59 protein-coding genes and 1 pseudogene (2 of these 60 cut by a window edge) are annotated in these 55,881 nt (G+C 54.3%); 33 read left to right on the top strand and 27 right to left on the bottom strand.

Going from position 1 to position 55,881, the window contains the following annotated elements; genetic code table 11:
• The 9 genes from arnA to K5Y33_RS11230 form a co-directional block, all read left to right on the top strand.
• On the top strand, positions 1-1,905 hold the 3' portion of the coding sequence (gene arnA, locus K5Y33_RS11270; protein ID WP_222233973.1) for a bifunctional UDP-4-amino-4-deoxy-L-arabinose formyltransferase/UDP-glucuronic acid oxidase ArnA. Its footprint begins 75 nt before the window's first position; 1,905 of the gene's 1,980 nt are visible here — the last part of the coding sequence; its start codon lies off the left edge, out of view; it ends in the stop codon at positions 1,903-1,905.
• Complete coding sequence (gene arnD / locus K5Y33_RS11265; RefSeq protein ID WP_222233972.1) at positions 1,902-2,786, top strand: 4-deoxy-4-formamido-L-arabinose-phosphoundecaprenol deformylase; 885 nt, start codon at positions 1,902-1,904, stop codon at positions 2,784-2,786. Before arnA ends, arnD begins: the two co-directional genes overlap by 4 nt.
• A 17-nt stretch (positions 2,787-2,803) precedes the next feature.
• The gene (gene arnT / locus K5Y33_RS11260) at positions 2,804-4,465 is read left to right on the top strand and encodes a lipid IV(A) 4-amino-4-deoxy-L-arabinosyltransferase (protein WP_222233971.1); all 1,662 of its coding nucleotides are present in this window, start codon (positions 2,804-2,806) and stop codon (positions 4,463-4,465) included.
• Positions 4,462-4,782: a 4-amino-4-deoxy-L-arabinose-phosphoundecaprenol flippase subunit ArnE gene (gene arnE, locus K5Y33_RS11255; RefSeq protein WP_222233970.1), complete on the top strand. Its 321-nt coding sequence runs from the start codon at positions 4,462-4,464 to the stop codon at positions 4,780-4,782. The genes arnT and arnE overlap by 4 nt, the downstream gene beginning before the upstream one ends.
• Positions 4,779-5,144, top strand: coding sequence for a 4-amino-4-deoxy-L-arabinose-phosphoundecaprenol flippase subunit ArnF (gene arnF, locus K5Y33_RS11250; protein ID WP_222233969.1), 366 nt, complete (start codon positions 4,779-4,781; stop codon positions 5,142-5,144). Before arnE ends, arnF begins: the two co-directional genes overlap by 4 nt.
• A gap of 328 nt (positions 5,145-5,472) precedes the next feature.
• Complete coding sequence (locus K5Y33_RS11245; protein WP_222233968.1) at positions 5,473-6,909, top strand: sugar porter family MFS transporter; 1,437 nt, start codon at positions 5,473-5,475, stop codon at positions 6,907-6,909.
• Between the two features lie 131 nt (positions 6,910-7,040).
• On the top strand, positions 7,041-7,862 hold the full coding sequence (locus K5Y33_RS11240) for a TIM barrel protein (protein WP_222233967.1): 822 nt from the start codon (positions 7,041-7,043) through the stop codon (positions 7,860-7,862).
• A gap of 11 nt (positions 7,863-7,873) precedes the next feature.
• Positions 7,874-8,884, top strand: coding sequence for a Gfo/Idh/MocA family protein (locus K5Y33_RS11235; protein WP_222233966.1), 1,011 nt, complete (start codon positions 7,874-7,876; stop codon positions 8,882-8,884).
• Between the two features lie 127 nt (positions 8,885-9,011).
• Positions 9,012-10,232 (top strand): aromatic amino acid transporter, encoded by a 1,221-nt coding sequence (locus tag K5Y33_RS11230; protein WP_222233965.1) that lies wholly within the window; start codon positions 9,012-9,014, stop codon positions 10,230-10,232.
• Between the two features lie 40 nt (positions 10,233-10,272).
• Here the strand turns inward: K5Y33_RS11230 and otnK are convergent, their stop codons facing one another.
• Positions 10,273-11,553 (bottom strand): 3-oxo-tetronate kinase, encoded by a 1,281-nt coding sequence (otnK, locus tag K5Y33_RS11225; protein ID WP_222233964.1) that lies wholly within the window; start codon positions 11,551-11,553, stop codon positions 10,273-10,275.
• Entirely contained in the window at positions 11,547-12,212 is a 666-nt protein-coding gene (locus tag K5Y33_RS11220; RefSeq protein WP_370634120.1) for an aspartate/glutamate racemase family protein, read from the bottom strand. Before K5Y33_RS11220 ends, otnK begins: the two co-directional genes overlap by 7 nt.
• Positions 12,213-12,417: 205 nt before the next feature.
• On the opposite strand from K5Y33_RS11220, the gene K5Y33_RS11215 reads away from it, so the two are divergent.
• Both K5Y33_RS11215 and K5Y33_RS11210 read left to right on the top strand, forming a co-directional pair.
• Positions 12,418-13,665: an alpha-hydroxy acid oxidase gene (locus K5Y33_RS11215; RefSeq protein WP_222233962.1), complete on the top strand. Its 1,248-nt coding sequence runs from the start codon at positions 12,418-12,420 to the stop codon at positions 13,663-13,665.
• Between the two features lie 2 nt (positions 13,666-13,667).
• Positions 13,668-14,357, top strand: coding sequence for a substrate-binding domain-containing protein (locus K5Y33_RS11210; protein ID WP_222233961.1), 690 nt, complete (start codon positions 13,668-13,670; stop codon positions 14,355-14,357).
• On the opposite strand, the gene K5Y33_RS11205 is transcribed toward K5Y33_RS11210, so the two are convergent.
• Positions 14,354-15,388, bottom strand: a complete 1,035-nt coding sequence (locus K5Y33_RS11205) for a LacI family DNA-binding transcriptional regulator (RefSeq protein ID WP_222233960.1) — start codon at positions 15,386-15,388, stop codon at positions 14,354-14,356. The two genes, K5Y33_RS11210 and K5Y33_RS11205, sit on opposite strands and share 4 nt — an antisense overlap.
• 263 nt (positions 15,389-15,651) lie before the next feature.
• Here K5Y33_RS11205 and K5Y33_RS11200 point away from each other — a divergent pair, with 263 nt between their 5' ends.
• From K5Y33_RS11200 to K5Y33_RS11170, 7 genes are all read left to right on the top strand, one after another.
• Entirely contained in the window at positions 15,652-16,959 is a 1,308-nt protein-coding gene (locus tag K5Y33_RS11200; protein WP_222233959.1) for an MFS transporter, read from the top strand.
• A 13-nt stretch (positions 16,960-16,972) separates the two neighbouring features.
• The gene (locus K5Y33_RS11195; protein WP_061719469.1) at positions 16,973-17,611 is read left to right on the top strand and encodes an aldolase; all 639 of its coding nucleotides are present in this window, start codon (positions 16,973-16,975) and stop codon (positions 17,609-17,611) included.
• A gap of 34 nt (positions 17,612-17,645) precedes the next feature.
• The gene (locus K5Y33_RS11190; protein ID WP_222233958.1) at positions 17,646-18,794 is read left to right on the top strand and encodes a beta-propeller fold lactonase family protein; all 1,149 of its coding nucleotides are present in this window, start codon (positions 17,646-17,648) and stop codon (positions 18,792-18,794) included.
• A gap of 42 nt (positions 18,795-18,836) precedes the next feature.
• Positions 18,837-19,544 carry a hypothetical protein gene (locus K5Y33_RS11185; protein ID WP_222233957.1) on the top strand — a complete coding sequence of 236 codons (708 nt, stop codon included), beginning with the start codon at positions 18,837-18,839 and terminating at the stop codon, positions 19,542-19,544.
• A 115-nt stretch (positions 19,545-19,659) separates the two neighbouring features.
• On the top strand, positions 19,660-21,069 hold the full coding sequence (locus K5Y33_RS11180; protein WP_222233956.1) for a cytochrome c: 1,410 nt from the start codon (positions 19,660-19,662) through the stop codon (positions 21,067-21,069).
• A complete protein-coding gene (locus K5Y33_RS11175; RefSeq protein WP_110866919.1) occupies positions 21,059-21,577 on the top strand; it encodes a sugar dehydrogenase complex small subunit in 519 nt (172 codons plus the stop codon). Before K5Y33_RS11180 ends, K5Y33_RS11175 begins: the two co-directional genes overlap by 11 nt.
• Positions 21,574-23,226: a GMC family oxidoreductase gene (locus K5Y33_RS11170; protein ID WP_101761474.1), complete on the top strand. Its 1,653-nt coding sequence runs from the start codon at positions 21,574-21,576 to the stop codon at positions 23,224-23,226. Before K5Y33_RS11175 ends, K5Y33_RS11170 begins: the two co-directional genes overlap by 4 nt.
• A gap of 71 nt (positions 23,227-23,297) precedes the next feature.
• Here the strand turns inward: K5Y33_RS11170 and K5Y33_RS11165 are convergent, their stop codons facing one another.
• The 11 genes from K5Y33_RS11165 to K5Y33_RS11120 form a co-directional block, all read right to left on the bottom strand.
• Positions 23,298-24,401, bottom strand: coding sequence for an NADH:flavin oxidoreductase/NADH oxidase (locus K5Y33_RS11165; protein WP_222233955.1), 1,104 nt, complete (start codon positions 24,399-24,401; stop codon positions 23,298-23,300).
• 97 nt (positions 24,402-24,498) lie between these two features.
• A complete protein-coding gene (locus K5Y33_RS11160; RefSeq protein WP_222233954.1) occupies positions 24,499-25,779 on the bottom strand; it encodes a type II toxin-antitoxin system HipA family toxin in 1,281 nt (426 codons plus the stop codon).
• A 9-nt stretch (positions 25,780-25,788) separates the two neighbouring features.
• Positions 25,789-26,238: a helix-turn-helix domain-containing protein gene (locus K5Y33_RS11155; protein ID WP_222233953.1), complete on the bottom strand. Its 450-nt coding sequence runs from the start codon at positions 26,236-26,238 to the stop codon at positions 25,789-25,791.
• Positions 26,239-26,391: 153 nt separating this feature from the next.
• Entirely contained in the window at positions 26,392-26,844 is a 453-nt protein-coding gene (locus K5Y33_RS23800) for an amidohydrolase family protein (protein WP_370634119.1), read from the bottom strand.
• 8 nt (positions 26,845-26,852) lie between these two features.
• Entirely contained in the window at positions 26,853-27,779 is a 927-nt protein-coding gene (locus K5Y33_RS23795) for an amidohydrolase family protein (RefSeq protein ID WP_370634118.1), read from the bottom strand.
• A complete protein-coding gene (locus K5Y33_RS11145) occupies positions 27,776-28,549 on the bottom strand; it encodes a cysteine hydrolase family protein (protein WP_192412961.1) in 774 nt (257 codons plus the stop codon). The genes K5Y33_RS23795 and K5Y33_RS11145 overlap by 4 nt, the downstream gene beginning before the upstream one ends.
• Before the next feature lies 1 nt (position 28,550).
• Positions 28,551-28,973: a cupin domain-containing protein gene (locus tag K5Y33_RS11140; RefSeq protein ID WP_222233952.1), complete on the bottom strand. Its 423-nt coding sequence runs from the start codon at positions 28,971-28,973 to the stop codon at positions 28,551-28,553.
• 3 nt (positions 28,974-28,976) lie between these two features.
• Positions 28,977-29,915, bottom strand: a complete 939-nt coding sequence (locus K5Y33_RS11135; RefSeq protein WP_222233951.1) for an ABC transporter permease — start codon at positions 29,913-29,915, stop codon at positions 28,977-28,979.
• Positions 29,912-31,027, bottom strand: coding sequence for an ABC transporter permease (locus K5Y33_RS11130; protein ID WP_222233950.1), 1,116 nt, complete (start codon positions 31,025-31,027; stop codon positions 29,912-29,914). Before K5Y33_RS11130 ends, K5Y33_RS11135 begins: the two co-directional genes overlap by 4 nt.
• On the bottom strand, positions 31,011-32,564 hold the full coding sequence (locus K5Y33_RS11125; protein WP_222233949.1) for an ABC transporter ATP-binding protein: 1,554 nt from the start codon (positions 32,562-32,564) through the stop codon (positions 31,011-31,013). The genes K5Y33_RS11130 and K5Y33_RS11125 overlap by 17 nt, the downstream gene beginning before the upstream one ends.
• Positions 32,565-32,569: 5 nt before the next feature.
• Positions 32,570-33,580: a BMP family protein gene (locus K5Y33_RS11120; protein ID WP_222233948.1), complete on the bottom strand. Its 1,011-nt coding sequence runs from the start codon at positions 33,578-33,580 to the stop codon at positions 32,570-32,572.
• Positions 33,581-33,685: 105 nt separating this feature from the next.
• On the opposite strand from K5Y33_RS11120, the gene K5Y33_RS11115 reads away from it, so the two are divergent.
• Positions 33,686-34,585, top strand: a complete 900-nt coding sequence (locus K5Y33_RS11115; protein ID WP_222233947.1) for a LysR family transcriptional regulator — start codon at positions 33,686-33,688, stop codon at positions 34,583-34,585.
• A 71-nt stretch (positions 34,586-34,656) separates the two neighbouring features.
• Here K5Y33_RS11115 and K5Y33_RS11110 read toward each other — a convergent pair whose 3' ends face one another.
• Both K5Y33_RS11110 and K5Y33_RS11105 read right to left on the bottom strand, forming a co-directional pair.
• Positions 34,657-35,472 (bottom strand): creatininase family protein, encoded by an 816-nt coding sequence (locus tag K5Y33_RS11110; RefSeq protein WP_222212700.1) that lies wholly within the window; start codon positions 35,470-35,472, stop codon positions 34,657-34,659.
• A 137-nt stretch (positions 35,473-35,609) separates the two neighbouring features.
• Positions 35,610-36,533: a substrate-binding domain-containing protein gene (locus K5Y33_RS11105; protein WP_110866909.1), complete on the bottom strand. Its 924-nt coding sequence runs from the start codon at positions 36,531-36,533 to the stop codon at positions 35,610-35,612.
• A gap of 310 nt (positions 36,534-36,843) precedes the next feature.
• On the opposite strand from K5Y33_RS11105, the gene K5Y33_RS11100 reads away from it, so the two are divergent.
• A complete protein-coding gene (locus K5Y33_RS11100) occupies positions 36,844-37,848 on the top strand; it encodes a LacI family DNA-binding transcriptional regulator (protein WP_222233946.1) in 1,005 nt (334 codons plus the stop codon).
• Between the two features lie 21 nt (positions 37,849-37,869).
• Here the strand turns inward: K5Y33_RS11100 and K5Y33_RS11095 are convergent, their stop codons facing one another.
• A complete protein-coding gene (locus tag K5Y33_RS11095) occupies positions 37,870-38,862 on the bottom strand; it encodes a sugar phosphate isomerase/epimerase (protein WP_222233945.1) in 993 nt (330 codons plus the stop codon).
• Between the two features lie 150 nt (positions 38,863-39,012).
• Positions 39,013-39,618: a response regulator transcription factor gene (locus tag K5Y33_RS11090; RefSeq protein WP_217548218.1), complete on the bottom strand. Its 606-nt coding sequence runs from the start codon at positions 39,616-39,618 to the stop codon at positions 39,013-39,015.
• Between the two features lie 396 nt (positions 39,619-40,014).
• On the opposite strand from K5Y33_RS11090, the gene K5Y33_RS11085 reads away from it, so the two are divergent.
• Positions 40,015-40,518 carry a GNAT family N-acetyltransferase gene (locus tag K5Y33_RS11085; protein WP_217548546.1) on the top strand — a complete coding sequence of 168 codons (504 nt, stop codon included), beginning with the start codon at positions 40,015-40,017 and terminating at the stop codon, positions 40,516-40,518.
• Positions 40,519-40,588: 70 nt separating this feature from the next.
• Complete coding sequence (locus K5Y33_RS11080; protein WP_222233944.1) at positions 40,589-41,032, top strand: VOC family protein; 444 nt, start codon at positions 40,589-40,591, stop codon at positions 41,030-41,032.
• Positions 41,033-41,133: 101 nt separating this feature from the next.
• Here the strand turns inward: K5Y33_RS11080 and K5Y33_RS11075 are convergent, their stop codons facing one another.
• Positions 41,134-41,583, bottom strand: coding sequence for an NUDIX hydrolase (locus K5Y33_RS11075; RefSeq protein WP_222233943.1), 450 nt, complete (start codon positions 41,581-41,583; stop codon positions 41,134-41,136).
• A gap of 132 nt (positions 41,584-41,715) precedes the next feature.
• Between K5Y33_RS11075 and K5Y33_RS11070 the strand changes: the two are divergent.
• A pseudogene (locus K5Y33_RS11070) lies at positions 41,716-41,997 on the top strand (LysR substrate-binding domain-containing protein); the annotation flags it as partial.
• 27 nt (positions 41,998-42,024) lie between these two features.
• Here the strand turns inward: K5Y33_RS11070 and K5Y33_RS11065 are convergent.
• Complete coding sequence (locus K5Y33_RS11065; protein ID WP_192412983.1) at positions 42,025-42,288, bottom strand: DUF2798 domain-containing protein; 264 nt, start codon at positions 42,286-42,288, stop codon at positions 42,025-42,027.
• 128 nt (positions 42,289-42,416) lie between these two features.
• Between K5Y33_RS11065 and K5Y33_RS11060 the strand changes: the two genes are divergently transcribed.
• The 6 genes from K5Y33_RS11060 (at position 42,417) to K5Y33_RS11035 (ending at position 48,492) form a co-directional block, all read left to right on the top strand.
• Entirely contained in the window at positions 42,417-43,334 is a 918-nt protein-coding gene (locus K5Y33_RS11060; RefSeq protein ID WP_222233941.1) for a LysR family transcriptional regulator, read from the top strand.
• 101 nt (positions 43,335-43,435) lie between these two features.
• The gene (locus K5Y33_RS11055) at positions 43,436-43,657 is read left to right on the top strand and encodes a hypothetical protein (RefSeq protein WP_222233940.1); all 222 of its coding nucleotides are present in this window, start codon (positions 43,436-43,438) and stop codon (positions 43,655-43,657) included.
• A 196-nt stretch (positions 43,658-43,853) separates the two neighbouring features.
• Positions 43,854-44,402 carry an aldehyde dehydrogenase iron-sulfur subunit PaoA gene (gene paoA / locus K5Y33_RS11050; RefSeq protein WP_110866898.1) on the top strand — a complete coding sequence of 183 codons (549 nt, stop codon included), beginning with the start codon at positions 43,854-43,856 and terminating at the stop codon, positions 44,400-44,402.
• Positions 44,399-45,349: a xanthine dehydrogenase family protein subunit M gene (locus tag K5Y33_RS11045; protein ID WP_222213025.1), complete on the top strand. Its 951-nt coding sequence runs from the start codon at positions 44,399-44,401 to the stop codon at positions 45,347-45,349. Before paoA ends, K5Y33_RS11045 begins: the two co-directional genes overlap by 4 nt.
• Before the next feature lie 3 nt (positions 45,350-45,352).
• Positions 45,353-47,551, top strand: a complete 2,199-nt coding sequence (gene paoC / locus K5Y33_RS11040; protein ID WP_222233939.1) for an aldehyde oxidoreductase molybdenum-binding subunit PaoC — start codon at positions 45,353-45,355, stop codon at positions 47,549-47,551.
• 17 nt (positions 47,552-47,568) lie between these two features.
• Positions 47,569-48,492: an XdhC family protein gene (locus K5Y33_RS11035; protein WP_222233938.1), complete on the top strand. Its 924-nt coding sequence runs from the start codon at positions 47,569-47,571 to the stop codon at positions 48,490-48,492.
• On the opposite strand, the gene K5Y33_RS11030 is transcribed toward K5Y33_RS11035, so the two are convergent.
• Entirely contained in the window at positions 48,479-49,054 is a 576-nt protein-coding gene (locus K5Y33_RS11030; protein WP_222233937.1) for an NTP transferase domain-containing protein, read from the bottom strand. The genes K5Y33_RS11035 and K5Y33_RS11030 overlap by 14 nt on opposite strands.
• Positions 49,055-49,237: 183 nt before the next feature.
• Here K5Y33_RS11030 and K5Y33_RS11025 point away from each other — a divergent pair, with 183 nt between their 5' ends.
• Complete coding sequence (locus K5Y33_RS11025; RefSeq protein WP_101761502.1) at positions 49,238-49,720, top strand: MarR family winged helix-turn-helix transcriptional regulator; 483 nt, start codon at positions 49,238-49,240, stop codon at positions 49,718-49,720.
• Positions 49,721-49,801: 81 nt separating this feature from the next.
• A complete protein-coding gene (locus tag K5Y33_RS11020) occupies positions 49,802-50,008 on the top strand; it encodes a hypothetical protein (protein ID WP_101761503.1) in 207 nt (68 codons plus the stop codon).
• Here the strand turns inward: K5Y33_RS11020 and K5Y33_RS11015 are convergent, their stop codons facing one another.
• Positions 50,009-50,281 (bottom strand): hypothetical protein, encoded by a 273-nt coding sequence (locus tag K5Y33_RS11015; RefSeq protein ID WP_110866893.1) that lies wholly within the window; start codon positions 50,279-50,281, stop codon positions 50,009-50,011.
• 398 nt (positions 50,282-50,679) lie between these two features.
• Between K5Y33_RS11015 and K5Y33_RS11010 the strand changes: the two genes are divergently transcribed.
• Together K5Y33_RS11010 and K5Y33_RS11005 are read left to right on the top strand one after the other, a co-directional pair.
• Positions 50,680-50,856: a hypothetical protein gene (locus K5Y33_RS11010; protein ID WP_158238597.1), complete on the top strand. Its 177-nt coding sequence runs from the start codon at positions 50,680-50,682 to the stop codon at positions 50,854-50,856.
• Positions 50,857-51,111: 255 nt separating this feature from the next.
• Entirely contained in the window at positions 51,112-51,333 is a 222-nt protein-coding gene (locus tag K5Y33_RS11005) for a hypothetical protein (protein WP_101761506.1), read from the top strand.
• Between the two features lie 41 nt (positions 51,334-51,374).
• On the opposite strand, the gene K5Y33_RS11000 is transcribed toward K5Y33_RS11005, so the two are convergent.
• The 5 genes in view from K5Y33_RS11000 to K5Y33_RS10980 are tightly spaced (at most 24 nt apart) and all read right to left on the bottom strand, a layout consistent with a single transcriptional unit that may run on beyond the window.
• Positions 51,375-52,442 (bottom strand): ABC transporter ATP-binding protein, encoded by a 1,068-nt coding sequence (locus K5Y33_RS11000; protein ID WP_222233936.1) that lies wholly within the window; start codon positions 52,440-52,442, stop codon positions 51,375-51,377.
• Between the two features lie 3 nt (positions 52,443-52,445).
• Positions 52,446-53,270 (bottom strand): carbohydrate ABC transporter permease, encoded by an 825-nt coding sequence (locus K5Y33_RS10995; RefSeq protein WP_110866890.1) that lies wholly within the window; start codon positions 53,268-53,270, stop codon positions 52,446-52,448.
• A 9-nt stretch (positions 53,271-53,279) separates the two neighbouring features.
• Complete coding sequence (locus K5Y33_RS10990; RefSeq protein WP_192234862.1) at positions 53,280-54,200, bottom strand: carbohydrate ABC transporter permease; 921 nt, start codon at positions 54,198-54,200, stop codon at positions 53,280-53,282.
• A gap of 24 nt (positions 54,201-54,224) precedes the next feature.
• Positions 54,225-55,496, bottom strand: a complete 1,272-nt coding sequence (locus K5Y33_RS10985; RefSeq protein ID WP_222183326.1) for a sugar ABC transporter substrate-binding protein — start codon at positions 55,494-55,496, stop codon at positions 54,225-54,227.
• Positions 55,497-55,516: 20 nt separating this feature from the next.
• Positions 55,517-55,881: the final stretch of a PLP-dependent transferase gene (locus tag K5Y33_RS10980; protein ID WP_222233935.1), read on the bottom strand. Its footprint extends 802 nt past the window's final position; only the last 365 of its 1,167 coding nucleotides appear in the window; its start codon lies beyond the right edge, outside the window; it ends in the stop codon at positions 55,517-55,519.

The following is a 55,881-nucleotide window of genomic DNA, read 5'->3' as shown; positions in this document are numbered from 1 at the left end:
ATCAGCGCTATTTTCACCCACTCAGACACAGGAACTGAGAGCCACTTTTTCGACTCCGTTGCGCGTTTAGCCGCTGAGCAGGGCATTCCGGTCTATGCGCCGGAGGATGTCAATCATCCGCTGTGGGTCGATCGCATTAAAACCATGGCACCGGATTACATCTTCTCTTTCTATTACCGCGCTTTGTTGAACGACTGCATTCTCAGCAGTGCGCGTATGGGTGCCTATAACCTGCACGGTTCGCTGCTGCCCAAATATCGTGGCCGCGCACCGCTGAACTGGGTGCTGGTCAATGGCGAAACCGAAACCGGCGTAACGCTGCACCGCATGGTGAAGCGCGCCGATGCCGGTGACATCGTGGCGCAACAGCGCGTGGCGATTGACGAGCAGGACAACGCGTTAACGCTGCATCGCAAGCTGGTTGCCTGTGCAACGCAGGTGCTGGAAGGCGCATTACCGGCGGTGAAACGCGGCGATATCGTTACCACACCACAAAATGAGCGCGAAGCCACGGTTGTGGGGCGCCGCACGCCAGAAGATGGCCGCATTAAATGGGAACAACCGGCGCACACGGTCAATAATCTGGTGCGCGCGGTGACCTATCCGTGGCCCGGCGCGTTCGCCTATGCCGGAACGGTGAAATTCGTGGTGTGGAAAAGTCGCGTACACAGCACTGAACATCAGGCCAAACCGGGTACCGTGCTTTCTGTTGAGCCATTCCTGATCGCCTGCGCTGAAGGCGCGCTGGAAGTGGTGACCGGTCAAAGCGATAACGGCGTGTTTATGAACGGCAGCCAGCTGGCGCAAAACCTCGGTATGGTGAAGGGCGCCTTGCTCTATTCTCAGCCAGTGGCGGCGGTGAAACGACGCACGCGCGTGCTGATTCTCGGCGTGAACGGTTTTATCGGTAACCACCTCACCGAGCGTCTGCTGCAGGATGATAACTTCGAAGTCTACGGTTTAGACATCGGTTCTGACGCCATCAGCCGTTTCCTCGATCAGCCACGCTTCCACTTTGTCGAAGGCGACATCAGCATTCACTCAGAATGGATCGAGTATCACATTAAGAAGTGCGACGTGGTGTTGCCATTGGTGGCCATCGCCACGCCGATTGAGTACACACGCAATCCGCTGCGCGTGTTTGAGCTCGACTTTGAAGAGAACCTCAAAATCATTCGTGACTGCGTGAAGTACAAAAAGCGCATCATTTTCCCATCGACTTCCGAAGTGTACGGCATGTGTACCGATCAGCATTTCGATGAGGATCACTCTAATCTGGTGGTTGGGCCGATCAATAAACAGCGCTGGATCTATTCGGTGTCTAAGCAGTTGCTGGACCGTGTAATTTGGGCTTACGGTGAGAAAGAAGGGCTGCGCTTTACGCTGTTCCGTCCATTTAACTGGATGGGGCCGCGCCTCGATAATCTGAATGCCGCGCGTATCGGCAGTTCTCGTGCTATCACGCAGCTGATCCTCAATCTGGTGGAAGGCTCACCAATTAAGCTGATTGATGGCGGTGCACAGAAGCGCTGCTTCACCGATATTCGCGACGGCATCGAAGCGCTGTTCCGTATCATCGAAAACAAACAGAACAACTGCGACGGCCAGATCGTCAACATCGGTAACCCGGATAACGAAGCCAGCATCAAAGAGTTGGCCGAGCGTCTGCTGGCGAGTTTCGAACGTCACCCGCTGCGCAGCAACTTCCCGCCGTTTGCCGGCTTCCGTGAAGTGGAGAGCAGCAGCTATTACGGCAAAGGTTATCAGGACGTGGAACACCGTAAGCCGTCGATCAAAAACGCGCGTCGTCTGCTGGACTGGACGCCAACCGTAGAGATGGATACCACCATCGATAACACGCTGGACTTCTTCCTACGCACCGTTGAGCTACAGGACAAACCATGAAGAAAGTCGGTTTGCGTGTCGATGTCGATACCTGGCGCGGCACCCAACTTGGCGTGCCGGCGTTACTGGAGCAATTCAGTTTGCATCAGCTGCAGGCCAGTTTTTTCTTCAGCGTTGGGCCGGACAATATGGGGCGCCACTTGTGGCGCCTGTTAAAACCGCGTTTCCTGTGGAAAATGCTGCGGTCGCGCGCCGCATCACTCTACGGCTGGGATATTTTGCTGGCCGGCACCGCCTGGCCGGGACGTGAGATTGGTCGCGGTCTGGAGGAGATCATCAGCGCCACCGCCGATCATCATGAAGTCGGTTTGCATGCGTGGGATCACTTTGCCTGGCAAACCTGGGCGGGCGTGTGGCCGCAAGAGAAACTGGTTGAGCAAATTGCGCGCGGTAAACAGGCGCTGGAAGCGATCATTGGTGACAATGTCACCTGTTCAGCGGTGGCGGGCTGGCGCGCTGATGGCCGCGTGGTGGCTGCCAAGCAGCAGTTTGGTTTCAGCTACAACAGTGATTGTCGCGGCAGCGGTCCATTTATACCGATTCTCAGTGATGGCAGCCCCGGCACGGTACAAATCCCGGTGACCTTGCCGACCTGGGATGAAGTGGTTGGGCAATCGGTGAGCGCGGAAGGTTTTAATGACTTCATCCTCGAGCAAATCCATGCCGCAAGCGGTTCGCCGGTTTACACCATTCATGCCGAAGTGGAAGGGATTGTCGGGCTTGAGGCGTTCGCCGATCTGCTGAGGCGTGCGGAGCAGCAAGACATTCAGTTCTGTCCGCTCAGCGCCTTGTTACCCGACGATCTCACTACGCTGCCACAGGGCAATATCGTACGCGGGCATATTCCCGGACGTGAAGGCTGGCTAGGCTGCCAGCGTTAATTTTACAGGAACCACGGATGCGTACAGGCACTAAAACCGCGTTACTTATCGCGCTCTTCGCGCTGTTTTACCTGATGCCAATTGAGTTCCGCGCCTTATGGCAGCCGGACGAAACCCGCTATGCCGAAATCAGCCGGGAAATGCTGTTTAGCGGCAATTGGGTGGTGCCGCATTTCTTCGATCTGCGCTACTTCGAGAAACCGATTGCCGGTTATTGGGTCAATAACTTCGGCCAGTTGCTGTTTGGTCACACCAACTTTGGCGTGCGCGCCGGATCGATTTTCAGCACCACGTTGAGCGCGGTATTGGTGTATTGGCTCGGCACGCAGATGTTCGCCAGCCGTAAAATCGCGCTGAGCGGCAGCATCATTTTTCTCACCTCGTTGCTGGTGTACGGCGTCGGCACCTACGCGGTGCTCGATCCGATCCTGATGCTGTGGCTGGTCGCGGCGATGTGCAGTTACTGGCTGGCGTCGCAGGCCAGCAGCACGCGGCAACGATTGATCGGATATGTGTTGCTGGGTGCGGCCTGCGCGATGGGCTTTATGACCAAAGGCTTTCTCGCGCTGGCGGTACCGGTGCTGGCGATTCTACCTTGGTCCATCTGGCAACGTCGCTTTGGCGAATTGCTGCGTTGGGGACCGCTGACGATGGTGGTCGCCGCCTTGCTTAGTTCGCCGTGGGCGCTGGCGATCAATCAGCAGGAAGGCGATTTCTGGCACTATTTCTTCTGGGTCGAGCATATACAGCGTTTCGCCGAGTCGGACGCGCAGCACAAAGCGCCATTCTGGTATTACATTCCGGTGCTGTTGGCAGGCTGTTTGCCGTGGCTGGCGCTGCTGCCGGGATCGCTGATTGGTGCGTGGCGTCAGCGCAGCCAGCAAGCGGGTTCGATTTATCTGTTGAGCTGGGTGCTGTTACCGCTGCTGTTTTTCAGCATCGCTAAAGGCAAACTGCCGACCTACATTTTACCGTGCTTCGCGCCGCTGGCCTTGCTGATGGCGCATTACGCGCACAGCGCTTCGACAAAGGTGGTTACAGCGCTAAAGGTGAATGGTTGGATCAATCTGCTGTTCGGTTTGGTCATCACCATTGTGGTTTTAGTGGTGCTGGCACCCTGGGGCGTTGCGCATCGTCCGGTTTATAGCGGCGATGAAGGGATGGGCGTGCTCTGTGCGGCGCTCTCCTTTATAGGTTGGGCCGTGATGGGCTGGCTGAGCCGCAAGCCGGAGAAGGGTCGCTGGCAGTTAGCCGCGCTCTGTCCGCTGGCGCTGGCGTTACTGGTGGGATTTGCCATTCCTGACAAGGTGCGTGATTCAAAGCAGCCACAAAGTTTTGTTAGCGCGGTACACGATCAACTGGCGGATAGCCGTTATCTGCTGGCAAACAATCCTGGCGTGGCATCGGCGGTGGCCTGGGAACTGCAGCGCAGCGACATCAATTTCTACGATGCCAAAGGCGAATTGCAATATGGCCTGAGTTATCCAGATGCAAAGTCACATTATATTAATGCAGATAACTTTGCCGACTGGCTGCGTATCCATCGTCGGCTGGGCAAGGTTTCGCTGGTTTTGATGCTGAATGCCAGCGACAGCACGCCGGATAAAAACCTGCCGGAACCGGATGATGTCTATCGTCAGGGCCGCCTGGTTTACTACGGTTATGATGCTAAACCATGAATCTGCTGCTGATTTTACTGGTGAGCGTGCTGAGCTGTGCCGCCCAGCTGTGTCAAAAGCAGGCGGCCCATGTCGGTATCAAAAAGGGGATTTCCTGGCTGGCGCTCAGCATCCTGCTGCTCGGTATCGGCATGCTGCTGTGGCTGGCGGTGCTGCGCGTGGTGCCGGTAAGCGTGGCCTATCCGATGTTGAGTCTCAACTTTGTGTTGGTGGCCATCGCCGCGCGGCTGATCTGGCGTGAAACTTACAGCGTGCAGCAGTGGATCGGCACGCTGGCGATTGTTGCTGGCGTGGCGCTGATGGGAAGTCATCTATGAAAGGCGTGATGCTGGCGCTGTGCAGCGTGTTGCTGGTATCGCTGGCGCAACTGGTGCTGCGGTTGGCGATGCTGGATTTCCCGCCATTAAGCGAATTGCTGAGTGTGCAGCACTGGAAAGCGCTGCTGCTGTTGGCTTTTGGTCTCGGGGCGTATGCGCTGTCGATGTTGTGCTGGATGCTGGCGCTGCGCCAGCTGCCGCTTAACCGGCTCTATCCGCTGCTCAGTTTGAGTTATGTATTGGTGTGGCTGGCCGCGATTTCCTTGCCGATTTTGGGCGAAAACTTCCGCTGGAGCAGCTTTGCTGGCGTGGTACTGATCGTGTTTGGCTTGATGCTGGTTTCGCTGCCGCGCCGTAAGTGATGATGTTTATTTATGCACATACCGTAGCGGCGCAATTTATTGCGCAATAAATTGCGCCGCTTCGAAAGGTGCAGTGATGTGACACGGCGCTTAATTGAAAGGCATTACGCCACTCATGGCGATATTTTTATTTATCCCCTCAAAGACATCCCTAAATAAATACATCATCCTGATGTAAATCCATCAAAATAAAAATCCCAAAATGCTTGAACTCACAATTCGGAAAGTAAATTCCAAATAAAAATTAACATGAAATAAAAACACCGCTAGCGTGAGTGCTCTGTTTTGTTCTGCCGTATTTCCTTAATTTTTTTCACCAGGAGGTATTATGGAAAGAGAACTTTATATATCCACTAACACCGCTTCCGGCCCCAATAGCGCCACGCGCACCGAGCCATTTGTTAAAATTATTGCGCTGGTCGCCACGCTGGGTGGATTGCTGTTCGGCTACGATACCGGTGTAGTATCAGGCGCTTTACTCTTTATGCGTGACGATCTACAGCTCACGCCCTTTACCACCGGGTTAGTCACCAGTTCACTGCTGTTTGGCGCCGCTTTTGGCGCGCTGCTCGCCGGTCATTTCGCGGACGCGCTGGGACGCCGCAAGATCATCATTTCTCTGGCCTTTATTTTTGCCCTTGGCGCCATCGGTTCGGCCTTCGCGCCGGATGTCATCTCAATGATTGCTTCACGTCTGTTCCTCGGTATCGCCGTCGGTGGCGCAGCGGCCACGGTGCCGGTGTATATCGCGGAAATTGCCCCGGCGAACAAGCGCGGTCAACTGGTCACCTTGCAGGAGCTGATGATTGTTTCAGGTCAGCTGCTGGCGTACGTGTCCAACGCCACTTTCAACGAAATCTGGGGTGGAGAACACACGTGGCGCTGGATGATCGCTATCTCAACTGTGCCAGCCGTATTGCTGTGGTTGGGCATGATCTTTATGCCGGAAAGCCCGCGCTGGCTCGTAATGCGCGGTAATAGCCAGCAAGCACGCAAAGTACTGGAAAAAACCCGCGCGGCCGATGACGTCGAATGGGAGCTGGAAGAGATAGAAGAAACCATCGAAGAGAACCGGCAACAGGGCAAAGGCCGCCTGCGCGATTTGCGTACGCCGTGGCTGCGCAAAGTGTTCCTGCTTGGTATCGGCATCGCGGCGATTCAGCAGCTGACCGGCGTCAACACCATCATGTATTACGCGCCTACCATGCTGACGGCAACCGGCTTGAGCAACGATGCCGCGCTGTTCGCCACCATCGCCAACGGCGTGATTTCGGTGCTGATGACGCTGATCGGTATCTGGATGATCGGCAAAATCGGCCGTCGTCCGCTGGTACTGGTTGGTCAGATGGGCTGCACCGCGTGCCTGTTTTTTATCGCCGCAGTGTGTTTCTTCATGCCGGAATATCACCCGGCAGGCGACGTCAATCTGCTGCGCGCCTATCTGGTTCTGGCGGGCATGCTGATGTTTCTGTGCTTCCAGCAAGGCGCGTTGTCGCCGGTTACCTGGCTATTACTTTCCGAGATCTTTCCAGCGCGGATGCGCGGTATTTGCATGGGCGGCGCGGTATTTGCGTTGTGGATGGCCAACTTCGCCATTTCCATGGCGTTCCCGTTGCTGTTGGCGGCATTTGGTCTGGCCGGTGCCTTCTTAACCTTTGCCGTGATTGGTATTGGGGGATCGATGTTCGTGTTGCGCACCATCCCGGAAACCAAAGGACGCAGCCTGGAACAGGTCGAGCACTATTTCCATGAGTTGTACAAATGATGTTGCATTGATGTAAATCAATCAAGGTTCTGGCAGAGCAGCAAAACAACATCGCTTACTATCGCAAGATATCGACGCGACATGACAAAACAGAAGCTAATAAATATTACTCTTTCAGGATAGAACATACCATGACCTACAAAATAAGCCATGACCGACTCTGCGTTAATCGTAAAATCGCGCCTAATCTTAGTCTCGAGCGTTTTTTCTCGCTGGTTGAAAAGCTGGGGTTAAATAAAGTCGAAATCCGCAATGATATGAAAAGTGGTAGCGTGACCGATAATTTAACAGGCGAAGAAGTTCGCCATCTCGCGACTAAACATGCTTTTACCATTGAAACTATTAATGCGGTTTATCCGTTTAACCAATTAAGCGATGACGTGCTGGAGAAAACGCGCGCTTTATTAAAAGACGCGCGTGCCACCGGTGCGAAAGCGTTAGTCCTTTGCCCACTGAATGACGGCACCGTTATTTCCCAGCAGCAAACCGTCGATGCGTTAAAAACGCTGGCGCCACTGTTTGCCGAATATGGCATTGCCGGTCTGGTGGAGCCGCTCGGTTTCCCGCAAAGCTCGCTGCGTTCAGCGGCTCTGGCACAGCAGCTGATCAAACAAGCCGGCGCGCCGTTCAAAATCGTATTGGATACCTTTCACCATCATTTGTACGAAGGGGCTGAACAAGACTTTACTGGCGGCGTCGACGTCAACAATATCGGGCTGGTGCATTTGTCCGGCGTGACCGACGCGCGCCCAACGCATCAGTTAACCGACGAAGAGCGCATCATGTTAAGCGCCGACGATGTGCTGAAATCGAAACAACAAGTGCAGCGTCTGGAAGAGATGGGCTATCGCGGCATTTACGCTTTCGAACCGTTTTCGTCGGTGATGGATAACTGGAGCGAAGAACAAATTGCTCGTGAAATCCACTCCAGCATTGCTTACCTGAATAACTAAGGAACACTTCCATGACGCTCAATATCGGTGTAATTGGCACGGGCGCGATCGGTCGCGAACACATTCGTCGTTGTAGCCAGGTGCTGCAACATTCGCGTGTGGTGGCGCTGAATGACATCAATCGCAGCAACTGCGAGCAGATCATCCACGATCTCGGCATTCAGGCGGAGATTTACGACAACGCACATGATCTGATTAACGCGCCAGAGGTGCAGGCGATTCTGGTCACCTCGTGGGGCCCAACCCATGAAGAGTTTGTGTTGGCAGCGATCAAAGCCGGCAAGGCGGTTTTCTGCGAAAAGCCGCTGGCGGTCACCGCGCAGGATTGTATGAACATCGTGGAAGCGGAAATCGCCGCCGGTAAGAAGCTAGTGCAGGTCGGCTTTATGCGTCCTTACGACGCGGGCTACCGCGCGCTGAAGGCGGTGATTGATAACGGTGACATCGGCGAACCGCTGATGCTGCACTGCGCACATCGCAACCCCGAAGTCGGCGATTCCTACACTACTGATATGGCGATCACCGATACGCTGATTCATGAGCTTGATGTGCTGCGCTGGTTGCTGAAAGATGATTACGTCAGTGCGCAGGTGATCTACCCGCGCTCAACCAGTAAAGCCGCTTCGCATCTGAAAGATCCGCAAATCGTGCTGCTGGAAACCGCCAAAGGCGTGCGCATCGACGTCGAAATCTTCGTTAACTGCGCTTACGGCTACGATATTCAATGTGAAGTGGTCGGCGAAAGCGGCATTGCGCGCCTGCCTGAACCGATGTCGGTACAGACGCGCAGCGCGGCCAAACTCTCCACCAGCATTCTTACCGACTGGAAAAAGCGTTTCATCGATGCCTATGACGTGGAGTTGCAGGACTTCATCAATAATGTGTTGTCGGGTGAAATGACCGGCCCGTCTGCGTGGGATGGCTTCGCTGCGGCGGTTGCTGCCGATGCCTGTGTTGCGGCGCAAAAATCCGGAGACATCGTACCGGTCACTATGCCAGCGAAACCGGCGTTTTATAACTAAGTTGCTTTCCCTTCCTTAAACGCGCGTCAGGTTGAACTGGCGCGCGTATTATCGCGTATCACACTCTCTTCTCAGCGTTTTCCCGTGTATCATCGCCGCCTTTAAGATGTTTTGTAGGGAATAAGTGATGACGGAGATGACATTGTCCCGCCGCCAGCCTTCCGTATGGTGGGGCGCGATGATTATTTGCGGCACCGTGGTGGGCGCAGGGATGTTTACGCTGCCGGTGGTGATGGCGGGCGCGTGGTTTGGCTGGGCGATGATGTTACTGCTGATCAGCTGGGGCGGCATGTTGCTGTCCGGCTTGTTGTTTATGCGCGTCAGCCTCACGTATCCGCCGGGCGCGGGATACGACACTTTAACCAAAGATTTGCTTGGACGCGGCTGGGCGGCGCTAAACGGCCTCAGCATCTTATTCGTCCTTGGCATCCTGACATACGCCTACATTTCAGCCAGCGGCCCGGTCTATCAGCACTCAATCAGTCAGTTGGGATTACCCATCTCAACTGCAGAAGCCAAGGTGTTGCTGACGCTGTGCGTCGCCGTCGTCGTTTGGCTCGGTACGACGGGCGTCAGTCGCTTGATGACCTTCTGCGTGCTGGCGAAAATTCTGCTGTTGATCGTGCTGTTTGGCGGCCTTCTGACGCAGGTGAACGTGCCGTCGTTACTGAGCGGACCCGCTGCCGGTGAACGTTACTGGCCTTATGCACTCGGCGTGCTGCCGTTTTGTCTCGCTTCGTTTGGTTACCACGGCAACATCACCGGTCTGGTGAGCTATTACGGCGGCAATAAGCAGAACATCACGCGGGCTTTGGTGTTGGGAACGCTGCTGTCGCTGGCGCTGTATCTGTTTTGGCTAACCAGCACCATGGGAAATCTACCGCGCGCCGCGTTTCCTGAGATTGTGAAGCAGGGCGGCGATATCGCTGCGCTGATGGCGGCGCTGCGTGCGCATCTGCACGTCAATGCGCTGGCGCTGATGATGTCGATCTTCTCGCATTTCGCCGTGATTGCCTCATTCCTTGGCGTCACCGCCGGTCTGTTTGATTTCATCGCCGATCGTCTGGGATTCGGGAATTCATCCGTCGCACGCCTGAAAACCGCCAGCCTGACTTTCCTTCCGCCGTTACTCGCCTCGATTTGGTGGCCAAATGGCTTTGTCGCCGCGATTGGTTTTGCCGGACTGTTTGCCACCTTGTGGGCGGTCATCATCCCCGCGCTGCTGGCATGGAAATCTCAGCAACGCTGTTCGCTGGCGGTGATTTTTCTGTTGGTGTTTGGCGCGATGAATATATTGGCCTGGCTGTTGAGCTGGTTTGGGGTGTTACCGGAATTTGGTGGCCGTTAGATTGAGAAGAAGACAACGTCAGCGCGACGTTGTCTTCAATTTAATGCGTAGAACCTGCTAATACGTTAAGGGCATGCGAGAAGAAGTCGCGCCGACCAAAATTCCCCGATTTAAGCGCCAGCGCCAGCGGCCGCTCGCCCTGAGCAAACAGGGCGGGCACGCCAGGATCGATTTCACTTCCAACCTGCAGCGAACCCAAATTTAACGCGCTGACCACCGCGCCCGAAGTTTCTCCGCCGCCAACCACTAAACGCTGAATGCCCGCTTCAAGCACCAACTTGCGTGCCGTATCGCCAAATAAGCGATCAAGTCGCTGCGAGATGTTGTGTTGGCCAAACTGCTGCTGCGCTTGCTTCACTACTGCCGGATCGCCTGAGGAATAGATCAGCGGGCAACGGTCCTGATGGGTGAGGATGAAATCCACGAGATCGTCAGCATCAATACGTTCCGCCATCACATCCTCAATCTCAATGGCCAGCACCGCATGCTGTTTTTGGTGTTCCTCTATTTGTCCGCGCGTCGCACCTGAACAACTGCCAACTAAAATGGCGCTGGAACCTTTAATGGCAGGAAACTCACTGTTGTTACCTTGCGCTTTACGGGCGCTGATAAAATTGTGCGGCAGGGCAAGCGCGATGCCCGATCCACCACTGATCAGCTTCTCATCCGCAGCAGCGATGCCGATCAGCGTTAAATCGTGATCGCTGAGGGCATCCACCACCACCAATTGCGTTTCCTCATCTGTTTGGTCTTGCAGTATCTCGCGCAGTGTTTCACTGCCTTGCACCACTTGCTGCCAGCCAATGTGGCTGACGCGCGTTTTCGCCTGGCGCGACAGCAAACGGCGGATGTCCGCATCCTTCATTGGCGTCAGAGGATGATGCTCCATGCCTGATTCATTCAGTGGACGGTCATGCACAAACAAATTGCCCTGATAAAGCGTACGGCCCATCGCGGGAAACGCCGGGCAGACAATCACATTGCGCGCCGCTAATCGCTGAGCCAGCGCGTCTAGTACCGGACCAATGTTGCCAGCATCGGTCGAGTCGAAGGTCGAGCAATATTTAAACACGATCTGCGCACAGCCTTGCTGCAACAGCCATTCACAAGCAGCCAGCGATTGTTGAACGGCTTCCTGTGCTGGCAAAGAGCGTGATTTCAAAGCAATGACGCCTGCTTCCACCTGTTCCTCGGCAGGCTGTTGCGGTACGCCAAGATATTGCGTCGTGCGCAATCCGCCTTCGCCCAGCAATCCTTTCGACAGCGTGACGGCGATATCGCTGGCACCGGTAAAATCATCGGCGATGACCCCAATCAGCATGATGAGCCTCCAATCGCTAACTGCATTTTTTTTACCGCGGCATGCGGTGCCGTTAACACCGGAATCGAGACTTTTTCACGCACGGCGTCGGAGGCGCGCGAGGTGGAGAAGTGAGCCAGCATAATTACATCGCAGTGACTTAACTGCGGCGCGAACTCTGCGACCAGACGATTGTGGCTGGCGACGTCACCTTTACGCAGCAGGTCAATGGCATCCGGAACCAGCACGCTTTCCAGCGTTGCGGATGAACCAATCTGTTCGGCATAGTGATAAAACTCATCGCACATCGTCACTAATGACGGACCAAAGGTCGCCAGCATGCCGATGCGTTCGCCTTGCTGCAGCGCAGCCTCGAACATCGCTTCATTCGGTTTCAGCACCGGCACCGGCAACGCCGCAGAGAGTTCATCAATCGCCGGGCCAAAAGCTGAACAGGTCACCAGAATTCCTTGCGCATTCATCGCATAGCCGTAGCGGCCAAAAGCAACAAAGCGATCAATCAACTGGCGCGAAAGCTGTTCCTCTTTAGCGCGATCCAGCGTCAAACCATCATCCAGCAAATTCACCACTTCAGCCTCTGGCCAAAGATCGTTAAAGGCTTCCTGAACAGGGGGCATCGCCACCGGCGTGGCATGCAGTAAAACTATGCGTTGGCTCATCATTTTCTCCGACACTAGCGATACACAAGTGAATTACAGCACACCATACCTGAGGCGAAATGAAAATGTAAGGGCTTACATTTGTCTTGATAAGGTGATGCTCGTCACACAAAAAAACTGCGTATCTGTCAGGATAGAAATGAATGCATTCGTCTGAATGCCTATTTTGAAATCGCTTACTTTTAGCTAACCCTGAGAACGCACTATGACCATTCGTGGAGAAACCACCGCAATTAACGTTAACGTGACACCAGAAGCGCAGGTGCGCCCTGCGAATACGGTGCCACGCCATTTTCGTGATTTGCTGGCGCTGGAAGATTTTGAACGCCATGCGCGTAAGCGGTTACCTAATATGATTTATCAATATGTAAAAGGCGGCGTGGAAACCGGCAGAGGACTTGCTGCCGCGCATGAAGCTTATCAGCAATATGTCTTTGTACCGCGTATGTTCCGCGATGTTTCGGGCCGCGATCAGCGGGTGAATTTATTGGGCCATGACTGGGCGCATCCCTTCGGTGTGGCTCCGCTTGGTGGCGCGTCGTTTGTCAGCTACCGCGCGGACTTAATGCTGGCGAAAGCCGCACGGGCCATGAATGTGCCGATGATCCTGAGCGCCTCATCGCTGATTCCGCTGGAAGAGGTGATCGCCGCTAATCCGGACGTCTGGTTTCAGGCGTATCTGGCGGGCGATCAACCGCGCATCGATCGATTAGTCGATCGCGTTGAACACGCAGGCTATAAAACGCTGGTGGTGACCGGTGATACGCCGATGCTGGGTAATCGGGAACACAACACCCGCAGCGGCTTCAGCATGCCGATAAAAATCACGCCGAAAGTGATGTGGCAAAGCGCCATGAGTCCGCGCTGGCTGCTGGGCACGGTGGCGCAAACCTTCCTGCGTCATGGTGCGCCGCACTTCGAAAATACCGATGCTGAACGCGGCCCGCCGATGATGTCGAGCAAAGTGCGTAACACCAATGCACGCGACAAACTGAGCTGGAAGCACGTTGAAGCGATCCGTAAAAAATGGAAAGGCAATCTGGTAATTAAAGGGCTGATGTCGCCGGATGATGCCTTCATCGCGCGTGATCTTGGCGCCGATGCGGTGATTCTCTCCAACCACGGCGGCCGTCAGCTGGATCACACGGTGCCACCGCTGCATACGCTCGCTGAAATCGCGGCGGCGAAGGGCAATATGAAGGTGATTATTGATAGCGGCATCCGTCGCGGCACCGATGTGATGAAAGCCATGGCGCTGGGCGCGGACTTCGTGTTTCTTGGTCGTCCATTCCTGTATGGCGCGGTGATTGGCGCTCAGGCGGGCGTTGAACATGCCATGCATATCCTGCGGGATGAAATCGATCGCGATTTAGCGCTGATTGGCGTGACACGGCCTGAGCAACTTAATGCTGCGCTGCTGCGTCGCGCACCCTTTTTCGCACGCGAGGATTAATCATGGCGTTAACGATTTATAGTGCGCTCGCACTGAGCGCGCCGTTTAACACGCTGGTTGCGCAATGGCAGTCGCAACATCCCGATATACCGCTGGCGATACGCTGGCATCCCAGCACCATCATCGAAAAAGAGCTCAACGCCGGCGCCGAAGCGGATGTGGTGATCGCTACGGTTGAGACGCTAGACCGCCTGACACAATCGGGTTTGGCGGAAGCGGGCACGCGCATCGAACTGGTCGATTCTCCCATCGGAATTGCGGTGCGGGCGGGCGCTGCACAGCCTGATATCAGCAATCGCGAAACGTTGATTCAGACTTTGTTGGCTGCGCGTTCGGTAGCCTGGTCAGAAGCCGGAGCCAGCGGTGTCTGGTTCTCGCAGTTGTTGAAACAACTCAACATTGATACGGAACTGCGCGCGCGTGGCACGGTGATTCCTGCTGGTTTCACCGCCGAGCAACTGGTGCAGGGCAACGCTGACCTGGCAGTACAGCAGATCAGCGAATTGCTGATGGTGGAGGGCATTGATGTTGTTGGACCGCTGCCAGCGGGTACGCTGCAGGCGATTTCGCTCTCGGCTGCGGTGTTAAGCCACGCCCAACAACCGGAACGGGCGCAGGCATTCCTGAGCTGGCTGAAAACGCCGTCAGTCACGGACGTGTTCAACCGTTTCGGCATGGACAGGCGCGATTAGCGTTCCTGACGGGGCACCGAGCCGCTGCTGCCCCGGACAATCAACTCGGTGCTTATCTGCGTCTGCATCTGTGCAGGTAAGTTATTCAGCGTATTTAATAAATAGTGCGCCGCGTGTTCACCAATCGACGCTAAATCCACGCGCATGGTGGTCAGCGGATGCTCCAGATGCTCGGCGTATTCATAGTCGTTGAAGCCTACGATGGAGATATCATTCGGAATGCGCAGATAACGCTCGCTCGCCGCGCGCATGGCACCAAACGCCAGCAGATCGTTCCCGCAGATGATGGCGGTAGGCGGCTGCGGCGCATCGAGTAAACGAAACACCGCTCTGCGCGCATCATTCATGGTGAAGGCGTTATCAATTAAATGCGTATCCGGCAGCGTCAATCCATACTGCTGCAGGGCGCGGCGCGTACCGTTTAGACGTTCTGAAATACGATCGTTTGAAGGCGGCGTGCCGACAATCACCGCAAAGCGCTGATGCCCTAATCCCAGCAAATGCTGCGCCAGGGTTTCAGCCGCACCCTCGCTGTCATAACCGACACAAGGTCTTTCGCTGTCTTGCGAAAAGGTCTGCACGCAGGCGATATCCTGCTGAATGATGCGCTCCCACAGTTTTGGATGATGGGTATTGCCCACCAGCATCAAACCATCGATACCGTACTCAATCAGCTTATTGACTTCTTTCAGCTCGGTTTCCGGATCAAAGTTGGAGTTGGCCAATAGCAGCGTGTAGCCGGCTTCATGAATAAGTTGCTGAAACGCCGCCAGCGGACGCGAAAAGGTTTCTGTCGCCAGCGTGGGGACCACCGCGCCAATTGTCATGCTGCGTCGCGAGGCAAGGGTGCGCGCGGCGCGGTTAATCACATATCCCAACTCGTCGCAGGCCTTTTCCACCGCTTCACGGCGTGATGCTTTGACCGTGGTGCTGCCGTTCAATACGCGTGAAACCGTCGCCGTTGAAACGCCAGAGAGACGCGCAACATCATCCAGTGAAACGCGGCCAGATCCATTTTGCTTCTCACTCATCAAGTCACTCCTGCAGAAAGAGTGAGCTTGCCCACAAAAATTGCAGACAACTCACAATCAATTTTGAAAGCGCTTACTTTTGGCTTGACTGAATTTTGTAATCGCTTACTTTTGACATCATGTTATCAGTTTGGGTGTGCCTGCTCACGTTTTTTTAACAGGTTCGCGAACTGTCACCCCCAAATTTAACCCCAACGCGGGCTGCAGCCGCTCTACGGCCGCAGAACCTCGTTAACCCTATATAAATCATAAAGGAATTCACCATGCGCAGATATCCACGAATTCGCTGGCTGATGATCGTGTTCTGCTTTTTCGCCATCGCAATCAATTACATCGATCGTATCAACCTCGCGATCGCCGCACCGCACATCAAAGCAGATTTAGGCCTCGATGACACCAGCATGGGACTGATTCTGGGCGCCTTCTTCTGGACCTATGCGCTGATGCAAATTCCGGCCGGACGTCTACTCGATCGTCTTGGTGCGCGTGCCGGACTGGCCATCGCCGTCGGCTGGTGGTCGTTGTTTACGGTGTTTACCTCGTTTGGTAAAGGATTCACTTCTCTTTTTGCGGCGCGCTTAGCATTAGGCCTGGGCGAAGCAGGGGGAAATCCGGGCTGTGTCAAAGTGGTTTACAGCTGGTTCCCGAAAAAACAGCGTGCAACGGCCAGCGGGATCTTTGATGCCGGTCCGCGTGCTGGCAGTGCGCTGGCGCTGCCGCTGGTTGCCTGGCTGATCAGCGTGTGGGATTGGGAAACGTCCTTCATCGTGACTGGCGCATTAGGACTGATTTGGGTGGTGATCTGGTTAGTCTTCTATCGTGAGCCTGAAGAGATGAAAGGCCTTGATGAAACTGAGCGGCAAAATCTGCTGGAAGATCGTGCTTTGCCCACCACGCAGGCCGACGCCAAAGTTGAACTGTGGTCACTGTTCCGCCATCGCAACGTGTGGGGAATGATGATTGGTTTCTTCTGCATGAACTTCGCTACCTATTTCTTTGTGACCTGGTTCCCAACCTATCTGACTGTGGCACATGGCTTCTCGCTGAAAGAATTGGGAACGCTGGGTGCGATCCCAGCGCTGATGGGGATTCCGGGAAGTCTACTTGGCGGGATTGTGTCGGATACCCTGTATCGCAAAGGATTTAGCCTGACGGCGGCGCGTAAAACTTGTCTTATCAGCGGCATGTTGCTTTCCAGCGTGATTGCTTTCGCCGCATTCACCGACAGCATTACGGTGATCCTGACGCTGTTTTCCATCACTTACGCCGGTTTAGCTTTTACCGCCGCCAACATTTGGACGCTGCCAGCCGACGTTGCGCCCGCCAGTAATTATGTGGCCACGCTGGGCGGCATTCAGAACTTTGCCGGTAACCTGGCCGGGATTGTTACGGCTTCCTTCACCGGCTTAATGCTGAGCCTTAGCCACGGTTCATTTGTGGTGCCGTTGCTGGTCGCGGGTGGCATCTGTGTGCTGGGTGCGCTGACCTTTATGTTTGTGCTCGGCAAATTGGAACCATTACAGATCAGCCCCAAATCTGATGCCAACGTCATTGCCACCGCCAATCAATAAGAGGAGAAACCGCATGCAGAACGAACAGTCCTTACGAGAAGAGATTTGCCAGGTGGGAGCCGATCTGTTTAACCGCGGCTATACCACCGGCACCGCGGGGAACATCAGTGCTCGGCTGGAAGATGGCTGGCTGATTACGCCAACCGATGCTTGTCTGGGACATCTGGAGCCAGGCCGGATTGCCAAGGTCAATCGCGCCGGTGAATGGGTTTCGGGCGACAAGCCATCGAAGACTTTGCTGTTACATCGCCAGATTTATGATCGCAACCCGGAGGCGCACGGCGTGGTGCATACCCATTCCACGCATCTGGTGCAACTGACGTTAGCGGGTGTGTGGCAGCGCGACAGCATTTTACCGCCGCTGACGCCGTATCAGGTGATGAAAGTCGGTCGGATTCCGTTAATCGACTATCGCCGCCCAGGCCATGCCGATGTGGCTGCGCAGGTGGCTGAACTGGCCAATGACGTGCGAGGCGTGATGCTGGAGAGACTTGGCCCGGTGATGTGGGGCAAATCCGTTTCAGCGGTAAGCTTTGCCCTTGAAGAGCTGGAAGAAACCGCGCGCCTTTGGCTGAACTGCGTGGATAAGCCCGCCGCGCTGCCAGAACAAGCCGTATTGGAGCTGTGCGAACACTTTAATACGCGCTGGTAATACCCGCATTGTCCCTACAAAAACGAGATCCAAGATGAAAAAGACGGTAATAGCCGCAGGCATGATGCTTTTTGCATCAACGGTATTGGCGCAGGAGAAATCCTTTGTCTACGTATCCAACGGCGACAGCGGCACGGTGACGGCCTACGAACTGCAAAAGGCGGAGCGCCAGCTGAAACCGATTGGTGAATACCCCAGCGGCCTGAAAAGTATGCCGATGGTGGTATCGCAGGATAACAAGACACTTTATGTCTCCGTTCGCAGTAAGCCTTACCATGTTTCGGCCTGGCATATTCAACCTGACGGCTCACTGCAGCATTTTGCGGATACGCCGCTGCCAGAGGCGATGGCGTATGTCGCGCTGGATAAGAGCGGGAAATTCCTGCTTTCATCTTCTTACGGCGGCGATCTGTTTAGCATCAATCGCATTGCCGCGGATGGCAAAGTTGAGAGTGCGCCGGTGCAGGTGGTGCATACCGGAAAGCGTGCACATTCTATTCAGACCGATCCCAGCAACCAGTTTCTCTATGTACCTCTGCTGGGTGCCGATCAACTGCTGCAGTACCGTTTCGACAGTCACAGCGGAACCGTCTCGGCGAACACGCCAGCGTTTGTGAATATCCAACGCGAGGCGGCAGCCGGACCGCGTCATTTCACCTTTGCACCGCAACGGGATGAAAAGGGTGAGCAGAATCTCTATTTGCTGACCGAAATGGCCGGCAACATCTCGCGCCTGACGCTGAACAAAGATGGCACCCTGACGGAACATGAAGCGACACCGTCACTCGATCCGGCCATTGCCGCCAACATGCAGCGTGGCGAAGCGCGACCACTGACCGGCGATGATGATTTGCCAAAATCCGCCAAACCGCGTTTATGGCAAGCCGATATTCATATCACGCCGAATGGACATTTCCTTTATTCCACCGAACGCACCAGCAGTCATATTACTGCGTTTCATGTATCACCGATCGATGGTCGATTGACGTTGATTAATAGCACGCCAACAGAAACTCAGCCGCGTGGATTTGCTATTGATAATTCCGGGCGCTATTTAATTGAATCGGGTCAGAAGTCGACACAAATTTCGCTCTATTCCATAGATCAAACCACTGGCAAACTGACATTAATTGAGCGCGTCCCTACCGGCAAGGGCGCTAATTGGGTCACTATCGTTGAGTAAATTTCTGCTCTACTTAATTCAATCGTAAGAAAAGGAGTGTTTATGTCGACTATTCGCAAAACATTATTCAGCACATTATTGTGCTCGACGCTGTTAAGCGCAGGATTACCGACACAAGCGGCTGAAAAAGGGGTTGCCACCGATCTGGAACCACTGCACCACGTCATTCTGGAAAATAAATACGTCACGGTAATGCGCGTATTAATTCAACCCGGACAATCGACGCTATTTCATGAGCAGCATCTGGATTATGTTAATACGCACATTGAAGGGAGTCCGGTCAAAATAGAATATCCCGACAAGCTGGTTAACATAACAGAAATGAAAAGTGGCAATGTTAAATTCGGTGAGCATCAAGGAAAATCGGATACGGATAAGGTCACCAATACCGGAAATAACGTCAATCATCAGGTGGCGTTCGAAATTAACATCCCAGGCCCGCAACATTTCGGTAACGCTTCCCGGCCTGCCAATGCCGCATTTAGTCAGGTGCTGGATAAGAAAACCGTGAGAGGCTGGAAGGTCACGCTTAAGCCTGGCGCCAGTACCGGCGAATATACGCAACACGGGCCTGGCGTGCGCGTGTTCTTCACCGAAGGGCGGGTACTGATTGCCGATCAAACTCATACCAATCGGGTAAAAGAAGTTTGGGTACATCCCGGCGATGCCTTTTTAACCGAGCCAGGTAAAGTCGATATAACGGCCGCAAGTGGCGAGAATATTATCTTCAATGATTATGAATTGTTATAGCACTGTTTGTATTTTGTGAATTGACGTTGTCTGATAATGTGCACTTCTGTGGGTTGCCACAGAAGTGCATTATTGTTTTTACCATACTAATAATTATTTACCGGAAGTAATTACAATGAAAGCAAGAAAGGTGAGACAGTGTTGTCTGCCTTTCGCGTTGAGCATTCTGATGTCTGCCACATTTTCAGCTCACGCTGAAGATGCAGCTGAGTCTGCAGCTCTTATTGCGAAAGGCAAGTATCTGGCTATTGCTGCGGACTGTGGAGCTTGCCACACCGCACCGAATCAGGGCAAGGAAATGTCGGGTGGCTATATTATCTCCTCGCCGTTGGGGAATATTGTTGCCAGTAATATCACGCCATCAAAAACCGCCGGCATTGGCGATTATAGCGAACAAGATTTTGTTAAAGCCGTGCGAAGTGGCATTAATAAACAGGGGCAACATCTTTATCCGGCGATGCCTTACACCTCATATGCGAAAATTTCTGATGCCGATATGCATGCGCTGTATGTTTATTTTATGCACGGTGTAAAAGCAGACGATAATGTACCGCCAGCAACGGATTTGCCTTTCCCGTTTAATATTCGTTCAAGTATGTTCTTCTGGAATATGCTGTTTGCCGATAATAAGCCGTTTATTCCGGCAAAAGATAAATCTGATGTGGTTAATCGCGGTGATTATCTGGTCAATGCATTGGCGCACTGCGATACCTGCCATACGCCACGTAACGCGCTGATGGGGCAAAACAATGCTCAGGCCTTCAGCGGTGGCAGCCTGGGCAGTTGGTATGCGCCGAATATCACTCCCGATCAACAAGCCGGCATTGGCAACTGGAGCAATGCGCAGATCGCGCAATATCTCAAAACGGGCCATGTTGCAGGCAAAGCGCAGGCAGCAGGTCTGATGGCGGAAGCTGTCGAGCACAGCTTACAGCATCTATCTGATGACGATATCAAGGCGATAGTGGCTTATCTGCGGCAGATCCCCGCAGTGACTCAGGCCACCCATTCGCCACGCGACGCGCTTGGCAAACCTGCAACAGATGAAGCGGCGCTGCGCGCGGTTAAAAATCCTGATGCGGGCTGGCAGGTTTACGCCAGCTCTTGCGCTAACTGCCATCAGGCGGATGGTGCGGGCAATCACTTCTATCCTTCGCTGTTTCATAACACCGCCACTGGCGCACCGCAGGCCGATAACCTGATTGCCACCATTGTCTACGGCGTACATCGCCAGATTGATGGCAAAGATGTGGTAATGCCCGCTTTCGGCCCGGATGGATTATTTACCGATCGACTGAGCGATCGGCAAATTGCCGACGTCAGTAACTACGTGCTGAAAAACTTTGGTAATTCTCAGCTGAACGTAACGCCTGAACAGGTGAAAACCGTGCGTGAAGGCGGCCAGCGCCCGCTGATTGCACGCCTGGCGCAGCCTACTGTGTGGGGCGGTGGCGCGGTAGTTGTCATTATTTTACTGGTGCTGCTGGTTTCAATTTCGCGTAAGGGGAAAAAGCATGGCGCATAACCTTTCCCGACGTCGTTTGCTGCAAGGCATGTGTATTTTGTCACTCGGCGCGATGTGTAATTCCCTGTTCCCGGCGCGCGCTCTGGCTGCCGATCAGCTGGCTGAAAATGGTTTTCTGACCGTTTCGCAGTTCCTGGTGAGTCGCCCGGTCGGCCCGATTTTGGGGCAGCGCTATTTCGATGCCTTAAATCGCCATAATGCCGACTTCACACACCGGCTTAGCAGCCTGCAGGCATTGTTGCAGCAGCATAATTTTGCTCATGTCGACGAATTTCTTGCCGCATTTGGGGCCGATAATTCTGATTGGCAAACGGCAAAACGCATCATTTCTGCGTGGTACACCGGCGTTGTCGGCGACGGCAGCGATCTGGAGTTGATCGCGTATGCCGATGCGATGATGTACCTGCCCACCAAAGATATTCTGGTGGTCCCAACCTATGGCGGCGGGCCGTTCTACTGGGCAGTAACGCAAGATGGCAAAGTGGCAACCACAGGAGAAGGCGCATGAGTGCACAAAAAGTCGATGCCGATGTGATCATCATTGGCTCGGGCGTGATGGGCGGGTTGATCGCCTGCCAGATGGCGAAAGCGGGTAAATCGGTGATCATCCTCGAGGCGGGCCCGCGAGTCTCTCGTCAGGAAATCGTCGAACGTTTCCGTAATTCCCCATTCAAGATGTCGTTAACCAACATCAAATTACAGGGCGTGGGTTCGCCTTACCCCAATCCGCCGCATATTCCGTCCACCTACGGTGACTATTTGCAGCAGGTTGGGCCGGTTAAATATCCCACCAAATACCTGCGCGTTGTCGGTGGCACAACCTGGCACTTTGGCTCCGCGCTGTGGCGCATGATCCCCAACGATTTCAAACTTAACACCCTTTACGGTCGTGGCCGCGACTGGCCTTTTGGTTACGACGAGCTGGAGTCGTGGTATGGCAAAGCCGAGCATGAGCTGGGCGTTTCAGGCGTCGATGGACAAGATGAAAGTGGGCAGGGCGGCAAAGCCTGGCCACCGCGATCTACGCCATTCCCGATGCCGGGTTTACCAACCAGTTATCTGTTTGATCGCCTAACCGAGATGTTGGGTAAAGGCGGTTATAACCCGGTACTGGAACCGAACGGTCGCGCGACTAAGCCGTGGGGTAAGCGCCCGATGTGTGGCGGCAACAATAACTGCAATCCGGTTTGCCCCATCGCCGCCAAATATGATGGCTCGATGCATATTGATGAAGCGGAACGTTTGGGAGCGAGGCTGCTGGATAACGCGGTGGTCTACCGTATTGAAGCGGCGGATGACGGCAAAATCACCGGCATTTGGTATAAAAAGCCGGATGGTTCCGAGCACCATTTAACCGCCGACTACTTTGTGCTGGCGGCCTACGGTATCGAATCGCCCAAGCTACTGTTGATGTCGACGTCGGAGAAATATCCCAACGGCATCGCAAACTCTTCCGATCAGGTGGGGCGCAATTTGATGGGCCACACCGGCATTAGTATGAACGTGATGATGTCGGAAGATGTGTGGCCAGGTCAGGGGCCGACTGAATTACTGGTGTATCTGAACAACCGCGATGGCGCCTTCCGCAAGGATTTCCCCAGCTACAAGATCAAAGTGCGTAACACGGTGCCAACTGCAGATTATGCTGCATCGCTCATTGAGAAAGGCGTGCTGGGCTCCAAACTGGATGCTGAAATCCGCCGCCAGTCGGCGCGCTCGCTGAACTTCGCTATTGATTTTGAAACCTTGCCGCTGGCGGAAAACCGCGTTACGCCGAGCAAGACGAAAAAAGATGCGATTGGTATTCCGTTGCCGGAGATTTATTACAGCGTGACGGATTACTGGCATGCCGGGAAAGAAGCGGGCATCAAAGATTTTCACAGGTTTGCAGAGCTGCTGAATGCGGAAATATTATCGATCGATACTAAGTTTCAGGATCGCCAGCACATCATGGGCACCACCATTATGGGCGATGATCCCCACAATTCAGTGGTAGATCGCGATTGCCGCACGCACGATCATCCCAATATGTGGATTGCCGGAACCAGTGTGATGCCGTCGGCGTCATGCATGAACCCAACCTTGACCGGCGCGGCGTTGAGCTTGCGTTTGGCTGAGCATATGTTGCAGACCATGAAGTCGGAAGTAGCAGGTTAGGTGTGAATCGGTCGCCATAATGACGACCCTACGTTGGAGCGGTGCGCATTGATGCGCACCGGCTCAAATAATCACTTTTTATTCGAAATTAGCGTGCCTTTCAGGCCGTGCGGCTCGGAGCGCAGATACTGCGGTGGCGCTTTGGCCTGCGCGCCCAATTCAGCGGCGGCATGCCACGGCCAGCGCGGGTCGTAAAGTACTGCGCGCGCCAGCGCGATCAAATCTGCGTCACCTACCTGCAATGCTTGTTCTGCCTGCTTTGGTTCCGTAATCAAGCCTACGCCAATCACCGGAATCTTTACCTGTTTGCGGATGTCGCGTGCAAAAGGCAATTGATAACCGGGACCGACCGTGATTTTCTGCTGCGGTGACAAGCCGCCACTGGAGACGTGCACATAATCGCTGCCCGCCGCTTCGAGTTGCTGGCTGAAGACAATCGACTGCTCAACATCCCAGCCACCGTCAACCCAATCCGTTGCAGAGAGGCGCACACCTACCGCCACTGAATCTGGCACGGCGCTGCGCACCGCATGGAACACTTCCAGAGGGAAACGCAGACGATTCTCCAGCGAGCCGCCGTACTCATCCTCACGCTGGTTACTCAGTGGCGACAGGAACTGATGCAGCAAATAGCCGTGCGCAGCATGCAGTTCAATCAACTGGATACCGAGTTTCGCCGCACGCTGCGCGCTGTCAACGAAGGCCAGTTTCAGGCGCTCAAGATCCTGTTTACTTAGCGCAACCGGTGCGCGATCTTCAGGATTAAAGGCTTGCGCGGATGGTGCAACGGTTTGCCAGCCACCTTGCTCCAGCGACAGCTGATTGCCGCCCAGCCACGGCGCGGCGCAGGACGCTTTGCGTCCGGCGTGACCGAGTTGAATACCAATGGGAGTGTCAGAATAGTGGCGGATATCTTGCAGAACGCTGGCTAAAGCCGCTTCCGTTGCATCATCCCACAAGCCTAAATCGCCCGGAGAAATACGTCCGGCGGCTTCCACTGCTGTCGCCTCAATGATCAGCAAACCGGCGCCGGAAAGTGCCAGTTGCCCGAGATGAATGCGGTGCCAGGCGCTGGCTTTGCCATCCTTCGCAGAGTATTGGCACATCGGCGCGATGACGATGCGATTATCGAGCGTTAACTTACCCAGTTGCGTCGTACTAAACAGTAAACTCATTGAAACCTCATCTTCAGTGGCTGAATGGCTTTAAGCTTAGGGCGAAAAGCGCATTTTGCAGAGGGCTATGAGTTTGAATGTTGTAGCAAAAAGTAAGTTAAGCGGAATGTGCCGCCGCAAGTCGAAACGCATCAGACATTTTTTCCTGCTCACGTTGTGATAACCCCAAATGTCTGGCGACTATGCGCCATTGCGCAACAATGCTGCTGAATTTTTCAATGATAGTTTCGGCTTCACGTGCCTTCAGCCGGAAATAGGGCGCAACTTCCCGCGCCAAATCGAGATCAAGCGCATTATCAGCTGCCGTCACATTTAATTTTAGGCCATCAGCATAGGGCACTGGATTAAGATCGAAGGCGGCAGATAACCGCCAGCCCTTGCCTGGAACCAGAATAAATCCATGATTGCGCAGATGATCATCGGTGTTAGAGACCAGCATATTAAAGACAATCCGCGACCACAGCTCGCGTAAATCAGCATTGGTTTGGGAGCCATGACGAATCAATACTTCTGCCAGTTCGAGATAACTCACTCCGGTGGACGCATCTTCGCCATCAATATGGCCAGTCATGGTCATCGCGGAGGCAAAGTGCAGACGCTTTCCTTCGGGCGTGCGATCGAAACGGCGCACCATGAAACAGTGATAATCGCTGGCAAATTTTTTCGCCATCGCAGCGGCAACGTCAAGTTCACAAGCCGTGGCGAGAGCATTGACGACCATTTCCCATCCACCCACATCATATTCATCGCGGATGCTGGGGAACTTGGCGATAAATAGCTGACCTTCCTCATCAACCACACTGGCTTTGGGCCGTGCGCCACCCAGAGAACCGCCTGGAGCGATCAACATCCTGAGCCATTCATGTCCCTGAACAGCACGGTTATCCGGATCGCTTTCCAGCGCGCGGCTTGCACGTTCAAGTGCTGCGATTTCAGTAAATGGGGGAGCCGCAATTTCCAATCTGTTATCAAGAAATTCCCCCTGATCCTCCAGCCGGTAACGCAAAGCACCCACGCGATACAGGTCATGAACCCCCAGTAAAAAATCGGATTCAAACATGCGCGTGCCGGAAGGCAATAATCCGCCACGGATATCGCGTTCCAGACGACGCTCCATCAATAAGCGTCCCCATCTGTCGGGGCTGGAATCGCCAAACACACCAAATCCAGCACGATTGTTGGCAGGATATTGTGGCCCTTCGAATAAGTGGATGCCGGGATCTAACTGGATCAACATCAAATCGGGATCGCTAAGCGCTTGCGGATCATACTGAAATTCAAAAGATTCACGCGCCCGGCTGCGGCGAATATGCAGATAACCGAGACGTTTTGGTTGCTTGAGTCCGTTCCAGTCGGCGTAGACGCTAATCATGGTCATTGTCGTGTCCTATTTTTTCTTCCCTGAAATTAGCAGTGAGGCGAGGCCGGCAGAGGTGACTGTCTGAGCGTTTTTTTGCTCAACTCCGCGCTTATTCGCCTCAGCTACCTGCGTGCTGTTCTCACCCTCATCAACCTTATACGCTGATTTAGCGGCAAATAATTTAGTCGTTGAGGTAAGACGTGCATCTTGCAGTTGGCGACCCAGAGTATCCTCAGCAGCCAGCAGATTGAGATCCTGTTCGAGTCCTAACACCTGCATCACAGCCAGATAGGCTCCGATAGTCACACCCGCGCTACCCGCTTCAAGCGAACGCAACGTCATCGGGGTCATTCCCGCGCGTTCCGCCACCTGTTTAGCCGTAAGTTTTCTTCTTTTACGAGCGAGTTTTAATCGCTCTCCAAAAGCGGCAAGCATTTCGCTCGTTTGAGGAAGAAGCAGAGAAGTTCGCTGTGCCATTGTGTCACTATTTTATCTTTAAATGGGGTTAATGGATAAAATATTAGCACTTTGTCGATCTGCATTCCATTTTTAATGATTAAAATAAAAACGAAAAAGTGCTAATAAATTATCATTTAATGAACCTAAAATATAAAATATTAGCACTTCAATTTAAAACGTCGCCGATCGCCAGCCGCGCGCTTTATCATTGCCGGTGCGCACCGCCAGTGAATGCGCTGCACGTTGCGAACGCGCCATCACCTCTTTTTGATTGAGCTGGGTAAACTCACCATTCCGCAGCAGATAAGCGCCATCAACAAACACATCGCTGACCTCGTGGCCGAGCGCCGAGTAGACCAACGATGAAACCGGATGATGGATTGGCGTCATCGCCGGATGCGAAGTATCAACGATCACCACATCGGCGCGTTTGCCGACTTCCAGCGAACCCACCAGATGTTCGAGGCCAATTGCCCGCGCACCGTCGATGGTGGCCATCTCCAGCACTTTTTCCGCCGTCATAATAGTGGGATCGCGGTGCACGCCTTTTTGCAGCAGCGCCGCCACTTTCATCGCCTGAAAAAGATTGTGATTGTTGCTGCTGGCGGGGCCGTCTGAACCCAAACCAACGGTTAAGCCGGCCCCGCCAGCATCTCCGGAATCGGCGGCACGCCGGAAGCGAGGTAGAGATTGCTGCAGGGATTGTGCGACACGCGCGTGTCATGATGTTTGAGTGCGCGGATGTCGCGCGAATTGCACTGCACGCAATGCACCGCCAGCACGTCCGGGCCGAGGAAACCGATATCGCTGAGGAATTCGGTATCGCTGGCCTGAAAACGCAGCTTTGCCTGCTCGATCTCAAAATCGGTTTCCGCCACATGCGTAGTGATCAGCACGCCGGTTTCATCCGCCAGCTGGCGCGTGCCGCGCAGCACTTTCTCATCCAGCGCCCAAATCATGCTCGGTGCCAGACCGACTTTTACCCGGCCATCGACCTGGTGATAACGATCGATCACCGCGCGCGCATCGGCCAGCGCCTGTTCAGGCGTTTCGATCAGTTCGGCAGGAATGCCATGCTCAGCGCCGCTGGTGAGAAAACCGCGACACACATGACCGCGAATGCCGCTGACTTCAAAGGCCTCGATCACTTTGGCGGTTAATCCTGGACGCGGATGCGCGTACATAAAATCGACCAGCGACGTGACGCCCGAACGCAGTGATTCCATGCAGCCGTGCAGCGCGGCAGCGTAAACATCTTCTTCGGTCAACGCTACGGCGCTGGGTCCGGTCATGCAGGTGAACCACTTTTTCAGCACCATGTCATCGCCGAGACCTTTCAGCAGCGTCTGAAACAGATGCGTATGCGTGTTCACCATGCCCGGCATAATAATGCGTTCGCGGCAGTCGATAATTTCGGCTTCAGGATAGCGCTGCTGCAAAGCGTCGCGCGTGCCGATGGCGCGAATGGTCTTATCTTCAATCAGCAAACTGGCCTGTTCCAGAATCTCGCGTTGCGGATTCATGGTGATCATCCAGCCGTCAGCCAGCAGATAACTCATGAGGCGTTCTCCAGTTGCTGCTGTAATTCAGCGGCATTGACCACAAAACCAAAGCATTGCTGCACGTTATACAGCGTGGCATCGCGGCAATAAGCCGGCGAGGTGGTGGCGCTGCAATCTTCCAGCAGCAGGCAGTCGTAACCGCGAAAGTTGGCATCCTGTAAGGTGCAAAGCACGCACTGATCGACATTAACACCGGCAAACAGCAGCGTGGTGACGTTGAGATTGCGTAGAATGCTGTCGAGCTCGCTGTCCTGAAAACCGGACATGCGGTATTTGTTGACGCGAATGTCATTGGCATCCGGCGTCAGTTCGTCCACCACTTCCGCCGCCCAGCTGCCGGCCTGCAACACCGGCGCGCCGGAAACCGGCAGCGGATCGCCTAATCCCACGCCATCACCGTTCGGGTTATAGACGTGCAGCAGCGCGGGGCTGAGATTGAGTTTATCAGCGCGATTGCCCCAATTGAGCCAAATCACCGGTACCTGAGCGGCGCGCAGCGTTGGCAGCAAGGCTTGCAGCGGTGCAATCGGCGCGCGCGCGGGCGTGACATCGACGCCGATATGCCCGAGCCAGCCTTCGGCATGACAAAAGTCGTTCTGCATATCAATCACCAGGATAGCCGTGCGCTGCAGATCAAAAATCACTGAACGTTCACGCGATGTAAGCTGGACGCTGCGCGACGCCTGCGCTGGACGCCGCGTATCAACCACTTGCGCTGAAACGCGCCACTGATTGTGTCGACTGCTGCCTAAAACGTTCTCCGGCATATCAGGCTCCCGTTAACACGCGGATATCTTCAGCATCGAGCGTGACAGGGTCACCGCTACGAATCAGTTCAGAGAAGCCTTCATTCGGCGTCATCACCGTCAGCGTATAGAGTTTGCTGCTGCCGGTATTACGAATGGCGTGATCGTTGCCCGGATGCAGCAGCAGGGAATCGCCTTTCTTTATCTCAAGTTCATCATCGTTACAGCGCGCCACGCCTTCGCCGTGCAGTACATAAAAGAACTCGTGCGCAGTGGCGTGTTCATTCGGTGGCGTAGCACCACCGACGTTGAAAATCTCCACCACAAAAATGTTCTCAATACCGTCCAAAGGTTTGTCGAACAAGATGGCGAAATAGTTGCTGCTGTCCGCACTGATACGGAACGCCTTAACATCCGCAAGATTGTTGAAACGAAACGATTTCATAATTTATTCCTTTCGATAAGGCTGCGTTAATGCGCCGGGTTGCAATGTGCGTCCCACCACGCCGGACATCGCCAGAATGGTGAGCAAGTAAGGCAGCGCCAGCAGCACCTGCGGCGGCAGCGTGTTTTCAAACAGCTGTAGCGAGAGTTGCAGGGCATCTGCAGCGCCAAAGATAAAAGCGGCGACCAGCGCTTTAAGCGGGCTCCAGCGTCCAAAGATGACAATCGCCAGCGCGATAAAACCTTGTCCACTGACGATGTTGTCGCGGAACAGGCCGATCTGCGCCGTGACCAGATAGCTGCCCGCCAATCCAGCGCCCACGCAGGAGAACAGCACGCCCCACGTGCGGATCTTCAACACGTTGAGCCCGGCGGCATGTGCCGCGCGCGGGTTTTCGCCCACCGCACGCAGCGACAGGCCGAAGCGGGTGTGAAACAGACCAAAGTGCGCCAGCACCGCCAGCAGCAAAGTGAGATAGAGCGGCAGCGGCTGCTGGAACAGAATCGGGCCAATAAAAGGCAGCGAAGAGAGCAGCGGCACATGCCAGGGTTCGAGCATCGGGATGGTGGGCGAGGATGCAGTGCCCATCACCAGCGCGTAAATCCAGGTGGCTAATCCCGCTGCCAATATATTGAAGACGATGCCCACCACAATCTGGCTGGCATGGGCGCGCAGGTAGAGCGCCGCCAGCACGCAGCCAACCAGCAGTCCGCCGACGCCCCCGGCGATAAAGCCCAGCGTGGTCGATCCGCTCTCAACCGCCGTCATGTAGCTGGAAAGCGCGCCCAGCAGAATAGTGCCTTCGATACCGATATTCAGTACGCCGGAGCGTTCGGCATAGATTTCACCGAGCGCCGCCAGTAACACCGGACCGGCAAGGCGCACCGCGGCGGCTAGCCAGCTGACGAAAAAGGCGGTATCGAGATTCATCCACAGATTCATGATTGTTCCTCCGCCAGCTGGCTGCGCGACTTACACCCGCCGGGCAGGTTGATGCGGTAATAGCGCAGCAGATCGCCCGCCAGAATCAGTAACACCACCAGACTTTGCAGAATCAACACTACCGAAGTGGGCAAGCCGGTTTGGCGCTGCATGGCGCTGCCGCCCACTTCCAGCCCGCCGTAGAGAATGGCGGTCGGGATCACCAGCAGCGGATTGAGGCGTGCCAGCAAAGCCACCACCACGCCGATAAAGCCGACGCCGCCGGAAATGCCTTCCATCAGCCGATGTTGCACGCCCAATACGGCGCACAATCCCGCCAGCGCCGCCAATCCGCCGCCGAGCAGCACCGCGCCCATTTGGCGGCGATTGACATCCACGCCGCTGTAGCGCGCCGCGCGCGGATTCAGCCCGGCAATTTTGATTTCAAAACCGGCGGGTGTGGCACGCATCAGCCAGAAGACAAACAGCGTGGCGACTAGCGCGATGGCGATGCCCCAATGTGCGCGCATGCCGTTCATCACAAACGGCAGCCAGCTCTCCACCGGCAAACGTGGCGTCTGCGGCAGATCGCCCGGCGCGCGCATTGGGCCGGAAACCAGATACTGCACCATGAACAGCGCCACATAGTTGGCCATCAGCGAAATCAGCACATCGTTGCCGCCAAATTTTACCCGTAACGCGCCAACCCAACCGGCCCAAAGCGCGCCCGCAAGGAAGGCGGCAATCAGCACCATCGGCCAGTAGAGCAGCGCGGGAATCGCCCACGGAAAGCCCTGCGGCGTACCCGACAGCGCGATCCAACTGGCCGCAGCGGCACCTAGCAGAAAACAGCCTTCGAAGCCGATATAACCGAGCCCGGCGCGCCACACCACGATGGTTGCCAGCGCGATCAGCATTAGCGGCGTGGATTGCACCAGGCTGAGACCGAAGCTGCGCAGCGAGCCAAAAGCGGCATCAAACAGGAAGCCATAAGCCGAGAGCGGATTGCCGCCAAACGGGATAAACAGCAAGCCGGCAATGATGAAAGCGGCAAGGATGCCGCAAAAACTGGTTAACACCAGCGCGCCGCTGGATTCGGCGGGCGCCAGACGTCGCTCAAGCAGCTTCTTCATGGTTGCCTCCGGTTTTTTTCAGGTGCGCGCCCGCCATCAGTTCGCCGAGGCGTTCTGGCGTGGCGTCGGCGGCGTCCATTTCTCCGGCAATCTGGCCGCTGTACATCACCGCGATGCGATCGGAGAGATTGATGATCTCCTCCAGCTCGGCGGAGATCATCAGAATGGCGCAGCCGCGATCGCGTGCCGCCATCAAACCTTGCCACACGCTCTCAATCGCGCCGACATCCAGCCCGCGCGTGGGCTGTTCAACCACTAATAAGCAGGGATTGCTGGCGACTTCGCGCCCGAGAATCAACTTTTGCAGGTTACCGCCGGAGAGTTTTCCGGCTTCGAAATCGGCATCCGGCGTGCGTACCGCAAAGCGGGCGATGATGTCGTGCGCATGCTGGCTAATGCGCTGGCGATCCAGCAGCCAGCCGCCCGCGCGGGTAAAGGTGCGCTGGCGGCCAAGCATGGCGTTATCGGTAATCGATAAATCGGTCACCGAACCGACGCCACGCCGATCCGCCGGAATAAAACTGATGCCTTTATGGCGGCGCGTAGCGGGGGAATCGTCGCTGATGTCTTCGCCATTCAGCAGAATGCGGCCTGCTTCCAGTTCACGCAGGTTAAGGAGCGCTTCCGCCAGCTCCGATTGACCGTTGCCTTCCACACCAGCAATGCCGAGGATTTCGCCCGCAGCGACGTTGAGCGACACGCGCCAGATTTTCTGCTGGCCGCTGGCATCACGCACTGCAATGCTCTCCACCTGCAACACGGTTTTGCCCGGCTGGCACGGCGTTTTTTCGACGCGCAGCACCACATCGCGCCCAACCATGCGGCGTGCCAGATCGCGTTCCGAAGTGTCTTTAATATCCACCGAATCGACCATTTTGCCGCCGCGCATCACCGAAACGTGATGGGCAATCGCCATGATTTCATACAGTTTGTGAGTGACAATCACTACCGAACGGCCTTCTGCGCACAGTGATTTCAGTGTGGCGAAGAGGCCGGCTTTCTCCTGCGGCGTCAGCACCGCCGTCGGTTCGTCGAGAATCAGCACCTGCGCATCACGGTACAACAGCTTGAGGATCTCCACACGTTGCTGCACGCCAATCGGCAAATGCTGCACTTTCACCCAGGGATCGATCGCCAGCCCGTGTTTATCCGACAGCGCCTGCAAACGCGCCGCCGCCGCGCGCAGATCAAGTACGCCGCTAGCGCCTTCTTTCAATCCCAGCACCACGTTTTCCACCACGCTCATCGGCTGCACCAGCATGAATTCCTGATGCACCATACCAATGCCGCAGGCGATAGCATCGCTGGGATCGCGAAAACGCTGCGCCTGGCCATCCACCTCAATGCTGCCTTCATCGGCCTGATACAGGCCGTAAAGGATTTGCATTAGCGTGCTTTTTCCCGCGCCGTTTTCCCCTAGCAGCGCGTGGATTTCGCCGGCTTTAATGCTGAGCGACACGTCATCATTGGCCACCACGCGCGCAAAGCGTTTGGTGATGTTTTTCAGCGCGACGCGGATGTTTGCTGTTGCTGTCATGATGGTTAAACCACTGGCTTCAGCGCGCCGCTATCAAGCTGCTGCCAGATCTGCTGGAAGCTAGCCCATGCGCTGGCACTCACCAGTTTGGCGTTGTAATGTTCGCTGCCATTGACCACCGACCAGGCTTTGCCAACGGTGGGATGCCATTCGTCGCCGCCTTTAAAGGTTTTATTCGCCACCGACTCGCCAACCTGTTCTACCATCCAGTCGAGGTTCTGGCGGAAGCTGCAGGCAACATAATCGGGCGCGACATCACGCTGATCGACATAGCAGCCGATAGCTTTGACTTTCGCCGCTGCCGCGCCTTGCATCGCGCCGAGGCCGGTGACGTCTGCGGCATGCCAAATCACATCCGCGCCGTTGCCAATCATGGTGGTGGCAGCTTCACGGCCTTTGGCGGCGTTATCGTAATCCCCGGTCACCACGCCCATGCCTTTGATGCCCGGACGGGTTTTCTCAGCGGCCTGAATAAAGGCGCGCATCATTGCCTGCTGCGTGGGATTATCGCCGCCGCCCACAAAGCCGACCGCTTTGCCTTTTTCGGAGATCAGCGCCGCCAGCGCACCGGCGGCATAGGCGCCTTGCAGATAGGCGAGGTTGACGTATTCCACGTTGTCCGGTGATTTTTCGCCTGGCTTGAAGGTGGACGCGAAGAAATAGGTGTCAGGATATTCCGGCGCGATTTCGGCAAACGCCGAGCCGTATTCAAAGCTGTGGCCAATGATCAGCGTGTAACCGTCATCGGCGTAGCCACGTATGGTTTGATCCATCTGCGCCTGCGACACGCTTTCGCTGTGCGCCACGCTGAAACCGGCTTTTTGCAGGCTCTGCAATCCGGCATACGCCAGCGAACTCCAGCCGCCATCGGCAACCGAGCCGGGCAACAGCAGGGCGATTTTTATGGTGTTATTCGCCGCCATCGCTTTGCGCGACAACATCGGTGCCAGCGCGGGTAACAACAGTGCGCCAGCCACTAACTGCGCAAACTTTCTGCGGGATACGTCTGCCATCATGTGTTCTCCTGGTGTGGTTTTGATGTATTAATCACCGGAAGAGCATTATCTTAAAAGCATCATTTTTAGTACTTACCGATGCCTAAAAGGCAACGCAGGGGGAATATGCTGCAACATCGTTTGTTTGTGTATATCGATCAGGTGGCGCGCAGCGGTTCGATTCGCAAAGCGGCTGAACGGCTACACATTTCGGCGTCGGCGATTAACCGCCAGCTGATTGCGCTGGAAGAGGAGCTTGGCACGCCGCTGTTTCAGCGTTTGCCGCGTAAAATGATTCTTACCGCCGCCGGTGAAGCGCTGATTCATCATGTGCGGCAGAGCTTTAAAGAGATTGAAATCGCGCAGATGAAAATCGAAGAGCTGAAAGGACTGCGGCGCGGCGAAGTGACGGTGGCGATGATGAGTGGATTAGCGGCGAACCTGATTCCGCGCGTGGCAGCGGAGTTTCGCCGCGCCAATCCGCGCGTGAAATTGCTGCTGCAACAACTCACCACCGGCGAGAACATCACTAACGCGGTGGCAAGTGGCGAGGCCGATTTGGGGATTGGATTTGATTTCGACCTGCAGCCGGTACATCGCAACATTGCCAGCGTGCCGGTGCGATTGGGCGCGGTGGTGGGCGCGGGGCACCCGCTGGCGGAGAAATCCAGTTTGCGTTTGAGTGATTGCTTGCCGTATCCGGTGGTGATTGCCGACAAATCGATGGTGATTCGGCCTTACCTAAATGAAGTGTTCGCGCGCGCCTCGATCAATATGCAGCCGGTTATTGAAACCAATTCGATCGAGGTGATGCGACAGTCGGCGATGATGGATCAAACCCTCACGTTTCTCACGCCAATTGACATTGAATCTGACCAACGCAGCGGCCGGTTAGTCTATATTCCGGTGCGCGAACTGGCCCAGCACACGCAAACGCTGATGTTGATCGGCCACGATCGCGGCACCAGCGCGATTGGGAGCGTGTTCGCCGAAACCATTAAAGGGATGATGTCGGAATTGCGTTGATAGCAGGTCGCAACGATGGAGGTTTTGTAGGGTCCGCATTAATGCGCACTTGGTCACCTTACATGGCGACCCTACGAGAATGCGGTGCGATCGGTCAGGAAATGAATATCGAAATCGTTCACTTCGCGTGCCAGCTTCAGCAGCGCATGTGCAGCACGATCGGTGGCAATCGCACCGCGCTCAGCATCCGCCGCTGCGGCGTTGCCGGTAGCACCAGACAGATGCAGATCCTGCGCCATCCAGCCAAAACCAATGCCGCCTTCCGGCGTTAAAATACCGCCGGTCGCTTCAAGCGCCACCGAAGTGGAAACGAAATTAGCGGCGTGCTGCATCTGCACCAGTTCAGGGTGCAAATGCAGCATCATGCTGGTTTCTGATTCACCGCCGTGAATGCCGTGATTAAGTTCATGCGCGCTGTAGAGATCCGATGCATCAATGGTACGGAACCAGCTGGCGCTGACGGCAAACATGCCCAGTTCGATGCGCAGCTGGCGACAGACGATTTCCATCAGCTGCGGCTGTCCGCCGTGCGAGTTCCAGAAAATCAGCTTGCGAATTCCGGCGCGCCAGGCGCTTTTCGCGACTTCGAACCATACTTTGCCTAACACGTCATACGGCAGCGAAAGGGTGCCGGGATAGGCAAGATGTTCATCCGATTTACCCATCGGCAGCGCGGGCAACACCAGCAAAGGAAGATCGTCGGGCAATAATTCCACCGCGCGTTGAATAATGCCGGCGTTGATCGCCGCATCCACACGCACCGGCAGATGCGGGCCATGTTGTTCAACTGCGCCAATCGGCAGCACGGCGACGATATTCGCCATATCAAGTTCACTGAATTCCCGGGTTGAAAGATCCCACCACCAGGGCGAAGACGGTTTGAGCATGTTGACCTCCATTTTTAACCCCAACATAGCGAGTTAATAGTGCAATGGAAGCAACAAAATTCGCACTTAGCGTTGCTTTAAAGGCATTGGTCATAAGCAGGTCGCCATGAATGATCGGCGACCCAACAAGAGCGGCGTTACTTCTGATTTTTACTGGTGAATTCCTGATAATTTTCTTTGGTCACCGTCTGGTATGGCACCCAGTTGTAGGCTTCGGTCTTTTTACCGCTCAGCATGTCGTAAGCCACATCGACTGCACCGGTCGCCTGGCCTTTCGCATCCTGGAAGATCGTCACCGCCATTTTGCCGTTCTTAATAAACTGCAAACCATCCGGCGTGCCGTCGATGCCGGCGACTAACACATTGTTTTTCTTCAACTGATCGAGCGCCATAATCGCCCCGATCGCCATTTCATCGTTGTTAGCGATGATGGCGTTGATATCATTCCCATCCTGCAACCATGACAGGGTTTTATCGACCGCTTCGTTGCGCTGCCAGTTGGCGCTCTGTTTCTGGATCACTTTCAGGCCGGGATGATCCTTCACATAATCTTCAACCGCTTTGGTGCGCTGACGTGCTTCTTCGGTGGAGAGGGCGCCCATCAGAATGGCGATATTTCCTTTGTTATCCAGACGCTTGGCTAAAGCTTCGATCTCCATTTTGCCGCTTAACGCTGAGTCGGAACCGACATAGGCCATTTTACCGGTCAGTTTCACTTCGGGTTTACGGTTCACGAAGATCAGCGGGATATTGGCTTTTTGCGCGGCGGCGATCACCGGCATTACGCCTTGCGTATCAACCGGGTTGATGATGATCGCGTCTGCGCCCTGATTGATGAAATCATCCACCTGCTGGATTTGCAGAGATACATCGCCTTTAGCATCGGCAAACTGGCTGTTAAGCCCTTTGTCTTTAAGCTGCTTTTCCATCTGACTTCTTAAGATGGAAACAAAATTGAGATCGAGATTAGCCAGAGCGACGCCAACCATGTAGGTTTTCGCCTGGGCAGTGAACATACTGAGCAAACCGCAGATAAGCATTACTACTTTGAATAATTTCATTTTTTTATCTCTGTAGGGAAGGTTTCTATTATTTTGCATCCGGGTGCAAAATCAACGGGATGAGTTCCGCTGATTGACATCATGTTCAGACGGACAACGCGATGTGCTGCATTCACTCTCTGGCACGGTTGAAAAATAGTCAACGCAGCAAAAAGCGATTTCATCACCATGATCACAAAATCATCACGATTTGCACCCGAGTGCATTACAAAAATGCAACCGGGTGCAAAGTTTGCAAAAATCGCCTCTTGCTTACATGAGGAATCGCTTTATGCTCGCTTTTTGTCAGGTAATTTGCGGAAGGGAGCCGATGACCAGAACAGTAAAAAAAGCCACGGCCAGCGATGTAGCACTTCTTGCCGGCGTATCGAAATGGACGGTATCGCGCGCGTTTATGCCTGGCGCTTCAATCTCTGAGAAGGCGCGCGAGAAGGTGATGCGCATCGCTAAAGAGCTGGGATATCGGCCCAATTTGCTGGCGCGTAGTCTGGTAAAGAAGAAAACGCATATTATTGGCGTAGTAATCGACGAGCTGAAAAATCCGCATACGCTGATGATTCTTAATGAAGCTACGCAGCAGCTACAACGTCGCGGCTATATGGCGATGATCCTCAACATCACCGACGGCGAGCCGTATCGATCGGTAATGACGCAGGCGGATCAATTGCAGATCGACGGCATTTTGTTTCTCGGTACGGTGTTATCGGCACAGCTGATAACGCTGGTGGAGGATATGTACAACATTCCGCTGGTGCAGCTGTGCCGCAATACGCATGCGCAGGGCATCGATGTGGTGGCGATTGATGGTTATGCCGCCGGCAAGCAAATCGCCGAGCTGTTGCTGGCGCAGGGCGCGCAACGGTTTGGTTTTATGCAAGGTCCGGATACACCAACGTCACATCTGCTGCGCAAAGAGGGATTTGAAGCGACGCTGCAACAAGCAGGCTGTCAAATTGATGTGCTGCTTAAAGCCGGCAGCTACGATCGTGCACGCAGCTGGCAAGCGATGAGCGATTATCTGCATCAACCGGATGCGCCCGCAATTGATGCGCTGTTCTGTGAAAACGATGTGCTGGCGCTCGGCGCGATGGAAGCGATGCGCGCCGCCCCGGCCAGGCCAAGGATTGCGGTGGTGGGATTCGATGATATTGAAGAAGCCAGCGCGCCAGGCTGCCAACTCACCACCTTTAGCCAATGTATTGATCTGCTGATCGCCGAAGCGTTAAACCGATTGATTGATGGTCGCGAGAGTGCGGATGAGCATTGGCGGCGGGGTGAAATGCGAGTACGGCGTTCGCATTTGAGGTCGCCATAAATGACGACCCACGACGTAAAATCACTGTTCTATGCTGGTCAGCAACGCATTTTGAATAATTCTTTGCGCTTTCAGCGGGTTTTGCTCATGCTGCGCTTCCTGCAACGCGGCGATATCCAGCTTATCCAGCGCGCGATAGATATGTTTGAGGAAGCGAATCGACAGATTGGCGGCTTCAACATGATCTTCACGGAACGGGAATTGATCAAGCTGCCACACGCCGTCCCAGTTATTGATCTTCAGAACATAGAAGAACTCAAAAATCTCGGTCATGTGCACGGTACCGACCACCAAATCGTCATCCCAGCCGCGCAGGTTGTCGTTGACGTCCATACCAAACAGACGACCACGATCGATAATCAGCTGGGCGGAATCCGCTGGGGATTCACCGGCAAACAGTGCATGACCAAAATCGAGCAGCACGCCAACGTTATCCAGTCCAATATCCTCAATGCCGAGCAGCGTACGCGCAGCTGAATCCCAGGTCATTTTCACGCGTGGTTCACGCGGTTTGTACTCGATAGCAAATTTGACGTCTGGATTGGCGCTCGCCAGTTCGCGCATACCCTCTACGGCCATCTTCCATAGGTTTTTATGATCGACCTGGAACGGATAATCCCAGCCATCCTGACCCGGCCAGACTTTCACGTAGTTAGCCCCCAGCTCACGCACTACGGTGGCGGCTTCATGCATTAAATCAAACGCCTGTTGGCGAATGGCGGCGTCGGGATTGGTGAAAGCACCGCGTGAAAAGCGGCGCAGATAGATTTCTGGCGTCACGCCAATGGCTTTCAATCCGGCATCGGCGAGCGCTTGTTTAACCTGCGCTACGGTTACGCCTTCGGTGAAGGGATAGGGCACATCAACATAGGATAGGTCCTCGACGCTGCCAGCGAGTTTAATCTGATCAAGGGTGCTAAGCGCTGGCCCGTAACCATCTACGGCGTAGCGATCGATATAGTTGGCGAAGTGCCACAATCCGGCACCAAATTTCGGATACGTGTAGGAACTCATTAGACCTTCTCCTCAGATGATTGCGTCATTGAATATATATTCATATATGGTTATATATTCCATTCTGCGCCTCTGCGTGCGCAGTTAACCAGCAATCATTGACGGAAATGCAACCGTAATCACACAATATTCGATGCCATGCCCCTTTGTTCAAACCGGTTTGCTGTGATATCCCATCCGGCTTAACCGGCTGAATAACTCTTTATTGTTGGCGCAGTTGAGCTTGCGAATAATACTCTGTCGATGATGGCTGATGGTTTTGCAACTGAGATGCAGTTTGTATCCAATATCGGTGAGATTGCTGGTTTGCCCCAGCATGCGCAATAAACCGAACTCCCGCGCTGAAAGGGTTTGCTTGGTGCGGCGAACACCCGCCTCAAATTCTGTAGCCAACGGTAAACCTAATACAGCATCAGAAAGCGCTTTCAGACTGCACTTTTTAGAGAGAAAAGTAACACCTGGCAGCAAACTGACCACATAGCTTATGACCGCTTTCTCATGCAAATCGGTTAGCACGATAATCCGCGTGTCTGGCGAAGTCCGTTGGACTTTCAGCAATAATTCGGTAAAGAATTGCACATCGCGGCCATAAGCGGTTAATTCACTGATGAGCAAATCCGTTCCTGCGATCTTACTCAGCGCTGAGTCAATATCGTCACTATCTATATTTTTTACATGAATAAATTTCCCGGAAAAATAACGCGAAATCCCTTCAGTAATCCATTTGTTATTGTCTATCAGCGTTAATGACAACATAGTTATCCCCATCTTTATTATGCTGGCATTAAAGCGCGATCCCGGTGCTATGAATATCGGACTGGGGAAGGGAGGTTTGTACGAAATTTCCCAAATTCGCGATTACAGATTTAAAGGCATGTCAGTGTTGTTGAGATATAACCGCTGGGTGAACGTATGGCCGCGCTGGGCGTTAGCCTTGCATCGGGCTTGCCACTGGCAAAAATGTGCAACGAAAATAAGAACATGAAGCGATGCACAGCCAGGAAAGGCAGCGGGTGGTATATCAGCCTGGCGCGTTTCATTTGCTGTTGGGTAAAATAGCCGACATAGTTAACTGGCGCAGCAGCTGGATATTTCTGAAGCGTCACCGTATGCGATGACGCTGGTGTAGGCTCTTCATTAAGTGGAGATATGATGGAATTAGAAACAACCCGACTGCGGCTGGAACCCTTTGAGCTGGCGCATTTTGACGGACTGCGAGCGATGGAAAGCGATCCGGAAATTATGCGTTACATCAGCAATGGCGTAGTTAAAACGCCAGAAGAGACCCTGACGAGTATCGAACGCGTTCAATCGCGCTGGCAGCAATATGGTTTTTCCTGGTGGGCGATGCGGGAAAAAGAGTCTGGCGAAATCGTCGGTGCTTGCTGTCTGCAGCATTTAGCCAATCAGGATGGTGCGCCTTTGGAAATTGGCTGGCGTCTCAATGCCAATTATCACGGTAAAGGTTTTGCCACCGAAGCCGCACAGGCGATAGTTAAGTTTGCGGTAGAAAAGGTTGGCGTTAAATATTTGGTTGCGGTGGCCGATCCTGAGAATGCCGCTTCGCAAAAGGTGATGCAGCGGCTTGGCATGACCTACAAAGCGATTGAGCAACACTACGATGTGCCTTGCGTGGTGTATGAGCTTCATCTTTAGGCATTCGTGAACAAGTGCCATCAACATTTTATGTCATATTCCAATTCTTCTTATTTTACAGGATTGGAATATGAAAGAGCACGATATTGGTTTTAGCCACATAGCGCTGCAAGTGAGAGATATAGAACGCAGCATCGATTTCTATCAACGTTACGCAGGGATGCAGGTGATCCATGAGCGGGCATCAGGCATTGCAGAAGCGCAAAAAGTCGCATGGCTTTCTGATTTAACGCGTCCATTTGCGTTGGTGTTGGTGCAATCTCAAACCACAGTGGATACGCCTCTGGGTCCGTTTGGTCATATAGGCGTTGCGTATGACAGTAAAGAAGAGATTGATGCCAAGGTTGCTCAGGCTGAATGCGAAGGTGTGTTACGCCGCCCAGCGCAACAATCAGCCGCTCCCGTCGGTTATTGGGCATTCTTCGCCGATCCCGACGGCAACACGCTTGAACTTTCATATGGCCAACAGATTGGCCTTGAGATTATTACCAGCCGCCTTAACGCGGGTGTTTAACGTTAAACGTCACTTGAAAGGGTGACGGTTGATATCGGGTCTAGACGTGGTATGAGTGCGCGATGAGATGCTTGATTTAACATAATCATGATTATGCGCACTTAGATTGAGGAGGCAATTGAGCAGATATCAGGAATATTTGAGGGGTAAACAACGTCGTCTGTATTGCGGAGTTCATTAAGATCCCACCAGTGATAATTATTAATCACTGATTTTTCATTTTCAGTCCATCCGCTGGTACTGATATCTTCATCGCCTATTTTAATTAAATAAAATCGCTCATGTGCCAGAACCATCTCACCGCTGGGCAGAGTCATTTCAAAGGTTCTCTCCGTTAACGACGGGCCTACATCATTAACATAAATGCCTGTTTCTTCTCTAAGTTCCCGAATGGCTGCCTGCTCAAAAGTCTCTTCTGATTCCACGCCTCCACCGGGAGTTGCCCAGTATACTTTGCCAGCCAGCGCATCCTTATCATGCCTGAACCTGAATAATAAGACCTGATTAAGGGAGTTCATAATAAGCAAACGTGCAGAATCACGGGTACGCAATGGATAATTCCTTTTTCATTTCCAATGCAGGTCAGCATAGCTGATTTTAAGGATTATAATAAAAGAGAGCCGAAGTTAAATCATATGTTATTACAGAATATTGGACATCTCAGGTTTGCAAGTTTCAAAACCGAAGGTGAGAGCGTAGTTTTCAACGTACATAGTCCTGCCATGATCATGGCTGACAACGCTGCTTCGCTCTTGGCTTTTGCTCTTGGAGGGGCTGGCGTTGCCCTCTTACCTGCCTGGCTTATGCATGAAGAGTTGCGCCTGGGGAATTTGATCCAACTACTGCCAGATCATCATTTTCCCCGTCAAGGAATTTATGCGCTTTACCCCAACACGCGTCATGTACCTGAAAAAGTACGAGCGTTCATCGATTTTTTACAGAGCAGAGTTGGAAGCCCACAATAAAACTGATGTGAGGGAGCATCAAACGACTCAATGACCATGCACCGTTAATCCCACCAACCGAACCACAATCGGGCGCACTACCAGTATGCAAACAAAAGCAGCGGGCATCGCAACTTGATATGCATTCATCACATTTTCCATATAATGTGGCCCGATGCCAAATTCGGCGAAGGTAATGACCAGGCTCATCAGAAACGCCATGATTGTCGCCATATACAGCGCGAAGATGTAAGGTGAAACGTGCTTTGGCAGGCGTAGACGAGCACTACTTTTCTCGGTTGCTATTGTCATAGCGTGATCCTTTTCAGTAAGTTTAAGCAAAACAGCCGCTAACCTATCAAGTGAATCAGGATGCGAGTAGAACGCTTCTGCTTTAATCATTATTAAGTAAAAGTAACGAATCACGCATTGAGGGATCTATGGATTTACTGGGGTTGATCAACACTTTTATTCGCGTAGTTGAGAACGGCAGCATTGCCGCCGCCGCGCGGGCGAAAGGAATGAGTCCAGCGGCGGTAAGCCAAAGTGTTGCGCGTCTGGAGACACATTTGGGTGTGCGGCTGCTTTCACGCACTACCCGAAGCATGACGTTAACCGAAAGCGGTAAACGCTATTTCGAAAAAGTCCGACACATTCCCCATGATATTGACCTTGCCTCGCAGGCCGCAGCGATTGAAACCAAACCGCAGGGTTCGCTTTGCATCGCCACCACGGCGGCATTTGGCAGACACGTTCTCGCCCCACTGATGCCTGCCTTTAAACAAACTTACCCCGATATTGATATCGAACTGATCAGTACCGATCGCAATGTTGACCACCGCCTGGAAGGCGTTGACGTCAGTATTCGTATTGAGGCGCAACTGAGTGTTCAATTGATCGCCCGCAAAATTGCCTCATTACCCTTTATCTTCTGCGCGGCACCCTCTTATCTGGCGCGTGCGGGCATCCCTAAAACGCCTGAAGATCTGAGCCAGCACGCCTGTTTGGTTTTCCGCTATCCAACCGACGGACGCTTTCTTCCGTGGACGTTTATGGTCAATGGCCAGCCGGTGAATGCAAAGCTCAACCCAGAATTCATCAGCGATGATATTGATATCATCGCGAAAATTGCCGAAAACGGCGGTGGAATTGCCCGGCTGGCGAGTTTTATTGCTCAGCCGTTGCTCGAGAGTGGTCAACTAATACCTTTATTCCACTCAGATCAAGGTGAGAAAAGCGACGTAGTGGCTTCACCGATGAATATTTATGCTTGCGTCAACGAGCGTTCGGCGCTGAATGCAAAGGTAAGAGCGTTTATTGCCTTTCTGGAACAACAACTCGCCGAAAGCGTTGATTAACTCCATAATATTGGGTGTTAAAGTCATTTTTGGACGTTAAGCCACAATATGCTGGATTTAACTCTTAGCAAACCCGAAGAAATCGTCAAGCTGTTGAGCGGATGACGCAAGCGGATGTCGCGGCCAGAGCGGGATTAGCGCTCGGGCAACAGGAAACTGAACTCACGCCAGCGCAGGCAGGCGATATCATCGATAATTACAGTTCGGTTGCATCTGGCTTTGCCCGCAAAGCGGCCGATTTGTTCCCAGAGCAAATCACTGCGGAAACGCTGCGCTTTCTCCAGGCGCGCATTGACGAAAATATCAAAAACCTGGCGAAATAGTTAGCCGCTGCGGCCCTGTAGAAGCGCCGTTTTCGCGGGCTATTCAGCGCCCTAACCTGCTTTTATTACTTCCGCTCATAAACCCATTTAGTGATTACGGATAATGCTTTCGCAGATGCCGACTATGCTTACCCTTCTAAAACCATACAAAAATAAGTTGTACCCCAACATTTAACCCTTTTACTGGAGGTTTGGCATGAGCAGCCAACACTTAACAACACCTGTGCCGTCAATGGTGCCGATCAGCTTCAAAGTCAACGGTATACAGCAGCAATTAAACGTTGATACCCGCACCACGCTGCTGGACGCATTGCGTGAGCACCTGCATTTGACCGGCACCAAAAAAGGCTGCGATCACGGCCAATGTGGTGCCTGTACGGTGATGGTCAACGGACGTCGCATCAACGCGTGCCTGACCTTAGCGGTAATGCAGCAGGATGCAGAAATCACCACCATTGAAGGTTTAGGAAATCCGGATGAGCTGCATCCCTTGCAGGCGGCGTTCATCAAACATGATGGTTACCAGTGCGGCTACTGCACGCCTGGGCAAATATGTTCATCGATGGCTGTGCTGGAAGAGATCAAAGCGGGCATTCCCAGCCACGTCACCCACGATCTGGTTTCCGCGCCCAACGTGACTGCGGATGAAATTCGTGAGCGCATGAGTGGCAATATCTGCCGCTGCGGTGCCTATTCCAACATTCTTGCGGCGATTGAAGAGTACGCGGAGGGCCTGGAATCATGAAAGCCTTCACTTACCAGCGGGTCAAAACCCCGGCTGAAGCCGCTACCAGCGCTCAGCAACATACTAATGCCAAATTCATCGCCGGCGGCACCAATCTGCTCGATCTGATGAAGCTGGAGATTGAGACGCCCGCGCATCTTATTGATGTGAATGGTCTTGAGCTGGACAAAATCGAGGCCACAGCCGATGGCGGATTACGCATCGGCGCATTGGTGCGTAACACCGATCTGGCGGCCGATGCGCGTATTCGCCGTGATTATGGCGTGCTGTCGCGCGCGTTAGTGGCTGGCGCTTCCGGCCAGTTACGTAATCAGGCGACAACCGCTGGGAATCTGCTGCAGCGCACGCGTTGCCCCTACTTCTATGACACCAACCAACCGTGCAACAAACGTTTACCCGGCAGCGGCTGCGCGGCGCTGGATGGCTTCAGTCGCCAGCATGCGGTGGTCGGAACCAGCCAGGCCTGTATCGCCACCCATCCGAGCGATATGGCGGTGGCGATGCGTTTGCTGGATGCGGTTATCGAAACGGTCAGCCCGGATGGGCGAGAGCGCAAAATCCCGATTGCTGAATTTTATCGTGCGCCTGGCAATACGCCGCATCTGGAAACCGTGCTCACTCCTGGCGAGCTGATTGTGGCCGTTTCACTGCCGGCCCCGCTGGGCGGCACACACATTTACCGCAAGGTGCGCGACCGCGCGTCCTACGCTTTTGCGCTGGTCTCTGTTGCCGCCATCATTCAGCCGGATAAATCCGGTCGCGTGGCGCTCGGTGGCGTGGCACATCAGCCGTGGCGGTTGGAAGAGGCGGATAATGCGCTGATTCAGGGCGCGCAGGCAGTGAGCGATCGGTTGTTCGCCACGGCGCAACCTACCGCTGAAAACGAGTTCAAGATCATTCTGGCGCAGCGAACGCTCGCTTCCGTATTGGCAGAAGCGAGGGGATAACTGATGAAATTCGAAAAATCCGCAGGCAATAACCCAATTGATCAGCTCAAGGTAGTTGGTCAGCCACTCAATCGTATCGACGGACCGCTGAAAACCTCCGGCCTGGCGCATTACGCGTACGAATGGCATCACGAAGCGCCCGATGCGGCGTACGGCTATGTGGTCGGCGCGCCGATCGCCAAAGGAAAAATCACTGCCATTGATGTGCAGGCAGCGCAAAATGCGCCGGGCGTGTTAGCGGTGGTGACGGCTATCAACGCGGGAAAACTGGGCAAAGGCGATAAAAATACCGCTCGCCTGTTGGCCGGCGACACCATCGAACACTATCACCAGGCCGTCGCACTGGTCGTCGCGGAGACGTTTGAGCAGGCGCGTGCTGCGGCCAGTTTAGTGAAGGTGGATTATCAGCGTGAGCGCGGCGCTTATGATCTCGCGCAGCAAAAGCCGGGCGTTACCTCCGCGCCCGAAGATACGCCAGATAAGTCCGTGGGTGATTTCGCCGGTGCGTTTGCTGCAGCTGACGTCAAGCTGGATGCGCACTACACTACGCCTGACCAAAGCCACACCGCGATGGAACCGCACGCCTCGATGGCGACATGGCAAGGCGATAAACTCACCGTCTGGACCTCGAATCAGATGATCGACTGGTGCCGCACCGATCTGGCCGCCACGCTCAACATGCCGATGGAGAAGATCCGCATCGTGTCGCCTTATATTGGCGGCGGCTTTGGCGGCAAGCTGTTCCTGCGCAGCGATGCGGTGTTAGCGGCGTTGGGTGCGCGCGCGGTAAAGCGTCCGGTCAAAGTGATGCTGCCGCGGCCATTAATCACCAATAACACCACACATCGACCGGCCACCATTCAGCACATCCGCATCGGCACCGATAAAGCCGGCAAGATTCAGGCCATCGCGCATGAAAGCTGGTCGGGGAACCTGCCGGGTGGCACACCTGAAACTGCCGTGCAGCAAACGGAACTGCTTTACGCCGGTGCTAACCGCTTTACCGGATTACGACTGGCGACGCTGGATCTGCCCGAAGGTAACGCCATGCGCGCACCGGGTGAAGCGCCTGGACTCATGGCGCTTGAAATTGCCATTGATGAAATAGCGGAAAAAGTGGGCATTGATCCGATCGCCTTCCGCATCCTCAATGACACGCAGGTCGATCCGGCCAAACCCGAGCGCCCTTTCTCACGCCGCCAGCTGGTTGAGTGCCTGAATACCGGCGCCGAGCGCTTTGGCTGGTCACGACGCAACGCCAAACCGGCAATGGTCAAAGAGGGACGCTGGCTGGTCGGCATGGGTGTTGCGGCCGGTTTTCGTAACAACATGGTGGCGCCTTCCGGTGCGCGTGTGCATCTGGACAATAACGGCATCATCACCGTTGAAACCGACATGACCGACATCGGCACCGGCAGCTACACCATCCTCGCGCAAACGGCGGCGGAGATGATGGGCGTGCCGATCGAGCGTGTGGCGGTTCATTTAGGCGATTCAGACTTCCCGGTTTCTGCCGGTTCCGGCGGCCAATGGGGCGCGAACACCTCAACATCCGGCGTTTACGCCGCCTGCGTGAAATTGCGTGAAGCGGTCGCCAGCAAACTGGGCTTTGATGCGCAACGCGCTACCTTCAGCGACGGTCAGGTGCATGACGGAAACCAGAGCGTGCCGCTCGCCCAGGCCGCCGCTGAAGCGACTATCACCGTGGAAGACACCATTGAGTTTGGCGATCTTGACGAGCAATATCAGCAATCCACTTTCGCCGGACACTTCATTGAAGTCGGCGTGGACGTCGCTACCGGTGAAGTGCGCGTGCGGCGCATGCTGGCGGTTTGTGCCGCCGGACGCATTCTCAATCCCAAAACGGCGCGCAGTCAGGTGATTGGTGCCATGACGATGGGACTTGGCGGCGCGTTGATGGAGGAGCTGTTCGTCGATGAACGCCTCGGTTATTTCGTCAACCATGATATGGCGGGCTACGAAGTGCCGGTTCACGCCGATATCCCGCAGCAGGAGGTGATCTTCCTTGATGACACCGATCCCATCTCCTCACCGATGAAAGCAAAGGGCGTGGGTGAACTGGGCTTGTGCGGCGTCAGCGCAGCAATCGTCAATGCCATTTACAACGCCACCGGCGTACGCGTGCGCGACTATCCGGTGACGCTGGATAAGTTACTTAAAGGCTTGCCTGCCCTTGTCTAAAGCTGAGGAGAAGCGCATTGCAGCAGCTACTGATTGATGACGATCTGCATCCGCAGATCAAGCCGCAGCAGGCTTTACAGACCGATGACAGTGAAAGCATCCTGCGCTTCGCGCTTGAAGCAATGGAGGCAGATTCCGCTGCCGTGCTGGTCACGCTGGTTGAGATTCGCGGTGGCGCGGCGCGGGCATTGGGTGCGCAGATGGTGGTGCGGGAAGATGGCCGCTATTGCGGCTATGTTTCCGGCGGCTGCGTGGAAGCGGCGGCGGCTTATGAAGCGTTGCAAGTTATCGCCACTGGCAAAGATCGCTTTGTGAGATATGGCGAAGGATCGCCTTATCTGGATATTGTGCTGCCCTGTGGCGGCGGCATCACGCTGGCTTTCCATCAGCTACGTGACGCGCAACCGCTTAGAAACGTGCTGGATTTGCTGGCAAAGCGTCAACCCGCAGCGCTGCGCTATCTGCCGACGTTTCAGCGGCTGGCGAGCGCTGCTTGCACTGAGATGACCGGCTGGCAGGAGGATGCCTTTATCACCGGCTATCTGCCCAAAACACGCGTGGCGGTATATGGACGTTCAGTCGAAGCATTGGCGACGGCGTCGATTGCGCAGGCCGCTGGTTACGAGGTGCTTTCTGGCGAGGATGTGCAGGCGCAGGCCGTTGATCCCTTTACGGCGGTGATTTTGCTGTATCACGATCTCGATCGCGAACTCCCAGTGCTTCTGGCAGCGCTGCGTTCTGCACCCTTCTATATCGGAGCATTGGGAAGTCGGCGCACGCATGCAACGCGTATTAAGAAATTGCTGTCGCTAGGGTTTAGTGAGGAAGAGATTGCGCGTATCAAAGCGCCGATAGGCATCTTTGCCCAGGCGCGCGATGCGCGCACGCTAGCGCTATCAATTGTCGCGGATGTCGCGGCGGCTCGGCTCAACGTGGTTTAGCCACCACATCGAAATCGCGCTGTACAGCAGCATCCGCTTCAAAGGTGACCAGTAAGCGCGGTTCCAGCAGCGCTCTGGCACCTTCATCGCCCTGCAAATTGCGTAACGCCTCAGCGTAGCATCCAGCAAACCCGACCGGATGGCCGGGTTTGCCTTTATAGGTAAGACGCACCTGCGCCGCGCCCTTTTCTAACGCCTCTTTTACTTGCCAATAATGATCCACCGTTAGCCACGGCATATCTCCCAGCGTAATGATCCATCCGTTCCAGTGAGCGGTCATCGCCACACCCGCCGCAATGGATTCGCCGCTGCCGCCACTTTCACACAGCACAAGCTGCACGCCTGCCTTTACTGCATGCTGACGCACCGCCAGATAGTCGGGACGCGTCACCAGCGCCACCGGCAAGCCACTCAGCTTTGCCTGTTCAATCACCGTTTCAATTACCGTCGGCGCATCGTCGTTTATGCTGGCCAGCAACTTATTGCCGCTGCCGCCGCTGGCGATATAACGCGAACCTTTACCTGCCGCGAGGATGAGAATGCCGGGCGTTGCTGAATCCATAGAAGTTTTAAACCTTGCGTTACCATCGATTGTTAATGAAATTATAGCTAATCCTATGATTTACAATAGATATTAACAAAAAATAGCCAATCCAAATTAGATTGACTTCAATCTAATTTATGTCAATATATTCACGTTTTTCAGTCTCAATGACTGCAACTCTGCCTTAAAAATAGTGGTGATATGAAAGAGTTAAACGATGAAGTTTGCTGTGTAGGTCCTGAGAGTGAAGCGCCGGTGACTGTCGACCAGTTTCTCTGCTTCGCGCTCTATTCCGCGTCCCTTGCGATGACCAAACTTTATCAGTCGCGACTGAAACCACTGGGTTTGACCTATCCGCAGTATCTGGTGCTGCTGGCGCTGTGGGAAAAAGACCATGTCACCGTTTCAGAATTGGGCGCGCGCGTGCAGCTGGATTCAGGCACGCTCAGCCAGCTTTTAAAGCGACTGGAGCAGGCTGGCATTATCAGTAGAAAACGCGATGTTGGTGGCGATGAGCGCAGAGTGTTGATCTCCGTCACTGAGCAGGGACAAGAATTAAAGATCGCGGCGGCCGGCGTTCCGGCTGACATGGTGTCAGTGATGGATACGCCTTATGAAGAACTGGCCGATCTCACTGCACGTGTAACCACGCTGCGCCAGAAACTGATCAATGCCCTGCCCTGAGGGCGCGAAATAATACATTCCTATGAATGCTTTGGAGCAAGCTGAAAAATGTTAATTAGCAAAGGGATTAAGGAGAAGGTGATGTCAGACGAGAAAGCGGAAAATATGGATGACATTCATGCTGTCATTGGTCACGCCGTGTCATGCCTGCTTAAATCCGATCAACCTTTGCAACTTGATCACATTACTGCGCTATTGAAGCAGCAAGAAGAAGCCGCGCCCGTTCAGCTTAAGCAGGATTATGTCAACGCGATGAGTAAGATTGCGGAAAAGTGTTTAGCATCGTAATCAGTGCTTTTTCTGATTCGGGATATTAGCATGCTTCTCACTACTGAAATCTTGTCCGTCGCGTTGCGTGCTGGTCCTGACGCTATGATTTCTGACATCCGCCAGTGCGCGTTGGCAGGCAACTCGCCTGTAGCTTTCCTCTTCTGTTTCCGCCATCTCTTCAAGTTTGGCTATCAGCGCCGCAGAGGATACTGCAACCTGGTCTTCTAAAAGAGCAAGCAGCGCCTCACCAATCATTCGGTCCTTCATCTGTTCATCATAACTGCTGGTCATTTAATTCTCTGTGTAGTCATATTTACTCAAGCTTAAGAGTTATTAACCAATGGCGTTGTTATCTTGAGAAAATCAACGTGCGTCAGTCAGGTTAAGAGAAAACAATTGTTTTGTAAAATCCAATCTAATTCAGCACCGCTATCAGCAAGTCCTGCCGCATAAAAAATGATCGCCTCGGCGCGATGACATTCCCCGATAAAAACAAGCTCATCCAACTTGATTAAAGATAAGAAAAGTCTTAGTGGCCTCGCGTACGTTTTCATGGCGAAAAATCACCACGGGAAATAATTAGTATGAAAGCCGCAAACCCTGCTTTTCTCACCTCACTTTGCTTTAATGTTATCGGTTAGGATGCAGCTAAATTGAAGATCTACCAGTTCAGAAAATTCACTTTTAATGTGAAGAATCATGAAGTCACCTGCGACGGCAAGATGATGGCGGAGATAGCCACCACCGACTCTGCGCGTGTTATGCAAGGCGATGGATTGACCGTCATTTTCTATCACTATTTTCCGGAAAAAGCGGCGGTGATGAAGGATGGCCAGTTTGTCGATTGGGCCAGACTGAAACGTTAACGATAATGCGGGCAGCAAGGAGGCTGCACTCTCTTCTACAGGCGTGATAAACACTCGCTAGCGCATTCCATTAGTCTGTGACTTTTATCAATGATTAATATTGTTAAATAAGCCGATTAAAAAGCGTTCACTAAACCGCATTAGGGTATTTCGCTAAAATATCTTTGTTTACAGTTTATAACGGTAGGATTTATTCCACTTACTACACTGGAAGCGTGTATTTACACGCTATTAACTTTATAAGGAATAAATCCAGTGCGTAAATTTTCTCTGATTGTATTAACTGCGGGCGTGCTGCTGTCGGTCACTTCTCAGGTCGAAGCGAAGGGCTGCATCAAAGGAGCGGTTGTCGGCGGCGTGGCGGGCCACGTGGCGCATCACGGCGTTGCGGGTGCAGCAGCGGGTTGTGCGGTTGGTCACCATATGGCGAACAAAAAGCAGAAAGAAGCGGACAGCAAACAGCAGCAGTCTAAGTAATTCCCTGAGCTGCCTGTGCAAACAGGCAGCTGTAAAACGCGTTATAAACGCTTTTGCGAATCCGCATCAAACAGCATCGCGCGATCCGCATCAATGGTCACCGGCAGAATATCCCCCGCCTGTGCGCCAGAACGTTGCGTGGTGAACAGCATAATGTCGTGCCCCAACAGCGATCCATGAATCAGCTCGGATAATCCCGTCGGCTCCACCAGCGACACTTCTAACGGCAGCGCATTCATCGCGCCCGCTTCGGCAATCGCCACGTTTTCGGGGCGGATACCGTAAATTACCGCTCGCCCAGCCTGATGCTGCGACCAATGCTGATTCAACGGCAGCTGTGCGCTATCGCCAATACGCACGCCCTGCGTGGTCATCATGCCATTGATGAAGTTCATTGATGGCGAGCCAATAAAGCTGGCGACAAACTTGTTCGCCGGTGTGTCATACAGCTCGAGCGGCGTACCGACCTGCTGAATCACACCGTTGTTCAGCACCACAATGCGATCCGCCAGCGTCATGGCTTCAACCTGATCGTGCGTCACGTACACAATGGTGTTGTTCATCTGCTGGTGCAGCTTCTTGATCTCGACGCGCATCTGACCGCGCAACTGTGCATCCAGGTTCGACAGCGGTTCATCAAACAGAAACACCTGCGGCTGACGCACGATGGCGCGTCCCATGGCCACACGCTGGCGCTGACCGCCGGATAACTCTTTGGGTCGGCGATCAAGCAAATGCGTCAGGCTGAGAATTTCCGCCGCACGCCTCACCTTCTCTTCAATTTCCGCGCGCGGACGCTTCTGAATTTCCAGGCTGAAGCCCATATTGCGCGCCACAGTTAGATGCGGATAGAGCGCGTAGCTTTGAAACACCATCGAGATATCGCGATCTTTGGGTGCCACATCGTTCATCAGCTGGTTGCCGATACGAATATCGCCGCCGGTCGCCAGCTCCAGTCCGGCGATGGTGCGCAGCAGCGTCGATTTGCCACAGCCGGAAGGTCCCACCAGTACCACGAATTCGCCGTCTTTGATGGTGAGGTTAATATCGCGCAGCACTTCAACGTTGCCATAGCGCTTGTCGATCTGTTTGAGCGTGATTTCAGCCATGATTTACCCCTTAACCGCACCGGCGGTGAGTCCCTGAACCAAATAGCGTTGAATAAAGGCGAAGAACAGACAGGCCGGGATCAGCGCCAGCACCACCGCCGCCATCATCTCGCCCCAGGAAACGGCAAACTTCGACACGAAGCTGAGCAGCCCAACCGGGAAGGTCATCACTTCGTTTTTGTTGATCAGCATCAGCGAGAACAGCAGCTCGCTCCACGCTGCGGTAAACACAAAGCCCAATGTGGCCGCCATGCCCGGCAAGGTCAGCGGCACCAGCACGCGATACAGCGCCTGAAAACGCGTGCAGCCTTCCAGCATCGCCGACTCCTCCAGATCTTTGGGAATCGCATCAAAGAAGGATTGCATCAGGAAGGTGGCAAACGGCACGTTAAACGCGGTGTAGATCAGAATCAGCCCCAGCAAGCTGTTGGTCAGGCCCAGCGGCGCCATCACCTTGTAAATCGGCGCGATGATCATCACCAGCGGAAACATCTGCGTGAACAGCAGCAGCCCGGCGATTAGCACTTTGCCGCGGAACTGGAAGCGCGAAAAGGCATAGCCGGCCGCAGCGGCAATCAGCGTGGTAAGAAACGCGGTGCTAAACGAGACAATCAGGCTGTTGGTAAAAAAGGTCGGGAAATCACTGTCGGTCAGCACTTTTTTGAAATGACCAAAAGTCACGCCGCTCGGCAATAACGTTACGCCCTGACTAAACAACAGTTGGTCCGGCGTCAGCGAGATTTTGATGATCCAATACAGCGGAAACAGCGCGAACAGCAGATACGCCGCAATACTCAGGCGATGGCCAATCAGCGGTAAGAGTCGCATCGCCGCCTCCTATTTCAGCAGCTGATGACGGATGCGCAGCAACACCAGCGCATAACAGGTCATCAGCAGTAACAGAAACACCGCCATCGCTGAGGCATAGCCAAAGTCGAGCTTGCGATAGGCGGTGGTGAAGATGTAGCTGGAGAGAATCGAGGTCGATCCCGCCGGACCGCCATCGGTCATCACCACAATGAGATCGGCAAAATTGGCGATCCAGATGGTGCGCAGCATCACGGTGATGGCGATCATCGGTGCCAGAAACGGCAGCGTGACGCGACGAAACTGCTGCCAGCCGCTGGCACCGTCAATCGAGGCCGCTTCGTACAGATCTTTGGGAATCGACTGCAGCGCCGCCAGCAGCGTGATGGCAAAGAACGGAATGCCAAACCAGACGTTGGCGATCACCGGTCCCCACATAGCCAACTGCGGATCGGACAGAATGTTATACGGCTCACTCAGCACGCCCAAATCGCTCAGCCACTGCGGCAGCGGCCCGACGACCGGATTGAACAACCATGACCAGGTCAAGCCAGAGAGAAATGCCGGAACCGCCCACGGCAAGAACACCAGCGCCTGCACCCAACGGCGAAAACGGAATTCACGATTGAGCAGCAGCGCCAGCGCCAAACCGAAAAAGAACTGCAGCAGCAGCGAGCTGAGCGTCCAGTTCAGCGTGTGGCCCAGCGCTTTGAAAAAGCGCCGGTCATCAAACATCTCGCTGAAGTTATCCCAGCCGACCCAACCGGTCTCCAGCGGATTCAGCAGGTTAATGCTCTGAAACGCATAGGAGATGCCGATCGCCATCGGCACAAAGATGAACAAAGCGATCAGCAACAGGCCAGGCGAGAGATACCACCACGGCTCAGCCAGCCGACTCCAGCGGAGGCGGCGGCGCGCCGGACTGTTGGGCAGAGAAGCATCAAGCATCATAATCACACTCCGCGTGGTTAAAGGTTACTGCGTAGCAAGCCAGGCTTTCTGCTCTTTGCTGAGATAGTTCGCCCAATCTTTCACCATGCTTTCGGTATCGTTCTCACCCAGCAAGGTTTCCTGGCTGCTCTCTTTCACAATCACCGAGTTGAAATAGCCCCAGCCTTTGAGATGGGTTGGCATGGTGAGTGGCACATAGTTAGGATCGTTCAGCTCTTTGAACCAGCCGGCGAACTGCGGCGTTTGGTAAAACGGGTCTTGCTCGGCACCTTTGTAAATCGGCAGCGTGCCGACGAATTTTGACCATGCGAGGTTGTTGGTTTTGTCACTGAGGAAGGTAATCAGCGGCCAGGCGAGATCCTTCTGTTTACCCTGCTTGAACATCGACCAGCCGGTATAGCCAATGGTCGGAAAAGCTTTGCCTGACGGGCCAACCGGCATCGGAGCCACAGCGAAATCATCGGCCGCCATGCTGTTTTTAATCGCGATCAGCGCGTCGGGATCCTGATCGAGCATTGCGCATTTACCTGAATAGAAGCCCGAAACGATCTCATTGAAGCCCCAGTTAACGCTGTCTTTCGAGGCGCCGCCCTTTTGATACATATCCACCAGCAGCTGCGCGCCTTTCATCGCTCCCGGCTCGGTCAGCGTGCTGTTACCTTGTTTATCGAAGAACTCCGGTGAACCGTTCATCGCCGCCATAAACATCATCCAGGCGTTAGTGCCGCCCACGCCACCGCGCATGCAGTAGCCGCTGATGCCATTCCCCAATTTGCTGATGCGCTGGGCATCGCTGGCGAATTCCTCCATGGTTTTGGGCGGTTCACTCAATCCTGCCTGCTGGAACAGCTTTTTATTCCAGAACAGCGCGCGCAGATAAAAGCCGTACGGCACCATGGTGGCTTTGCCGTTGGCGGCGCGCGCCATGGCCAGCGTTTTATCGGTGAGCTGTGGCGTGGCATCCCAGCTTTTCAGGCGCGGCTCGAGGTCTTCCAGCATATTGTTACTGGCATACAATCCTTGCCAGGTATCCGGCATCTCCACCACATCCGGCACCTGACCGCTCTGCAGCATGGTGCCGAGCTTTTCAAACGCCTGGCCCCACGGCAGAGAAATCAGCTCAATCTCCGTGCCGGGATGCTGGGTTTTATACTCATCGAGCATTTTTTGCAGCAGCGCGGTGCGCGGCGGGCTGGTAATCACTTCCACTACGGTAAGCTTGGCGGCGAGGCTGCTCATCGCTGCACTCAAACCCACGGCTAACACTAATGCTTTCACGGCAAAACGTTGCGTCATGACTTTTCTCCAGTGAGTGATTACGCGCGATTCGCGCTGGCAAGGGCTTGCTGCAAATCGGCCCACAAATCGTTGGTCTCTTCAAGGCCGACCGAGATGCGGATCAGGCGTGGCGAGACGCCGAAATCCACCGCCGAGTTAAATTCACTGGCCTGGTTGATCACCGAAATCGCCGGCATCACCAGACTCTCAAATCCGCCCCAGCTCACGCCCATGTGGAACAGCTCCAGCGCGTTGCACAACTGCGGAATATCCACCTGCTCCGCCACTTCAAAGGCAAACAGACCGCTGTAGCCGCGCAAGGTGGACCACGACTGCGGTGTCAGCCCCGGATGGCAGACGTCGGTCACTAGCGGATGCTTCGCCAGTTTCTCAGCAATAGTCA

It is taken from the genome of Pantoea sp. DY-17, from assembly GCF_019795975.1.
GTDB classification, from domain to species: domain Bacteria; phylum Pseudomonadota; class Gammaproteobacteria; order Enterobacterales; family Enterobacteriaceae; genus Pantoea; species Pantoea leporis.
Note: the sequence above shows the minus strand (reverse complement) of the source record. Positions and strands in the feature narration are given on the sequence as shown.

Excerpts from the sequence above, each read along its gene's own strand:
- arnD (WP_222233972.1), top strand. The coding sequence starts at position 1,902 with ATGAAGAAAGTCGGTTTGCGTGTCGATGTCGATACCTGGCGCGGCACC.
- arnT (WP_222233971.1), top strand. The coding sequence starts at position 2,804 with ATGCGTACAGGCACTAAAACCGCGTTACTTATCGCGCTCTTCGCGCTG.
- arnE (WP_222233970.1), top strand. The coding sequence starts at position 4,462 with ATGAATCTGCTGCTGATTTTACTGGTGAGCGTGCTGAGCTGTGCCGCC.
- arnF (WP_222233969.1), top strand. The coding sequence starts at position 4,779 with ATGAAAGGCGTGATGCTGGCGCTGTGCAGCGTGTTGCTGGTATCGCTG.
- K5Y33_RS11245 (WP_222233968.1), top strand. The coding sequence starts at position 5,473 with ATGGAAAGAGAACTTTATATATCCACTAACACCGCTTCCGGCCCCAAT.
- K5Y33_RS11240 (WP_222233967.1), top strand. The coding sequence starts at position 7,041 with ATGACCTACAAAATAAGCCATGACCGACTCTGCGTTAATCGTAAAATC.
- K5Y33_RS11235 (WP_222233966.1), top strand. The coding sequence starts at position 7,874 with ATGACGCTCAATATCGGTGTAATTGGCACGGGCGCGATCGGTCGCGAA.
- K5Y33_RS11230 (WP_222233965.1), top strand. The coding sequence starts at position 9,012 with ATGACGGAGATGACATTGTCCCGCCGCCAGCCTTCCGTATGGTGGGGC.
- otnK (WP_222233964.1), bottom strand. The coding sequence starts at position 11,553 with ATGCTGATTGGGGTCATCGCCGATGATTTTACCGGTGCCAGCGATATC.
- K5Y33_RS11220 (WP_370634120.1), bottom strand. The coding sequence starts at position 12,212 with ATGAGCCAACGCATAGTTTTACTGCATGCCACGCCGGTGGCGATGCCC.
- K5Y33_RS11215 (WP_222233962.1), top strand. The coding sequence starts at position 12,418 with ATGACCATTCGTGGAGAAACCACCGCAATTAACGTTAACGTGACACCA.
- K5Y33_RS11210 (WP_222233961.1), top strand. The coding sequence starts at position 13,668 with ATGGCGTTAACGATTTATAGTGCGCTCGCACTGAGCGCGCCGTTTAAC.
- K5Y33_RS11205 (WP_222233960.1), bottom strand. The coding sequence starts at position 15,388 with ATGAGTGAGAAGCAAAATGGATCTGGCCGCGTTTCACTGGATGATGTT.
- K5Y33_RS11200 (WP_222233959.1), top strand. The coding sequence starts at position 15,652 with ATGCGCAGATATCCACGAATTCGCTGGCTGATGATCGTGTTCTGCTTT.
- K5Y33_RS11195 (WP_061719469.1), top strand. The coding sequence starts at position 16,973 with ATGCAGAACGAACAGTCCTTACGAGAAGAGATTTGCCAGGTGGGAGCC.
- K5Y33_RS11190 (WP_222233958.1), top strand. The coding sequence starts at position 17,646 with ATGAAAAAGACGGTAATAGCCGCAGGCATGATGCTTTTTGCATCAACG.
- K5Y33_RS11185 (WP_222233957.1), top strand. The coding sequence starts at position 18,837 with ATGTCGACTATTCGCAAAACATTATTCAGCACATTATTGTGCTCGACG.
- K5Y33_RS11180 (WP_222233956.1), top strand. The coding sequence starts at position 19,660 with ATGAAAGCAAGAAAGGTGAGACAGTGTTGTCTGCCTTTCGCGTTGAGC.
- K5Y33_RS11175 (WP_110866919.1), top strand. The coding sequence starts at position 21,059 with ATGGCGCATAACCTTTCCCGACGTCGTTTGCTGCAAGGCATGTGTATT.
- K5Y33_RS11170 (WP_101761474.1), top strand. The coding sequence starts at position 21,574 with ATGAGTGCACAAAAAGTCGATGCCGATGTGATCATCATTGGCTCGGGC.
- K5Y33_RS11165 (WP_222233955.1), bottom strand. The coding sequence starts at position 24,401 with ATGAGTTTACTGTTTAGTACGACGCAACTGGGTAAGTTAACGCTCGAT.
- K5Y33_RS11160 (WP_222233954.1), bottom strand. The coding sequence starts at position 25,779 with ATGACCATGATTAGCGTCTACGCCGACTGGAACGGACTCAAGCAACCA.
- K5Y33_RS11155 (WP_222233953.1), bottom strand. The coding sequence starts at position 26,238 with ATGGCACAGCGAACTTCTCTGCTTCTTCCTCAAACGAGCGAAATGCTT.
- K5Y33_RS23795 (WP_370634118.1), bottom strand. The coding sequence starts at position 27,779 with ATGAGTTATCTGCTGGCTGACGGCTGGATGATCACCATGAATCCGCAA.
- K5Y33_RS11145 (WP_192412961.1), bottom strand. The coding sequence starts at position 28,549 with ATGCCGGAGAACGTTTTAGGCAGCAGTCGACACAATCAGTGGCGCGTT.
- K5Y33_RS11140 (WP_222233952.1), bottom strand. The coding sequence starts at position 28,973 with ATGAAATCGTTTCGTTTCAACAATCTTGCGGATGTTAAGGCGTTCCGT.
- K5Y33_RS11135 (WP_222233951.1), bottom strand. The coding sequence starts at position 29,915 with ATGAATCTGTGGATGAATCTCGATACCGCCTTTTTCGTCAGCTGGCTA.
- K5Y33_RS11130 (WP_222233950.1), bottom strand. The coding sequence starts at position 31,027 with ATGAAGAAGCTGCTTGAGCGACGTCTGGCGCCCGCCGAATCCAGCGGC.
- K5Y33_RS11125 (WP_222233949.1), bottom strand. The coding sequence starts at position 32,564 with ATGACAGCAACAGCAAACATCCGCGTCGCGCTGAAAAACATCACCAAA.
- K5Y33_RS11120 (WP_222233948.1), bottom strand. The coding sequence starts at position 33,580 with ATGATGGCAGACGTATCCCGCAGAAAGTTTGCGCAGTTAGTGGCTGGC.
- K5Y33_RS11115 (WP_222233947.1), top strand. The coding sequence starts at position 33,686 with ATGCTGCAACATCGTTTGTTTGTGTATATCGATCAGGTGGCGCGCAGC.
- K5Y33_RS11110 (WP_222212700.1), bottom strand. The coding sequence starts at position 35,472 with ATGCTCAAACCGTCTTCGCCCTGGTGGTGGGATCTTTCAACCCGGGAA.
- K5Y33_RS11105 (WP_110866909.1), bottom strand. The coding sequence starts at position 36,533 with ATGAAATTATTCAAAGTAGTAATGCTTATCTGCGGTTTGCTCAGTATG.
- K5Y33_RS11100 (WP_222233946.1), top strand. The coding sequence starts at position 36,844 with ATGACCAGAACAGTAAAAAAAGCCACGGCCAGCGATGTAGCACTTCTT.
- K5Y33_RS11095 (WP_222233945.1), bottom strand. The coding sequence starts at position 38,862 with ATGAGTTCCTACACGTATCCGAAATTTGGTGCCGGATTGTGGCACTTC.
- K5Y33_RS11090 (WP_217548218.1), bottom strand. The coding sequence starts at position 39,618 with ATGTTGTCATTAACGCTGATAGACAATAACAAATGGATTACTGAAGGG.
- K5Y33_RS11085 (WP_217548546.1), top strand. The coding sequence starts at position 40,015 with ATGGAATTAGAAACAACCCGACTGCGGCTGGAACCCTTTGAGCTGGCG.
- K5Y33_RS11080 (WP_222233944.1), top strand. The coding sequence starts at position 40,589 with ATGAAAGAGCACGATATTGGTTTTAGCCACATAGCGCTGCAAGTGAGA.
- K5Y33_RS11065 (WP_192412983.1), bottom strand. The coding sequence starts at position 42,288 with ATGACAATAGCAACCGAGAAAAGTAGTGCTCGTCTACGCCTGCCAAAG.
- K5Y33_RS11060 (WP_222233941.1), top strand. The coding sequence starts at position 42,417 with ATGGATTTACTGGGGTTGATCAACACTTTTATTCGCGTAGTTGAGAAC.
- K5Y33_RS11055 (WP_222233940.1), top strand. The coding sequence starts at position 43,436 with ATGACGCAAGCGGATGTCGCGGCCAGAGCGGGATTAGCGCTCGGGCAA.
- paoA (WP_110866898.1), top strand. The coding sequence starts at position 43,854 with ATGAGCAGCCAACACTTAACAACACCTGTGCCGTCAATGGTGCCGATC.
- K5Y33_RS11045 (WP_222213025.1), top strand. The coding sequence starts at position 44,399 with ATGAAAGCCTTCACTTACCAGCGGGTCAAAACCCCGGCTGAAGCCGCT.
- paoC (WP_222233939.1), top strand. The coding sequence starts at position 45,353 with ATGAAATTCGAAAAATCCGCAGGCAATAACCCAATTGATCAGCTCAAG.
- K5Y33_RS11030 (WP_222233937.1), bottom strand. The coding sequence starts at position 49,054 with ATGGATTCAGCAACGCCCGGCATTCTCATCCTCGCGGCAGGTAAAGGT.
- K5Y33_RS11025 (WP_101761502.1), top strand. The coding sequence starts at position 49,238 with ATGAAAGAGTTAAACGATGAAGTTTGCTGTGTAGGTCCTGAGAGTGAA.
- K5Y33_RS11020 (WP_101761503.1), top strand. The coding sequence starts at position 49,802 with ATGTCAGACGAGAAAGCGGAAAATATGGATGACATTCATGCTGTCATT.
- K5Y33_RS11015 (WP_110866893.1), bottom strand. The coding sequence starts at position 50,281 with ATGACCAGCAGTTATGATGAACAGATGAAGGACCGAATGATTGGTGAG.
- K5Y33_RS11000 (WP_222233936.1), bottom strand. The coding sequence starts at position 52,442 with ATGGCTGAAATCACGCTCAAACAGATCGACAAGCGCTATGGCAACGTT.
- K5Y33_RS10995 (WP_110866890.1), bottom strand. The coding sequence starts at position 53,270 with ATGCGACTCTTACCGCTGATTGGCCATCGCCTGAGTATTGCGGCGTAT.
- K5Y33_RS10990 (WP_192234862.1), bottom strand. The coding sequence starts at position 54,200 with ATGATGCTTGATGCTTCTCTGCCCAACAGTCCGGCGCGCCGCCGCCTC.
- K5Y33_RS10985 (WP_222183326.1), bottom strand. The coding sequence starts at position 55,496 with ATGACGCAACGTTTTGCCGTGAAAGCATTAGTGTTAGCCGTGGGTTTG.